This window comes from Thalassospira sp. ABL2_045 (genome assembly GCF_056161285.1).
On record NZ_JBSWYV010000004.1, the window covers coordinates 1 to 57,671 of the forward strand.

Annotated in this window: 53 protein-coding genes and 1 tRNA gene (1 of these 54 running past the window's edge); 33 read left to right on the top strand and 21 right to left on the bottom strand. The window is 52.8% G+C overall.

Translation table 11 applies throughout. The features are described from left to right. Positions 1 to 150 precede the first annotated feature (150 nt). Positions 151 to 609: an NUDIX hydrolase gene (locus ACXAIA_RS07605; protein WP_475348816.1), complete on the bottom strand. Its 459-nt coding sequence runs from the start codon at positions 607 to 609 to the stop codon at positions 151 to 153. Then, the gene (locus tag ACXAIA_RS07610) at positions 593 to 862 is read right to left on the bottom strand and encodes a hypothetical protein (protein ID WP_475348817.1); all 270 of its coding nucleotides are present in this window, start codon (positions 860 to 862) and stop codon (positions 593 to 595) included. Before ACXAIA_RS07610 ends, ACXAIA_RS07605 begins: the two co-directional genes overlap by 17 nt. A 202-nt stretch (positions 863 to 1,064) precedes the next feature. On the opposite strand from ACXAIA_RS07610, the gene ACXAIA_RS07615 reads away from it, so the two are divergent. Further along, on the top strand, positions 1,065 to 1,928 hold the full coding sequence (locus ACXAIA_RS07615) for a DUF502 domain-containing protein (RefSeq protein WP_475348818.1): 864 nt from the start codon (positions 1,065 to 1,067) through the stop codon (positions 1,926 to 1,928). A 61-nt stretch (positions 1,929 to 1,989) separates the two neighbouring features. Here the strand turns inward: ACXAIA_RS07615 and recG are convergent, their stop codons facing one another. After that, positions 1,990 to 4,077: an ATP-dependent DNA helicase RecG gene (gene recG / locus ACXAIA_RS07620; protein ID WP_475348819.1), complete on the bottom strand. Its 2,088-nt coding sequence runs from the start codon at positions 4,075 to 4,077 to the stop codon at positions 1,990 to 1,992. 226 nt (positions 4,078 to 4,303) lie between these two features. Between recG and ACXAIA_RS07625 the strand changes: the two genes are divergently transcribed. Together ACXAIA_RS07625 and mfd are read left to right on the top strand one after the other, a co-directional pair. Further along, positions 4,304 to 4,576: an FAD assembly factor SdhE gene (locus ACXAIA_RS07625; RefSeq protein WP_475348820.1), complete on the top strand. Its 273-nt coding sequence runs from the start codon at positions 4,304 to 4,306 to the stop codon at positions 4,574 to 4,576. Positions 4,577 to 4,583: 7 nt separating this feature from the next. After that, entirely contained in the window at positions 4,584 to 8,081 is a 3,498-nt protein-coding gene (mfd, locus tag ACXAIA_RS07630) for a transcription-repair coupling factor (protein ID WP_475348821.1), read from the top strand. A gap of 57 nt (positions 8,082 to 8,138) precedes the next feature. On the opposite strand, the gene ACXAIA_RS07635 is transcribed toward mfd, so the two are convergent. The 8 genes from ACXAIA_RS07635 to ACXAIA_RS07670 form a co-directional block, all read right to left on the bottom strand. Then, positions 8,139 to 8,825, bottom strand: a complete 687-nt coding sequence (locus ACXAIA_RS07635) for a DsbA family oxidoreductase (protein ID WP_475348822.1) — start codon at positions 8,823 to 8,825, stop codon at positions 8,139 to 8,141. A 6-nt stretch (positions 8,826 to 8,831) separates the two neighbouring features. Then, positions 8,832 to 10,055, bottom strand: coding sequence for a phosphopentomutase (locus ACXAIA_RS07640; RefSeq protein WP_475346029.1), 1,224 nt, complete (start codon positions 10,053 to 10,055; stop codon positions 8,832 to 8,834). Positions 10,056 to 10,114: 59 nt separating this feature from the next. After that, the gene (gene deoC, locus ACXAIA_RS07645) at positions 10,115 to 10,948 is read right to left on the bottom strand and encodes a deoxyribose-phosphate aldolase (RefSeq protein ID WP_475348823.1); all 834 of its coding nucleotides are present in this window, start codon (positions 10,946 to 10,948) and stop codon (positions 10,115 to 10,117) included. A 185-nt stretch (positions 10,949 to 11,133) separates the two neighbouring features. Next, the gene (locus tag ACXAIA_RS07650) at positions 11,134 to 12,273 is read right to left on the bottom strand and encodes a succinylglutamate desuccinylase/aspartoacylase family protein (protein ID WP_475348824.1); all 1,140 of its coding nucleotides are present in this window, start codon (positions 12,271 to 12,273) and stop codon (positions 11,134 to 11,136) included. Positions 12,274 to 12,389: 116 nt separating this feature from the next. Then, positions 12,390 to 13,133 (bottom strand): ABC transporter permease, encoded by a 744-nt coding sequence (locus ACXAIA_RS07655; protein ID WP_475348825.1) that lies wholly within the window; start codon positions 13,131 to 13,133, stop codon positions 12,390 to 12,392. Positions 13,134 to 13,136: 3 nt separating this feature from the next. Continuing rightward, entirely contained in the window at positions 13,137 to 13,829 is a 693-nt protein-coding gene (locus ACXAIA_RS07660) for an ABC transporter permease (RefSeq protein ID WP_475348826.1), read from the bottom strand. A 115-nt stretch (positions 13,830 to 13,944) separates the two neighbouring features. Further along, positions 13,945 to 14,742: a transporter substrate-binding domain-containing protein gene (locus ACXAIA_RS07665; protein ID WP_475348827.1), complete on the bottom strand. Its 798-nt coding sequence runs from the start codon at positions 14,740 to 14,742 to the stop codon at positions 13,945 to 13,947. A gap of 90 nt (positions 14,743 to 14,832) precedes the next feature. Further along, complete coding sequence (locus ACXAIA_RS07670; RefSeq protein WP_475346023.1) at positions 14,833 to 15,606, bottom strand: ABC transporter ATP-binding protein; 774 nt, start codon at positions 15,604 to 15,606, stop codon at positions 14,833 to 14,835. Between the two features lie 563 nt (positions 15,607 to 16,169). Here ACXAIA_RS07670 and ACXAIA_RS07675 point away from each other — a divergent pair. Both ACXAIA_RS07675 and ACXAIA_RS07680 read left to right on the top strand, forming a co-directional pair. Continuing rightward, entirely contained in the window at positions 16,170 to 17,144 is a 975-nt protein-coding gene (locus ACXAIA_RS07675; RefSeq protein ID WP_475348828.1) for a TAXI family TRAP transporter solute-binding subunit, read from the top strand. Positions 17,145 to 17,257: 113 nt separating this feature from the next. Then, the gene (locus tag ACXAIA_RS07680) at positions 17,258 to 19,498 is read left to right on the top strand and encodes a TRAP transporter permease (protein WP_475348829.1); all 2,241 of its coding nucleotides are present in this window, start codon (positions 17,258 to 17,260) and stop codon (positions 19,496 to 19,498) included. A gap of 77 nt (positions 19,499 to 19,575) precedes the next feature. Here ACXAIA_RS07680 and ACXAIA_RS07685 read toward each other — a convergent pair whose 3' ends face one another. Then, entirely contained in the window at positions 19,576 to 19,914 is a 339-nt protein-coding gene (locus ACXAIA_RS07685; protein WP_475348830.1) for a zinc ribbon domain-containing protein YjdM, read from the bottom strand. Positions 19,915 to 20,022: 108 nt separating this feature from the next. Next, positions 20,023 to 20,112 (bottom strand) — tRNA-Ser (locus ACXAIA_RS07690). A gap of 148 nt (positions 20,113 to 20,260) precedes the next feature. On the opposite strand from ACXAIA_RS07690, the gene ACXAIA_RS07695 reads away from it, so the two are divergent. From ACXAIA_RS07695 to ACXAIA_RS07735, 9 genes are all read left to right on the top strand, one after another. After that, positions 20,261 to 21,100, top strand: a complete 840-nt coding sequence (locus ACXAIA_RS07695; RefSeq protein ID WP_475348831.1) for a YdcF family protein — start codon at positions 20,261 to 20,263, stop codon at positions 21,098 to 21,100. Positions 21,101 to 21,122: 22 nt separating this feature from the next. Next, complete coding sequence (locus ACXAIA_RS07700) at positions 21,123 to 22,127, top strand: lytic murein transglycosylase (RefSeq protein ID WP_475348832.1); 1,005 nt, start codon at positions 21,123 to 21,125, stop codon at positions 22,125 to 22,127. Between the two features lie 70 nt (positions 22,128 to 22,197). Continuing rightward, positions 22,198 to 23,241: a septal ring lytic transglycosylase RlpA family protein gene (locus tag ACXAIA_RS07705; RefSeq protein ID WP_475348833.1), complete on the top strand. Its 1,044-nt coding sequence runs from the start codon at positions 22,198 to 22,200 to the stop codon at positions 23,239 to 23,241. A gap of 142 nt (positions 23,242 to 23,383) precedes the next feature. After that, positions 23,384 to 24,562, top strand: coding sequence for a D-alanyl-D-alanine carboxypeptidase family protein (locus ACXAIA_RS07710; protein WP_475348834.1), 1,179 nt, complete (start codon positions 23,384 to 23,386; stop codon positions 24,560 to 24,562). Beyond that, positions 24,559 to 25,215, top strand: coding sequence for a dTMP kinase (tmk, locus tag ACXAIA_RS07715; RefSeq protein ID WP_475348835.1), 657 nt, complete (start codon positions 24,559 to 24,561; stop codon positions 25,213 to 25,215). Before ACXAIA_RS07710 ends, tmk begins: the two co-directional genes overlap by 4 nt. Before the next feature lie 4 nt (positions 25,216 to 25,219). Further along, complete coding sequence (locus tag ACXAIA_RS07720) at positions 25,220 to 26,326, top strand: DNA polymerase III subunit delta' (protein ID WP_475348836.1); 1,107 nt, start codon at positions 25,220 to 25,222, stop codon at positions 26,324 to 26,326. Between the two features lie 86 nt (positions 26,327 to 26,412). Then, positions 26,413 to 27,978, top strand: coding sequence for a methionine--tRNA ligase (gene metG, locus ACXAIA_RS07725; RefSeq protein ID WP_475348837.1), 1,566 nt, complete (start codon positions 26,413 to 26,415; stop codon positions 27,976 to 27,978). After that, entirely contained in the window at positions 27,975 to 28,787 is an 813-nt protein-coding gene (locus ACXAIA_RS07730; RefSeq protein WP_475348838.1) for a TatD family hydrolase, read from the top strand. The genes metG and ACXAIA_RS07730 overlap by 4 nt, the downstream gene beginning before the upstream one ends. Before the next feature lie 2 nt (positions 28,788 to 28,789). After that, positions 28,790 to 29,563: an MBL fold metallo-hydrolase gene (locus tag ACXAIA_RS07735; protein ID WP_475348839.1), complete on the top strand. Its 774-nt coding sequence runs from the start codon at positions 28,790 to 28,792 to the stop codon at positions 29,561 to 29,563. 382 nt (positions 29,564 to 29,945) lie between these two features. Here the strand turns inward: ACXAIA_RS07735 and ACXAIA_RS07740 are convergent, their stop codons facing one another. After that, complete coding sequence (locus ACXAIA_RS07740) at positions 29,946 to 30,776, bottom strand: amidohydrolase family protein (protein WP_475348840.1); 831 nt, start codon at positions 30,774 to 30,776, stop codon at positions 29,946 to 29,948. A gap of 236 nt (positions 30,777 to 31,012) precedes the next feature. On the opposite strand from ACXAIA_RS07740, the gene ACXAIA_RS07745 reads away from it, so the two are divergent. The 12 genes from ACXAIA_RS07745 to ACXAIA_RS07800 all read left to right on the top strand — a co-directional run bounded on the left by ACXAIA_RS07745 (position 31,013) and on the right by ACXAIA_RS07800 (position 41,373). Then, positions 31,013 to 32,338, top strand: a complete 1,326-nt coding sequence (locus ACXAIA_RS07745; protein ID WP_475348841.1) for an ABC transporter substrate-binding protein — start codon at positions 31,013 to 31,015, stop codon at positions 32,336 to 32,338. Between the two features lie 110 nt (positions 32,339 to 32,448). Next, complete coding sequence (locus ACXAIA_RS07750) at positions 32,449 to 33,345, top strand: carbohydrate ABC transporter permease (protein WP_475346008.1); 897 nt, start codon at positions 32,449 to 32,451, stop codon at positions 33,343 to 33,345. A 3-nt stretch (positions 33,346 to 33,348) separates the two neighbouring features. After that, entirely contained in the window at positions 33,349 to 34,215 is an 867-nt protein-coding gene (locus ACXAIA_RS07755; RefSeq protein ID WP_475348842.1) for a carbohydrate ABC transporter permease, read from the top strand. A 4-nt stretch (positions 34,216 to 34,219) separates the two neighbouring features. Continuing rightward, a complete protein-coding gene (locus ACXAIA_RS07760; RefSeq protein ID WP_475348843.1) occupies positions 34,220 to 35,305 on the top strand; it encodes an ABC transporter ATP-binding protein in 1,086 nt (361 codons plus the stop codon). 9 nt (positions 35,306 to 35,314) lie between these two features. Next, positions 35,315 to 36,433 (top strand): mandelate racemase/muconate lactonizing enzyme family protein, encoded by a 1,119-nt coding sequence (locus ACXAIA_RS07765; RefSeq protein ID WP_475348844.1) that lies wholly within the window; start codon positions 35,315 to 35,317, stop codon positions 36,431 to 36,433. Continuing rightward, the gene (locus tag ACXAIA_RS07770; RefSeq protein ID WP_475346004.1) at positions 36,430 to 36,759 is read left to right on the top strand and encodes an L-rhamnose mutarotase; all 330 of its coding nucleotides are present in this window, start codon (positions 36,430 to 36,432) and stop codon (positions 36,757 to 36,759) included. Before ACXAIA_RS07765 ends, ACXAIA_RS07770 begins: the two co-directional genes overlap by 4 nt. After that, the gene (locus ACXAIA_RS07775) at positions 36,752 to 37,807 is read left to right on the top strand and encodes a Gfo/Idh/MocA family protein (protein ID WP_475348845.1); all 1,056 of its coding nucleotides are present in this window, start codon (positions 36,752 to 36,754) and stop codon (positions 37,805 to 37,807) included. The genes ACXAIA_RS07770 and ACXAIA_RS07775 overlap by 8 nt, the downstream gene beginning before the upstream one ends. Beyond that, positions 37,800 to 38,246, top strand: coding sequence for a MaoC family dehydratase (locus tag ACXAIA_RS07780; RefSeq protein WP_475346002.1), 447 nt, complete (start codon positions 37,800 to 37,802; stop codon positions 38,244 to 38,246). Before ACXAIA_RS07775 ends, ACXAIA_RS07780 begins: the two co-directional genes overlap by 8 nt. Then, the gene (locus ACXAIA_RS07785) at positions 38,243 to 38,557 is read left to right on the top strand and encodes a UxaA family hydrolase (protein ID WP_475348846.1); all 315 of its coding nucleotides are present in this window, start codon (positions 38,243 to 38,245) and stop codon (positions 38,555 to 38,557) included. Before ACXAIA_RS07780 ends, ACXAIA_RS07785 begins: the two co-directional genes overlap by 4 nt. Then, complete coding sequence (locus tag ACXAIA_RS07790; protein WP_475348847.1) at positions 38,554 to 39,756, top strand: UxaA family hydrolase; 1,203 nt, start codon at positions 38,554 to 38,556, stop codon at positions 39,754 to 39,756. Before ACXAIA_RS07785 ends, ACXAIA_RS07790 begins: the two co-directional genes overlap by 4 nt. Before the next feature lie 9 nt (positions 39,757 to 39,765). Continuing rightward, positions 39,766 to 40,503 carry an SDR family oxidoreductase gene (locus tag ACXAIA_RS07795; RefSeq protein WP_475345999.1) on the top strand — a complete coding sequence of 246 codons (738 nt, stop codon included), beginning with the start codon at positions 39,766 to 39,768 and terminating at the stop codon, positions 40,501 to 40,503. Between the two features lie 30 nt (positions 40,504 to 40,533). Further along, positions 40,534 to 41,373: a fumarylacetoacetate hydrolase family protein gene (locus ACXAIA_RS07800; protein ID WP_475345998.1), complete on the top strand. Its 840-nt coding sequence runs from the start codon at positions 40,534 to 40,536 to the stop codon at positions 41,371 to 41,373. A 71-nt stretch (positions 41,374 to 41,444) separates the two neighbouring features. Here the strand turns inward: ACXAIA_RS07800 and ACXAIA_RS07805 are convergent, their stop codons facing one another. Next, on the bottom strand, positions 41,445 to 42,578 hold the full coding sequence (locus tag ACXAIA_RS07805) for a CaiB/BaiF CoA transferase family protein (RefSeq protein ID WP_475348848.1): 1,134 nt from the start codon (positions 42,576 to 42,578) through the stop codon (positions 41,445 to 41,447). Beyond that, positions 42,571 to 43,713 carry an extracellular solute-binding protein gene (locus ACXAIA_RS07810; protein WP_475348849.1) on the bottom strand — a complete coding sequence of 381 codons (1,143 nt, stop codon included), beginning with the start codon at positions 43,711 to 43,713 and terminating at the stop codon, positions 42,571 to 42,573. Before ACXAIA_RS07810 ends, ACXAIA_RS07805 begins: the two co-directional genes overlap by 8 nt. Before the next feature lie 165 nt (positions 43,714 to 43,878). On the opposite strand from ACXAIA_RS07810, the gene ACXAIA_RS07815 reads away from it, so the two are divergent. Beyond that, a complete protein-coding gene (locus ACXAIA_RS07815) occupies positions 43,879 to 44,697 on the top strand; it encodes an IclR family transcriptional regulator (protein WP_475345995.1) in 819 nt (272 codons plus the stop codon). 430 nt (positions 44,698 to 45,127) lie between these two features. Here ACXAIA_RS07815 and ACXAIA_RS07820 read toward each other — a convergent pair whose 3' ends face one another. Genes ACXAIA_RS07820 through ACXAIA_RS07830 form a run of 3 tightly spaced genes read right to left on the bottom strand, consistent with a single transcriptional unit; the run spans position 45,128 to position 50,169 of the window. Beyond that, complete coding sequence (locus ACXAIA_RS07820) at positions 45,128 to 45,757, bottom strand: OmpA family protein (protein ID WP_475348850.1); 630 nt, start codon at positions 45,755 to 45,757, stop codon at positions 45,128 to 45,130. A 26-nt stretch (positions 45,758 to 45,783) separates the two neighbouring features. Beyond that, positions 45,784 to 48,966, bottom strand: a complete 3,183-nt coding sequence (locus ACXAIA_RS07825) for a caspase family protein (RefSeq protein ID WP_475348851.1) — start codon at positions 48,964 to 48,966, stop codon at positions 45,784 to 45,786. Between the two features lie 30 nt (positions 48,967 to 48,996). Then, positions 48,997 to 50,169, bottom strand: coding sequence for an SH3 domain-containing protein (locus ACXAIA_RS07830; RefSeq protein WP_475348852.1), 1,173 nt, complete (start codon positions 50,167 to 50,169; stop codon positions 48,997 to 48,999). A 369-nt stretch (positions 50,170 to 50,538) separates the two neighbouring features. Between ACXAIA_RS07830 and ACXAIA_RS07835 the strand changes: the two genes are divergently transcribed. The 6 genes from ACXAIA_RS07835 to ACXAIA_RS07860 all read left to right on the top strand — a co-directional run bounded on the left by ACXAIA_RS07835 (position 50,539) and on the right by ACXAIA_RS07860 (position 56,090). Then, the gene (locus ACXAIA_RS07835) at positions 50,539 to 50,859 is read left to right on the top strand and encodes a hypothetical protein (RefSeq protein WP_475348853.1); all 321 of its coding nucleotides are present in this window, start codon (positions 50,539 to 50,541) and stop codon (positions 50,857 to 50,859) included. 82 nt (positions 50,860 to 50,941) lie between these two features. Continuing rightward, positions 50,942 to 51,286, top strand: a complete 345-nt coding sequence (locus ACXAIA_RS07840; protein WP_475348854.1) for a hypothetical protein — start codon at positions 50,942 to 50,944, stop codon at positions 51,284 to 51,286. A gap of 16 nt (positions 51,287 to 51,302) precedes the next feature. Next, positions 51,303 to 52,892, top strand: coding sequence for a DUF4384 domain-containing protein (locus ACXAIA_RS07845; protein WP_475348855.1), 1,590 nt, complete (start codon positions 51,303 to 51,305; stop codon positions 52,890 to 52,892). Between the two features lie 3 nt (positions 52,893 to 52,895). Further along, the gene (locus tag ACXAIA_RS07850) at positions 52,896 to 53,426 is read left to right on the top strand and encodes a hypothetical protein (protein WP_475348856.1); all 531 of its coding nucleotides are present in this window, start codon (positions 52,896 to 52,898) and stop codon (positions 53,424 to 53,426) included. Then, positions 53,404 to 54,555, top strand: a complete 1,152-nt coding sequence (locus tag ACXAIA_RS07855; RefSeq protein WP_475348857.1) for a hypothetical protein — start codon at positions 53,404 to 53,406, stop codon at positions 54,553 to 54,555. Before ACXAIA_RS07850 ends, ACXAIA_RS07855 begins: the two co-directional genes overlap by 23 nt. Then, positions 54,552 to 56,090 carry a hypothetical protein gene (locus tag ACXAIA_RS07860; protein ID WP_475348858.1) on the top strand — a complete coding sequence of 513 codons (1,539 nt, stop codon included), beginning with the start codon at positions 54,552 to 54,554 and terminating at the stop codon, positions 56,088 to 56,090. The genes ACXAIA_RS07855 and ACXAIA_RS07860 overlap by 4 nt, the downstream gene beginning before the upstream one ends. Positions 56,091 to 56,207: 117 nt before the next feature. Here the strand turns inward: ACXAIA_RS07860 and ACXAIA_RS07865 are convergent, their stop codons facing one another. Together ACXAIA_RS07865 and ACXAIA_RS07870 are read right to left on the bottom strand one after the other, a co-directional pair. Then, positions 56,208 to 57,608 (bottom strand): sensor histidine kinase, encoded by a 1,401-nt coding sequence (locus ACXAIA_RS07865; RefSeq protein ID WP_475348859.1) that lies wholly within the window; start codon positions 57,606 to 57,608, stop codon positions 56,208 to 56,210. After that, a protein-coding gene (locus tag ACXAIA_RS07870; protein ID WP_475348860.1) for a response regulator crosses the window boundary here: on the bottom strand, positions 57,605 to 57,671 show its end. It continues 599 nt past the right edge of the window; the window shows 67 of its 666 coding nt (coding positions 600–666); the start codon falls outside the window, past its right edge; its stop codon occupies positions 57,605 to 57,607. Before ACXAIA_RS07870 ends, ACXAIA_RS07865 begins: the two co-directional genes overlap by 4 nt.

The window sequence follows — 57,671 nt, forward strand, 5'->3', positions numbered from 1 at the left end:
CACGGATCCGGGAGCCTGCGTATACGCAGGCTCCCAAATGAAAAGAGGCACGAACATCATACCAAATGTTCGTGCCTCTCAATGTATAAGGCGGCATCCTTGGGGTGCCGCCTTTTTCATGCTATATCGCTTGAACGAAAATAGACGAGCTCAGCCTTTCGAAAGCACGTCGCGCGATTTGGCAATGATTTCGATGGTCTTGTTCCAAAGCGCGTATTTGGTGACTTCCTTGACATTGACCCACTTGGCATCGGCGGCATCACCGCCCAACGTGATGTCAGGATTAAGCGCCACCGCGACAAAATCGATCAGCGTGTAGTGATATTCGACCTTGTCATCGTCGTTGGTGGAAATCATGTCCACCGCATCGACAAGGATCGGGCTTGAAATCTTGATCCCGGTTTCTTCCAGAACCTCGCGGCAAACCGCGTCGCGGACGGTTTCACCAAGTTCCTGCGCACCACCCGGAAGGCTCCAGGTGCCAGCATGGGGTTCCTTACCGCGCTGGATCAAAAGAACATGGTCCTTGTGCCAGACAACGGCGCCGACACCGATAAGAGGTCGGGGCAAAAAGGTTCGCTGATCATCAAGTTCAGTAATCGTCATCATCTTCTTCCAAATCATCGTCCGGGTCAGGGACTTCATGCACGACCTTGCCGGTCATTTCCCGGGCCCGGATACCGGGGGTTCCAAGAAACTGTTCCTCGGACTCCGGATGGAGCGACATCACAAAATCCTGGGTCGGCGCATCACCGATGGCAAACTGCCGTGCGGTTTCATAATCAGGCGCGCGAACCTTGGCGGTTTTGATCCCGACCGAACCGTCATCATCGTAAATATATTCAACAATCCAGACCTGCAAAACGTCTCCACAACAATTCTGATCTGCAAATTACGGTTTGTTGGTTGCACCGCAAACTTGAATACTGCTATCACTTTAAGAAGCGGGAATAACCCGGCTTTAAGTCCCAGCTTCGCCATATTCTCACGTACAATGATCAAAAGCCAAAGACTAATCTTGCAGTTTTGGCTCTTGATATTTGGCTCTTTTGCACAGGTGGTCAATGAACGCCAAGCGCGACGACAGTAATGATCCGGAAAACAAGAGTTCGGATCATGTTATCCCAAGTCCGGGTATGTTTGCCCGGATAAGAGCCTATTTCCTGACCGGTGTGCTTGTCAGTGCACCTCTTGCAATTACCTTCGGGCTTGCCTGGTGGTTCATCGAGTTTGTCGACAGCAAGGTCATCCCGCTGATCCCGGCGCACTACAATCCGGAATCCTATCTTCCGGTCGGCTATGAAGATTACGGGATTCCCGGCTTTGGCCTTCTGGTCGTTATCGTTTTTATCACCGTTGTTGGCTGGTTCACCACCAACTTTGCCGGTCGAGCGTTAATTAAGCTTTACGAACGCATTCTTGGCCGCATCCCTGCAGTGCGCAGCATCTATGGCGCGGTAAAACAGATCCTTGAAACGGTTCTGGCCAACCAGTCCAATGCGTTCCGTCAGGCTGTCCTGCTGGAATATCCGCGTCGCGGCATGTGGGCGATCGGCTTTATCACCGGTGAGACGACGGGTGAGGTTCAGAACCTGACCGAAGACAAGGTGATCAATATCTTCCTGCCCACCACACCAAACCCGACCTCGGGCTTTTTGTTGTTCGTGCCCAAGCGTGATGTGGTGATCCTTGATATGACGGTCGAAGAAGCCATCAAGATGGTCATGTCGGGCGGCATCGTCACCCCGCCGGACCGTCGCCCGGAAGCAGAACGCAACCAGCCGCAGGTCTCAGCCAAAACCTACGAGGATGTCGATACCCTGCGCGAAAAGGAAAACGTTCCAATCCTGGTCTCGCGCGACATACCTGCACGGACAGAAAACAGTGACACGCAGCCAAAGGACGGCAAGACACCTGAAGACGCGTGATCACTGAACAACCTGCATGCTTTAGAAGAAAGGGGCGCATCAAAAGGTGCGCCCTTGTTTGTTATCCTGAGCGGAAATACCGAACCGCTTCGTCGCGTTCGAACAGATAGAGCAACAGCCGTAGCGCATCACCACGGGTCTTTTGTAGGTCCGGGTCACGTTCGACAATCAAACGCGCATCATCGCGTGCAATCGCCAACAGGTCGCCATGCAGTTCGAGATTGGCCAGCCGGTATTCCTGCAGGCCACTTTGACGTGTCCCCAAAACTTCCCCGGCGCCGCGAAGCTTCAGATCTTCTTCAGCGATAATGAAGCCGTCCTCGGTTTCACGCATGATCTTGAGGCGAGCCTTGGAAACTTGTCCAAGCGGGCTGCCATAGAGCAGCAAGCAGGTCGATGCCGCGTCACCACGTCCGATACGACCGCGCAGCTGGTGAAGCTGTGCCAGGCCAAAGCGTTCGGAGTGCTCGATCACCATAATGGTTGCTTCGGGCACATTCACCCCGACTTCGATCACGGTCGTCGCGACAAGGATGGAGGTATCGCCATGGGCGAACTTTTCCATGACTTCGTCCTTTTCCTTGCCCTTCATCTTGCCATGAACAAGGCCGACACGCTCCGGACCAAACAGCTCGGCCAATACCCGGTAGCGTTCCTCTGCCGCTTGCAGGTCCAAAACCTCTGAATCTTCGACCAGCGGGCACACCCAGTAAATCTTGGTGCCGCTGTGCATGGCACGTCCGATGCCCGAAATGACATCATCGACCTTATCAATCGGCAAGACACGGGTATCAACTGGTTTCCGACCGGGTGGCTTTTCATCAAGCCGCGAGACTTCCATATCTCCAAAGGCCGTCAAGGTCAGGGTGCGTGGAATAGGCGTTGCCGTCATGACCAGAACATCCACTGCCTGACCTTTGCCCGCCAGCATCAAGCGTTGATGCACGCCAAAGCGATGCTGTTCATCGACGACCGCAAAGGCCAGATCATGGAAGGTCACGTCGTCCTGAAACAGGGCATGTGTTCCGACGGCAATCTGGACTTCTCCATTGACAAAACCTTCCAGGGCGGTCTTGCGGGCTTTGCCCTTGTCACGGCCGGTCAGAATGGCGCATTTAATACCGATTTGCTCAAGCAGTGGTGAAATGGTTTCAAAATGCTGCCGGGCAAGGATTTCAGTTGGCGCCATCAGGGCTGCCTGACGACCACATTCGACCGCATTCAGCATCGCCATCAGGGCAACCACGGTTTTTCCCGACCCGACGTCCCCTTGCAGCAAGCGCAGCATGCGGCCCTCGCTTGCCATATCGTCATAGATATCACCAAGCGCGCGCTGCTGCGCACCGGTCATGGCAAAGGGCAGGTGATTGCCAAGCGCATCGCGCAAGTGTCCATCGCCTTTGGTCACACGACCGCCCAGTTTGCGCATCTTGGAACGGATCAATGTCAGGGCCAGCTGGTTGGCCAGTAATTCATCATAGGCAAGGCGTTTGCGCGCCGGATGATCGGGTGACAGGTCGGTTTCGTCCTGCGGATTGTGAACCGTATACAGTGCCGTCTTCAAATCCGGCCATTTGTGGCGATCAACCAAGGCCGGATCATGCCATTCCGGCAAATCGGGCAGCGTTTCTAGCGCTGCGCGCACCGCCTTGGTCAGCGTCTTGCCCGTCACTCCGGCAGACATCGGATAGACCGGCTCGACCGTCTGGATTTCAGAACGTTCTTCCTCTGTCCCGATGCGATCGGGATGGGTGATCTGATATTCCCCGCGATAATGATCAATCTTGCCTGAAACAATGCGCTTTTCACCCACCGGCAAGATATCATTCAGGTACTTTGCCCGCGCATTGAAAAATGCCAGAACCAGCGTGCCGCTTTGGGTTTTGCAAATCACACGATACGGACGGCGCCGATTGGGCGCGGGATCATGCCGTTCCACCCAGACATCCATGGTTACGACCGAACCGTCAATGGTGTCAGAAAGGTCCGGCGAAAACCGGCGATCAATGATGCCAGATGGCAAATGCCACAGCAGATCTGCCACATGTTCCCCACCGATCAGGCGCGCCACCAACGGTTTAAGGCGCGGTCCGATACCGGCCAGCGTGTCGATTTCAGCAAAAAGCGGGAACAGAATTTCCGGGCGCATGACGGTTTTCGTTGAAACTTTCGATGAGAACGTTAATAGAACAATTGCGTTTATGGCACGGGTATACAACAAAACTATCCCGCCACAACCTTCAAGTCATCATTTGATGCAAAATGACCCGATCACGGCATGGACCCGTAGGAAAATTTGCCGTACAAACCATGCCACAGAACAGGCTGCAGTCGCCGCCCGCCAGGCACTGCCGAGGAAGTCAGGAGATCGTATAATGAGCGACACCGTATCGGACCTTGAAATGCGCCGTAAAAAGCTGCTGTTCCGGGGAAGTCACCGTGGCACCAAGGAGAACGATATCCTGATGGGCCGTTTCATGGACAAGCATCTTGCGACCTTGACCGAAGAGCAGCTTGATACATTTGAAACCCTGATCAACGAAGTTCCGGATGCCGATTTCTTCAAATGGGCCACCGGCAAGGAAGAAGCACCCGCGCCGTATGACACCGATGTCCTGCGCATGATCCGTGCGCTTAGCAACGCCTGACAAGACATTGAACAAGCTTAAAGAAATCATATCGACCAATGGTCGCAAACGGGTCGGCGGGGTGCCTGAAGGTGCCGACGCCCTGATCCTGCGCGAGTTACTTGAGAGTGCTGGCAAGAACAAAACCGTTCTTCACATCGCACGCGATGACAAGCGCATGGCCCAGTTGGCCGAGGCACTGCAATTCTTTGCCGGTGAAATTGAAGTCCTGACCCTGCCTGCTTGGGACTGCCTGCCATATGACCGGGTATCGCCGATTTCCGAAGTAACGGCACGTCGCGTTGAAACGCTGACGACCCTTGCCGATGGGGTGGAATCTACGAACGGAAACGGACGTATTGTCCTGACAACCGCGGCATCGGCCATTCAGCGCGTCCCGACGGTTGATGTGATGCGCAAGGGCAAGCTGGCCTTCAAGGCCGGCAGTGAATATGACCGTGCTGAACTGACCGCCTATTTCGAACGGATGGGCTATAATCGCGCCGAACAGGTGATGGAACCGGGCGACTATGCGGTTCGCGGTGACATTGTCGATATCTTTGCGCCGGGCATGAAAGAGCCGGTGCGTCTTGATTTCTTTGGCGACGAGATTGAAAGCATCCGACGCTTTGACGTCGAAACCCAGCGCACAGTCGGCAAGATCAAGGAAATCGCCCTTTTGCCCGTGGGTGAGGTCTATCTTGATCCGGACAGCATTTCGCGTTTCCGCAGCGGCTATCGCGAGCTGTTCGGCGCGGTGTCACAGACCGATCCACTGTATGAGTCAATTTCCAACGGCCTGAAATATGGCGGGATGGAACACTGGTTGCCGCTTTTCCATGATGGGCTCGACACCATCTTTGCCTATTTGCCAGACACCATCGTCAGCCTTGATTATCAGTATGGCGAAGTGATCGAAAACCGCCTTGAGATGATTGATGATTATTATCAGGCGCGTCTGAACATCAAGGGTGGTGGGCTTTCGGGCGATAACGTTTACAAACCGGTCCCGCCAGAACGGCTTTACCTTGATCAGGCAGAGTTCGACCGCATGGTGTCGGACCGCCCGGTTCTGGAATTTTCGCCGTATTACGATGATGAAAACCCGGAGCGCGGCATCTTTGACCTGGGTGCGCGGGCAGGGCGCGATTTTGGTGATATCCGCGCCCGTGCGGACGTCAATCTCTATGACGAACTGCGTGAATTCATAACGACGCAACGTGGCAAGGAAAATCAGGTTGTCATCGCGGCCTATTCCGACGGATCGCGTGATCGTATGGTTTCGCTGCTGCGTGAACATGGTGTGGGCAAAGTCGTGCCTTGCGAATGCTGGGAAGACATCGCCGATGATCTGACCCATGAGCATGTCGGCGTGGTCATCCTTGATATCGAACGCGGTTTCCGGCGCAAGGGCCTGTGGCTCGTTACCGAACAGGATATCCTTGGCGATCGCATGAGCCGCCCGGGCGGACGTCGTCGCAAGGCCGATAACTTCCTGCGCGAAGCATCCGAAATTGCCGAAGGTGACCTTGTGGTTCACCTTGAACACGGTATCGGGCGTTATCTAGGCCTCAAAACCGTTACGGCCGGTGGCGCGCCACATGACTGTCTTGAACTTGAATATGACGGCGGCGACAAGCTGTTTGTCCCGGTCGAAAATATCGAGGTGTTGTCACGCTATGGCTCGGACGAGGGCGTCTCGATCCTTGATAAGCTGGGCGGTGTTGCCTGGCAGGCGCGTAAGGCCAAGCTGCGCGAGCGCATCCGCGACATGGCGGGCAAGCTGATCAAGGTTGCCGCCGAACGCCACCTTCGCAAGGGCGCAACGCTTCAGGCACCCGAAGGGGCCTATGACGAATTCTGCGCGGGGTTCCCGTTTGCCGAAACCGAAGATCAGGCCCGCGCGATCCGCGATACGCTTGATGACCTGTCGGCTGGCAAGCCAATGGACCGTCTTGTTTGTGGTGATGTCGGCTTTGGCAAGACAGAAGTCGCCATGCGCGCGGCCTTCGCCGCCGTAATGTCGGGCAAGCAGGTTGCTGTGGTGGCGCCAACGACGCTTTTGTGTCGTCAGCATTACTTGAACTTCAAGGAACGCTTTGAAGGTCTGCCGGTTCGGGTCGAACAACTTTCGCGCCTTGTCACGGGCAAGAATGCCAAACTGGTCAAGGAGAACATCGAAAGCGGCCATGTTGATATCGTCTGTGGCACTCATGCGCTGTTGGGCACTGGCGTGCATTTCAAGGACCTCGGCCTTCTGATCGTTGATGAAGAACAGCATTTCGGTGTGAAGCACAAGGAACGGCTCAAGGAGCTGAAATCCGATGTGCATGTTCTGACCCTGACGGCGACGCCAATTCCGCGAACCTTGCAGTTGGCGCTGACCGGGGTAAAGGAACTTTCGATCATTGCGACACCACCGGTCGACCGTTTGGCGGTTCGGACCTATATCACGCCTTATGACCCGGTGGTCGTGCGCGAGGCCATCTTGCGCGAACGCCATCGTGGCGGGCAGATTTTCTATGTCTGCCCAAGGGTCAATGAATTGGGTCGGGTGGCCAAGGAACTTGAAAACCTTGTGCCTGAAATCAAGTTTGACGTTGCCCATGGTCAGATGAGCGCACGTGACCTTGAACAGGTCATGACAGACTTTACCGACCGGAAGTTTGATCTGCTGTTGGCAACCAACATCATTGAATCCGGTATTGATGTCCCCAACGCCAACACCATGATCATCCACCGGGCCGATATGTTTGGCTTGGCACAGCTTTATCAGCTGCGTGGGCGTATCGGGCGATCCAAACAGCGTGCCTATGCCTATCTGACCTTGCCAAACGGCAAGAAGCTGACGGCAACGGCACTCAAGCGCCTCGAAGTCATGCAGACGCTTGATAGCTTGGGGGCTGGTTTCAATCTGGCGAGCCACGATCTTGATATTCGCGGGGCAGGGAACCTGTTGGGCGAAGAACAATCCGGTCACATCAAGGAAGTCGGGATCGAGCTGTATCAGCAGATGATCGAAGAAGCCGTGGCCGAGGCCAAGGGCGAGATCGATGCATCCGAAGAAGCAAGCTTTGTTCCGCAGATCAATATCGGCATGCCGGTCCTGATCCCGGACCGTTATGTGCCGGATCTCGGTGTGCGGCTTGGTCTTTATCGCCGGATCTCGGAACTGAGATCGCGGGAAGAAGTTGACCAGTTCGCGGCCGAGATGATCGACCGTTTCGGCAAGCTGCCCAAGGAGGTCGCAAACCTTCTGGACGTTGTCACCATCAAACAATGGTGCCGTGTTGCCAATATCGAAAAGCTTGATGCCGGTCCGAAAGGTGCCTTGATCACGCTGCGGAATAACGAGTTCCCGAACCCGGCCGGACTGATTGGCTTTATCCAGCAACAGGTAGGTGTCGCGCGCCTGCGCCCGGATCACAAGATGGTCTATTCCGCTGGCTGGGACGGCCCAACCGACCGGCTTGAGGGGCTTAAACGGCTGATGAAACGGCTGTCGGATATCGCAGTCGCGACATAAAGAAAAGGCGGGTAACATATTGTTATCCCGCCTTTCTTTTTACTTTTTTCGCGACATTTATACCGGAATTTCTTCCTGTCGGGCCAACCGGATCATGCGTTGAAGGATGTCTGGTTCCTGCGCACCCGAAAGGGCGTGACGACTATTGAACAGGAAGCATGGAACACCGGTTACGCCCATCTGATGGGCAACCCGGTTTTCCTGACCGACAAATTCCCGGTCCATGTCACCGGCCAGATATTCAAGGATTTCATTTCGGTCCTCGCCATGCCGGACAGCGATATCGGCCAAAAGTTCCTGATCACCGATATCCTGACCTTCCAGGAAATAGGCGACAAACAGGTCTTCGACCAAGTCATTGCCCACGGCGGGGCGTTCGGCACAGACCTTGTAGATCAGACGATGAGAGTCCGTTGAATCCGGGGTGACTTTGATCTTATCAAATTTGAACGGAATACCAACAGCTGCACCCGCATCCTCGATCGCCTTGTAAACCCGTTCGGCACTTTCGGAGCCGCCGAATTTGGCTGACAGATAGAGTTTGCGATCAATACCGCCGCTTGGCATATCGGGGTTCAGCAGAAAGGGGCGCCAGTGAATGATCAGGTTATCAAGTTTTTCACGCGCCAACGCCTTTTCAAGGCGCTTTTTGCCGATATAGCACCACGGACAAATCGTATCGACAATCGCCTCGATCCTGATCGGCGAATTTGAAGGTTCACTTTGTCCGAACTGCCAGTTCATTCCACATTATCCATTCAAAAAGGACGTTCCGGCGGCCAGCGGCGCAATCCCGAGATGGTCGGCAACCGTTTGCCCGATATCGGCAAAGGTTTCGCGCATTCCGAACGGACCGGGCGCAATGGCGGGGCCAAATGCCAGGATCGGTACAAATTCGCGCGTATGGTCATTGCCACGCCAGGTCGGATCACATCCATGATCGGCCGTAATGATCACCAGATCGCCGGGCTGAAGGGCTGCGCGCAGCTCAGGAATACGTTTATCAAATTCCTCAAGCGCGTTGGCATACCCGGCCACATCGCGACGGTGACCGAATTCCATGTCGAAGTCCACCAGGTTGGTGAACACAATGCTGTTATCCGGAGCTTCGGCAATCTCGTTCATCATGGCATCAAACAGTGCCATATTCCCCGATGCCTTGACCTTTTTGGCAATCCCGCGATGGGCATAAATATCGGCAATTTTACCCACAGAAATCACCTTGCCACCGGCATCGCTGAAATGATCGAGCAGCGTCGGCTTGGGCGGCGGCACGGCAAGATCGCGCCGGTTTGAGGTCCGCTTGAAATCGGCCGGCGTTTCACCGACGAACGGACGGGCAATCACACGCCCGATATTGTATGGCTCCACCAGTTTGAAGGCGGTCTCACAAACCTCATACAGACGGTCCAGACCAAAATGTTCCTCATGGGCAGCGATCTGAAACACGCTATCGGCCGAGGTATAGCAAATCGGCTTGCCGGTTTTGATGTGTTCTTCGCCAAGCTCGGCAATGATGGTCGTGCCCGATGCATGACAGTTGCCAAGAATACCGGGCAGTTTAGCCTGTGCAATCAGGGCATCGGTCAGTTCGGCCGGGAAGGTCGGAACAGAAAGGGGGAAATAGCCCCAATCGAAATCGACCGGCACACCGGCGATTTCCCAATGACCGCTTGGCGTATCCTTACCGCGTGAGATTTCCTTGGCATGACCAAAAGCACCAATCATCGCGCCGCCATGATCAAGCCCGGGAGGCACGCGCCCCGTGGCATCCTTGGCGGCTTCACCAAGACCAAGTGCAACCATGTTCGGCACATTGAGTGGCCCGCTGCGCTTGTCGCTATCCGCAAGGCCCTTGGCGCATTGTTCTGCGATATGACCAAGGGTATCGGAGCCCTGATCGCCGAATTTTGCTGCGTCCGGTGCCGAACCGATCCCGAAACTGTCCGCCACGATAATGATGGCACGTGCCATTGATGTCTTCCTTCAAACCTGATGCGGGCAATGTGATCACCCGCAGATAGTTATAAATTCTAGTAGTTGCCAGTCGCGGCCGGCGCATCGCCCGGTTTCACGCCACAGGTTTCAAGCAATGCGGTTAAAACGCCACTGGCCCCGAAACGGAAGGTTTCCGGTGTTGCCCAGCCATCGCCCATGATGTAATCGGCAATCGCAAGATAAAGAGCCGCGTCAGCAGTCGTTTTCACCCCACCTGACGCCTTGAAACCGGCATCAATGCCGTCCTCGTCACGCGCATCACGAAGCGCGGTCAGCATGGCAACCGCGGCTTCCGGCGTTGCACCAACCGAAACCTTGCCGGTCGATGTTTTGGCAAAATTCGCACCATGCTTGATGGCAAGGCGGGCGGCTTCATAAAGCTTGGCAAGGTCATTAAACTCGCCGCTTTCAAGGATGACTTTCATGGTAGTCATGGTGCCGCACGCCATGCGGGTCGCATCCACAACCTCGGTCGCAGTCGCAACGTCGCCCTCCAGAAACGCCTTGTAGGGGAAGACAAGGTCAATCTCGTCGGCACCCTTGGAAACGCAATTGGCGGTCTCGTCGCCAACGCGCTGCGCATTGGTGCCCCCTTCGGGGAAGTTCACCACGGTTGCGGTTTTGACACCAGACTGGCCCAATGCCCGCCATGAGGTTTTGATAAACGGTGCATAGACACAAACAGCCGCCGTATTGCCGACCGGGGTTTGTGCACGCTTGCAAAGCGCTTCGATGACCTGTTCGTCGTCATCATCATTCAGGCTGGTCAGATCCAGAACAGAAATGGCGCGACGGGCCGTATCGGCATCTGCCACAGCCTTGTCCTTTGCAGCAGAAATCACTTCTGAAACGGTATTTGGATCAAACATCAAACATTCCTTATAATGCACCGGCAATCTGGATGGTGCAGTTAGTCCATCAAAGCGTTCGATGCCATGGGACACGAACGCGAAAGACGGATCAATCAGCTGCCCTGAAAGGTATCCAACCTTCACCCGGCAATCAATCGATCCGTCTCAAAACACAGTTTCAATCAGAACACGGGAAAGCTGCGTTACTTGGACAACAAAAGTTGTCCTTCACGCCCCTCAAGCGGCGTATCCCCAGCGACCGAGCACAGATAGCCGCCCGGGACGATCAGACGGATGCCAATACGCGAATACAAAACACCATCCGTCCGGCTCGAAAACGGCGTTTTTTCACCCGTTTCACAGTCAAGAACGTAGCCCAGTTCCTGACCCGCTTTGACCTTTGCACCGGCTTCCACGCCAAATACCACCATGCCGCCCTGCGGCGCCATGACACGATCAACGCCCGAAAGCGGCGTTGCGTCGCATTTGGCTTCGGGCAGGGGCCCTGGGTCGCCCGCCACCAGACCACGGCGTTGCAGGAACTTGAACATGTTTTCGGCGTCTTTGATCGCATATTCGTCATAGACGTCACGATCACCGCGCAGCTCAATCGTGGTGGCCAGGGTCGCCATCGGGATCGGGAAGCTGTCGCCATAGGCACGGCGCAGTTCGACCCACGGACGGCTGAACGCCTCGTCAAACGGGTTATCACCACTGATTTCCGCGATCAAGCTGCATTCCGATCCGATCTGTGCCGAAAGGTCGGCCGCATCGGGCCAATTATGGTCGCTGATGTAAAGATGCATCGGCGCTTCCCAGTCACAATGCAAATCCATCACATAGTCTGCATCAATCGCAAGTTCGGCGAGTGTCAGCCGCAAATCCTGCAGATCGGTCAGCGGGCTGACGTCCTTGCGGTGTTCCTTGATCAGGCGGCGCAATTCGGCCCGGATCAGGGAAACGTTGGCATCTGCATCCTGACCCAGTTTTCCGGCAACCGCATCAATCAGTGCCGCACTCAAGTCCGGATAATGCCGGTTAAAGTTCTGGCCGCTGCGCAGCTCAAACCGGCCAAGCGGCTTCATATCGACATATTGGGTAAAGCCGATCGGGTTGGCAAACGGCACGATAACGATTTCACCGGTAATCTCGCCCTTGGCATCGGCCTGTTTCAAAAGGGATTCAAGGTGATGCAGGGTAATCACGCCGGGCAATTCATCGGCATGCAAAGCCGCCTGAAAATAGGCCTTTGGGCCTTGGCCGGGTTTGCCATAGCAACGCACGGTCAGGGCGCGTGATGTGCCCATTTGCGGGCGGACGAGTTCAATGCGTTCTTCTTGCATTTCGAAATCCTGAAAGATGGGGATGTGGGGCAAAACAACCCGGCTGGATCAGGATCTCCAACCAATAAGGTTGGATATTTCCGTCTCCAAAGGCCGGGTTTGATATGGGTATTCGATCAGGCAGATACTGCTTTGGCTTTACCTGATTTTGGTTCCTTGCGCACTTCGCTACGACGCAAATAACGTTCGATCCCTTTGAAGCCAAAGGTCAGGGTATAGACGATAATCAGATAGATCACACCGGCCGAAATGAACGCTTCGTAGGGAAGGGCGGTACGGGCAACAATTTTACGTGCAGCACCGGTCAGCTCCATCATGGTGACGGTGGACGCCAACGACGTCGCCTTCAACGTAAAAATCACATCGTTGGTGTAGGCAGGCCAGATCATCTGCCACATGCGCGGGAAAATGATGCGGCGATAAGTGATCCAGGGCGACATGCCACAAGCGCGTGCCGCTTCCAGCTCGCCATTCGGCACGTTCTGAATGCCACCACGCATGATTTCCGCGACGTAAGCCGCTGTGTTCAGAACGAATGTCAGCAGGCAATACCAATATGGATCGCGCAAATAAGTCCAGGTCCAGTGGTCCTGAATGCCATCAATGTTCGCGATCAGCTGCCCGACGCCATAATACATCATGAACAGCTGCCCGATCAGAGGCGTGCCACGGAACACGTAAATGAACGCAAAGGGCAGGGCCTGTATCCAGACCTTTTTCGAGACACGCGCAACGGCGAGCGGAATGGCAAGCAGGGTCCCCAGCGTGACCGAAATCACCAGCAATTCAATGGTCAGCAGGAACCCGCGCCACAGCCAGGTATCATATTTGCCGAGAACATATATGAGATCTTCAAACATCTGCTACGCCCTCGCCACACCGCGGGCCGCCCGCTTTTCAAGATAGTTGAAGACCAGCAACGAAACCGTTGTAAATGAAAGAAACATCAGCATCGCTACCAGATAGAAAGTGAACGGCGCCTTTTCCGTCCCGGCACCGATGGCGGCTTTGCGCATGATCTCTTCGACGCCGACGACCGAAATAAGCGCAGTGTCCTTGATCAGGACCTGAAACAGATTATTCAAGCCCGGCAGGGCAAAGCGCCACAGCTGTGGCAGCTTGATGTGCATGAAAATCTGCATCGGCGTCATGCCACAGGCGGTTGCCGCTTCGATCTGACCAATCGGGATCGACTGCATCGCCGCACGGAAAACTTCGGATGCAAATGCACCCTGAACCAGGGCCAGGGCCGCAACCCCTGACCAGAAGGCCGGAATATCAACACGGGTTTCCTCGCCGGAAATAAGCTCGGCAAGGCCTTGGACGGCCATTGTGCCGCCGAAATAAATCAACAAAATAACAAGAAGCTCGGGAATGCCACGAATAAGAACGGTATAGCTTTCCCCGATCACACGCAGTGTGCGATAACGCGACAGCTTTGCAGACGCGCCCAACAAACCAATAACAATCATGAATGGCAGGACGGTCAGGCAAAGCTGAACTGTCACCAGTCCCCCTTCAAGCATCTGCCAGCCGCGGCCGTATAAATCGAGCATGGTATCTCCAGCTTTCCTTGATGCTGCGCGTGACTGTCACCCCTGACTTACAAACAACGCACAACAATAAGGGAAGGGCGGCGAACAGTTCGCCGCCCCAGATGCCTCAGGCAGATCAATTCGGATGCAGATCGATCGCCGGGAAGTATTTCTTGTTCAGTTCGTCGTAAGAACCGTTTTCAAGCATTTCAGCCAGGGCCTTGTTGAAGATTTCCTTCAGGTCCTGGTCTTCCTTGCGGATACCGATGCCGGCACCTTCGCCGAACCATTCGCTCGGTGCGAACTGGTTGGAAACGAAGCCATAGCCTTCGCCTTCTTCCGAGTTAACCCAAGCTTCGAGGGTACCGGAGTCAGCAAGGGTTGCATCGATACGGCCAGCGGTCAGGTCAAGCAGGGCTTCGTCCTGGGTGCCGTACATGCGGATTTCGATATCCATGAAGTTGTCTTCAAGGAAGTTGGCGTGCGTGGTCGAACGCTGAACACCAACAACCATGCCATCAAGAGCGTCTTCAATGACTTCGCCGTCTTTGTAGGCGGTGATGCTCATGCCGTCTTTACCAACGAACACCGCCGGGGTGTTGCTGTAATAATCGGAGAAGTCGATGGAACGCTTGCGCTCTTCGGTGATCGACATCTGCGCGATGATCGCGTCATATTTTTTGGCCAGAAGACCCGGGATCATGCCGTCCCAGTCCTGTGCAACGATTTCGCACTCAACATTTGCGGTTTCGCAAAGCTTGTTGGTGAAATCAACGTCGAAACCGATGAGGTTGCCATTGTCGTCCATCATGTTGAACGGAGGGTAGGCACCCTCGGTCGCAACAACGACTTTATCCCAATCAGCACTTGCTGCCGAAGCGCTCAGTGCAACGCCAACTGCTGCGGCAGATGCAACCTTGATCCAGTTTTTCATTCATAGTCTCCCTTGTTGATTGGAACGGAGCGTGCACCACGGCACTCCCATTCTTAAGACCAAGGCACACCAGGCCCTGGTCTGCCCAGATCAGAAATCGCGCTGAAGAAACTGCTTCATGCGTTCCGATTTTGGATTCTCGAAAACATCAGTCGGATTGCCGAATTCCTCGACACGTCCCTGATGCAAATACATGACATGGCTAGAAACGCCGCGGGCAAAGCCCATCTCATGGGTTACCACCAACATCGTGCGGCCTTCTTCGGCAAGATCGGTCATAACGCGAAGAACTTCACCGACCAGTTCCGGATCAAGCGCCGAGGTCGGCTCGTCAAACAGCAAAACGTCCGGTGAAATGGCAAGCGCACGGGCAATGGCGGCACGTTGCTGCTGGCCGCCGGACACATGACCGGGATAATAATCCCGACGTTCATACATCCCGACCTTTTGGAGCAACGCATCGGCGCGCTCGATCGCTTCTTTACGGGGCACCCCCAGAACATGGACCGGTGCTTCGATCACGTTCTCAAGAATGGTCAGATGGCTCCAGAGATTAAAGCTCTGAAAGACCATGGCAAGCTTGGTGCGGATACGTTGAAGCTGCTTTTTGTCGGCGGCTTCCTGTGAACCGTCCTTGAGCGTCTTCATGCGGATCAGTTCACCTTTGACGTGAACTTCGCCAGCATTTGGCGTTTCAAGCAGGTTGATGCATCTCAGAAACGTACTTTTGCCCGATCCGGACGAACCAATAATCGAAATCACGTCCCCGGTGTTGGCCGTGAGGTCAATTCCTTTGAGAACTTCATGCTCCCCAAAGCTTTTGAACATCCCTTCGACCTGCAGGGCGGGTATGTCTGTGCTCATATCGAGTTTAAATAATCCCTGTTGAGAGTCTTATATTCTTCGTTCGTCTTAGCACCTGAAAACAGATGCTCCCCCACAAGACACGCCAAAGCGCCTCTCATTCCGTCAATAATTGCCTGTCCAACGAGAGCATTTCCACTGATATTTTGCAGTTTTATGAAGAAAACTGCGGTTTCAGACGGTTAGACATCACCATTAACGACCGCATTGCACAAATCGTGCAGCAGTAAGGGATTTTACGCAATAAAAAACTACAGCCTTTTTTCGCACTAAGCCGGGAGTCCATGAAAACACCTGATATCGAGGACGAAGGATTCCATCGGCGCCGAGTAATACCTTGTGACTTGAATAGTAAATCGCGAACGGATCATGCGTTGAATACCGGCACTGCAAACGCCGTCCTTGCGACTAAAGTAGAATAATACGAGAGATCGACATCACTATGAAATTTCACCGTTTTCGGTATTGATTAAGAACCACATTGCCATCAACCTCGAGTTTCCCCATATGAGGAAATGACTTGTGGCGAACTCTCACAAAATACCGATAAACGGAGGAAATTAATGAAACGCGCATTATTTGCAGGGATGGCGGTCGCGTTCGCGTTCGGGAGCACGGCTGCCGTGGCACAGGATCGTGACGGCTGGCCTGAAAGCTTCACCGTCGGCACCGCGTCTCAGGGCGGGACCTATTTTGCATACGGTTCTGGCTGGGCCAACCTTGTGGCTGAAGAACTCGGCATCTCGGGTGGCGGCGAAGTCACCGGTGGTCCGATGCAGAACATGGCCCTTGTGCATACCGGCGAAGCTGCCTTTGGCATGACGACCATGGGCCCGGCGGCTGAATCGCTTGCGGGGACCAACCCAATTGCACCGGGACTGCAGATGACCAATGCATGTGCAATGTTCCCGATGTATCAGACCCCGTTCTCGATCACTGCACTGTCGTCTTCTGGCATCGGCTCGGTTGCCGATATTCCGGCAGGGGCAAAGATCGGCTTCGGACCGGCTGGTTCGACGTCCGACACCTACTTCCCGCGTATGCTTGAAGAACTCGGTGTTGATTTCGAACGCCGCAATGGCGGTTGGTCTGACCTTGGTGGTCAGTTGCAGGATGGTCTGCTTGACGTGATCGCGTTCGCGGCAGGCGTTCCGGTTCCGGCTGTTAGCCAGCTGGAAGTTCAGACCGATGTGAACATCATCGAGTTCACCGAAGATGAACAGAAACAGATCATGGATGCCTTCCCGGTATCCGAGTTCGACATTTCTGCAGACACCTACACGACGCTGACCGAAGCAGCACGCTCGGTTTCGATGTGGAACTTTGCGATCGCCAACTGCGATCTTCCGGAAAGCTTTGTTTATGCCGTCACTGACGTTGTGATGTCTGACAATGATCGGATGGTTTCGATCCACCGTGCAGCCCGTTCGACTGTTCCGGGTAACTGGGACAAGAACAAGGTCATGAAGTGGCACCCGGGTGCTGCGAAGTGGTTCAACGAGAATGGTGCATCCATTCCGGCAGACATGATCAACTGATCTCTGTTTACAAAACATTTGAAAGGCGGACTGTCCTTATGGACGGTCCGCCATATTTCGATTACCAGCTTGCCTGTGGCCAAAAACAATCTTGCGTGAGTGCGGGGGAATAGATGTCAGACAAAAGCCAGGTGGAAGACGAACACCTCATTGCCGATGGTGTGGACGAAGAACCGGTCGAACATAATCGTCGATTGTTTGAGGGTAAGGCACTGACCTTCATTACGATCTCTGCGGCGATTTATGCGGCGTTTCATATGCTCGCGCTCAATGGTGTTTCTCTGTCCGGCATGACGGGTGGCATTGTCAATTTGCCATTCTTGCCGGATTTCCCGCTTGAAACCTGGAATTTCCGCATTGTCCACGTCGCCGGCGCACTGGCACTTGGTTTCCTGTGGTATTCCGCCAACAGCTTTAGTGACACCCCGGGCACCTCAACGCCGTTATTAGGCTATCTGTCCTATGTCCTTTTGGTGCCGGCCTTCATGGCAACGGGCATGGCCATCAGCTTCGCATTCGACATCCAGAACGGCGTGATGTGGAACGGCATTGATGCCACCATCAAGTTCAATGAAACCTGGATGTTCGGAACACCGCTTCTGATCGCAACGGTTGGCGGGATCGTTCTGTCCTGGTTCCATAAGACATCGCGCGACAGATATTCCGCACCAGATTTTGTTTTGTGTGTCTGTGGCGTTGCTGTTGCCGTCTATCTGATTACGATTTACGGCACCCTGATGCGCAACTCGACCGGTACACCGTTTGCACCGATTGGGATCTCGATCGCAGCTGTTGCCGGCACCTTGTTGATCATGGAACTGACACGCCGCGTTGCCGGTCTGGCACTCGTCATTATTGCGACGATCTTCTTGGTTTACGTCTTCGTTGGTGAGTTCCTCCCGGGCTTCCTGCAGTCACCATCGATCACCTGGCAGCGCTTCTTTAGCCAAGTCTATACCGACGCCGGAATTCTTGGCCCGACGACGGCAGTATCGTCGACCTACATCATTCTCTTCATCATTTTCGCGGCCTTCCTGCAGGCCTCCAAGGTTGGCGACTATTTCGTGAACTTTGCATTTTCGGTTGCCGGTCGGGCCCGTGGTGGTCCGGCAAAGGTTGCCATCTTTGCATCCGGTCTGATGGGGATGATCAATGGCACCTCGGCGGGTAACGTGGTTGCCACCGGGTCGCTGACCATTCCGCTGATGAAAAAGGTTGGCTATCACAAGAAGACCGCTGGCGCGATTGAGGCGGCGGCTTCGACCGGCGGCCAGATTATGCCGCCGATCATGGGGGCAGGTGCCTTCATCATGGCCGAGATCACCGGTATTCCTTATACCGACATCGCCATTGCGGCCATCATCCCTGCCATCCTCTATTTCGTATCGATCTATTTCATGGTTGATTTCGAGGCTGCCAAGCTTGGCATGCGCGGCATGCGTGATGACGAATTGCCGCGCTTTGACGCCATGGTCAAAAAGGTCTTCCTGTTCCTGCCGATCATCATTTTGATCATTGCGCTGTTCCTCGGATACTCCGTGATCAGGGCAGGGACGCTTGCCACGGTGGCAGCTGTGGTTGTTAGTTGGCTGACACCAAACCGCGTTGGTGTGCGGGCTGTTGCCAAGGCCTTTGAGCTTGCCGGTGGCATGTCGATTCAGATCATCGCGGTCTGTGCGTGCGCTGGTATCATCGTCGGGGTGATTGCACTTACGGGTGTTGGTGCACGTTTCTCGAACCTGCTGCTTGGTCTGGCCGAAGCCTCCCAACTTCTGGCACTGGTCTTCGCCATGCTGATTGCCATCTTGCTCGGCATGGGCATGCCAACAACCGCAGCTTATGCCGTGGCGGCATCTGTGGTTGCGCCGGGCTTGATTGAGCTTGGAATTGAACCACTTACGGCACACTTCTTCGTGTTTTACTTCGCCGTGGTGTCGGCAATCACCCCGCCGGTGGCATTGGCATCCTACGCGGCTGCGGGGATATCGGGCGCCAACCCGATGGAAACATCTGTTGCGTCGTTCAAGATCGGTATTGCCGCCTTCATCGTGCCCTTCATGTTCTTCTATAACTCATCCATTCTGATGGATGGCACTTACCTTCAGATTGGTCAGGCTCTGGTAACCGCTGTCGTTGGCGTCTTCCTGCTGTCATCAGGCGTACAAGGCTGGTTCCTTGGAAGCAGTGCTGTCTGGTTCCTGCGCATTCTGTTGATCATTGCCGCCCTGTTCATGATTTCGGGTGGCCTGATTACCGATCTCATCGGGGTCGGAATGGCTATCGGCACACTGTTCATTCAGCGTGTCCTAAAACCAAAACCGGGATCGACCCTCCGAAGTGGCGGGGCGGATTAAAACGAGCGACCTGAAAACAAGAAAAGCGCACCAAATTTGGTGCGCTTTTTCTTTCGGGTTGGTTGTTAAAAGATCGCTTATTCAGAAACCTTCTTAACGAACTCCGATTTTAGTCCCATCTGGCCGATGCCGGGGATCTTGCAGTCGATATCGTGGTCGCCATCAACAAGGCGGATGCCTTTGACCTTGGTGCCGACTTTAACAACAGATGATGATCCCTTGACCTTGAGGTCCTTGATCACCGAAACGGTATCGCCGTCCGCAAGCGGCGTACCATTGGAATCACGAACGACATTTGCATCTGTTTGCGCCGCCGTCAGTGACCATTCATGGGCACATTCCGGGCAAATCAACAGTTCGCCATCTTCATAGGTATAAGGGGATTCACATTTGGGGCAGGGTGGCAGTTCGCTCATATCAATGACCTTTCGACGATTGTGACGTCACGGCAGATACGGCTAGGCAGCTAGCAAGGAACATCGCCTTGCGTTTGCTGAACTGGTTCTGCTCTGTCCTGGATAAAGTGGCGGAGAGGGTGGGATTCGAACCCACGGTACCCGTAAAGGCACGGCGGTTTTCAAGACCGCTGCATTCAACCGCTCTGCCACCTCTCCGCAAAACCGGTTGGAGCATATTACGCTCTGGGCGCTTTCAATAAATTGGGGAGGATGACCTGTCAATAGGGCAATCCAATATTGCAGCGAATGCTGGTGATTTATCTTGATTTCAGTATGGTAAGCACATTGCGCAAACCAATTCTTTTTGGAATTTCCAGACGTGTTCTACTTTCTGTCAAAAACACTTAGCATTCTGATCAATACCGCTTTCATGCATGGTCTCTTGCTCGCAATTTTGTTTGGCCTTTTGATCCTCAAACGAACCCGCAGGTTCGCGATAGGTGGATTGATTTTTGTGACAGGGGCGTCGTTGCTGATTACGGTGATTCCGGTTGGCACAATCTTGTCGAGCACTTTGGAAACACGGTTTGAGAAACCAGACCTCGCGGAAATGGAATTTGCTGGTGCAGTAACGCTGGCAGGCAGCCTTGATCCTTCAAGTTATCTAAAACGCGGTGAAATGCATGTTGGCGCGTCGGCAGATCGTCTGTTTGCCATGCTGCGCGTCGCAAGCCTGTATCCAGACAAACCCATGCTGTTTACCGGCGGAGATGGCAACCTGACAGAGCGTGGGTTTAGTGAAGCCGCTGTGCTTGAAAACTGGCTAGACGATTCGGGTCTTAAGACACCGAACATGTATTTTGAGGCGCAATCACGTAACACGCATGAGAACGCCACGAAATCCCTTGAAATGGTGTATCGCGACTGGCCTGAACTTGCTCGAAAGCCTTGGGTTCTTATTACTTCCGCACAACATATGCCGCGCGCTGTCGGGGCGTTCCGTCAGGCCGGCTGGAATGTCATCCCGTATCCGGTCGACAGATTCACCTCAGATGAGCTCCATTTAGCAAGTCTTAACGTCTCAGGGGGTATCAAATCCCTTGGCCGTGGTTTGCGTGAATGGGTTGGTTTGACCGCCTATTACTGGACCGGTCGAACAGATGCGTGGTTCCCTGGGCCGCAAGCACCCGGGGCTGAAAACTGATACATGATTGGATGAGGCTTAGATGAAATTCTGGAAACTGCTTACCGCCGCCTCCGTCGTTGCCGTTATGGCGGCACATGCACCGGCCTTTGCACAGACCGATGAGGAACTTCCAGAATTCACCACCGAAGGGTTCGACGAATGGCTCGTTGAGTTCAAAAAGGAAGCCGCCAGCAAGGGCATTTCAGAGGTAACCCTTGATGTTGCCTTTGCTGACACCCAACCGATCCCCAAGGTGATCGAATATGATCGCAGTCAGCCGGAATTCAAGCTGACATTTGAGCAGTACCTTGATCGCGTTGTGCCGCAGTCGCGTGTGAACGAAGGCCGTCGAAAATACGCCGAAAACCGCGCAGTTATTGACGCCGCGGCCAAGAAGTACGGGGTTCCGGGCCACTACCTGACCGCGTTCTGGGGCATTGAAACCGGGTTCGGGCGATTTACCGGCGGCTATTCGGTGGTTGATTCCTTGGCCACATTGGCGTTCGAAGGCCGTCGTGCCGAGTATTTCCGTAAAGAGCTGATAAACGCCTTGACCATCATTGATGCAGGCCATATCGCGCCGGAAAACATGTCGGGCTCCTGGGCGGGGGCCATGGGGCAGGCGCAGTTCATGCCATCTACCTTCCTGAACTATGCCCGGGATGGGAATGGCGATGGCAAGATTGATCTGTGGGGCGCAAAGGAAGATGTGTTCGCCTCGGCTGCGAACTACTTGTCTTCTGTTGGCTGGCACGCGGATGAACGTTGGGGCCGGAAGATTTCCCTGCCGGAAAACTTCGATATGGAGCTTGAAGGCCGCGATATCCGCAAGCCGATTGCCGAATGGCAAGAGCTCGGTGTGCGCATGCCCAACGGGTCTGACTTGCCTGTTGCCGACATGCAAGCATCAATTGTCATCGTAAATGACGGTGAAGGTCCAGCATATATGGTTTATAACAACTTCCATACCATCATGCATTGGAACCGCTCGACATACTTTGCGATTGCAGTTGGTACACTGGCTGACGCAATTGCGGGCCGTTAAAATACAATCCGAAGAACGGATTTAAAACTGAACGAGCATGGACAGAGCATCTACAAGCGGGGACACCTTGATGCCCAAACCACGAAAAAGTGCCTTGGCACATCTGCGATCCAAAGGCCGTTTTGCGATGACGGCCGCAGCCCTTGGCATTTTACTGGCAGGGTGTGCAGAAACGCAGCTTGCAGTCCATGGCGTCAAACGACTTGGCGGACAATCGCAACCGGCACAGGTCGGGAACTACAAGATTGGCAACCCCTATGAGATTGCCGGTCAGTGGTATTATCCGGCCGTCGACTACGAATATACTGAAACCGGTATTGCTTCTTGGTACGGCCCCAAATTTCACGGCAAGAAAACCGCCAATGGTGAGATTTTTGATCAGTACGAGGTTTCCGCGGCCCATCGCACCTTGCCACTACCGAGCATCGTTCGCGTAACCAACCTTGAGAACGGCAAGTCCATCAAAGTCCGGGTCAATGACCGCGGTCCGTTCGCCCATGGCCGTATCATTGATATGTCCCGCCGTGCGGCCCAGCTGCTTGGGTTTGAGCGCAAAGGTACGGCCAAGGTCATGGTTGAAGTGATCGAGGCCGACAGCCGTCAGATCGCAGCCATTGCGCAGGGCAAGGCAGCCCCGAAAGTAACCGTTGCTGAACAAAACACGGTAAGTGCTGCCCCGCGCGATGTTGTCGAAACCGTACGTCTGGATGACGAACCAATCACCGACAGTGGAGAGCCCACGACGTCCCGGATCAAGCTGACACCGCCATCATCAAGCACGAGTGTCGAAAGTGCACCGCTCGATGGCGTGGTTGAGGAAGCCGCGGTTGTTGAAGTTACGCCGGTCACATCGTCCTCAATCTATGTTCAGGCCGGCGCGTTTTCGATCTATGACAATGCGCTGAACTTGCGCAATCGTCTCTATGACCTTGGCCCCAGCAAGATCGAACCGATTGATATCAAGGGCACGACCTTCTACCGTGTCCGCCTTGGCCCGCTGGAAACCGTTCCCGAAGCGGACATCCTTCTGGAACGTGTGATTGCCACAGGCCAGAACGGCGCGAAAGTTGTTGTCGAATGCGCTGATGGCGGTTCCGCTGCATCTGGATGTTGATCAAAAAAAGCTGGTTATGCTACCGCTTTAACGCACTGAGCATGCGGTGTTGCACAATTCTGCCGAATTTGCGACATAAGCAAAATAGCGGATACACCGGGTCCCGGTGGTTAGAGAATTTATTTAACAGGGTTTGAATGCCATGACTTTTATGCCGCCAGTTCCGTTCAAAAACACTCTGAACCGGGTAGTGGCCGGGGCCTTTATTCTTGGTTCCGTCATGGCAATGTCGAAGACTTCCGCAAGCGCACAGGCAATCGAGACCAATGCGCGCGAAGCCTTCATTATGGATTTTGATACCGGGGCCGTGCTGCTCAACAAGGAAGGGGACACCCTGACCGAGCCCGCCTCTATGACCAAAATGATGACCGTCCATATGCTGTTCAAGTATATCAGGGATGGTCGGGTTTCTCTGGACGATACCTTCCACGTCAGCGAAAAGGCATGGCGCAAGGGCGGCTCGAAAATGTTTGTCGAGGTGAACTCCAACGTTTCCGTTTCCGATCTTTTGCACGGGATTATCGTCCAGTCGGGCAATGACGCTGCCATTGTGGTCGCCGAAGGTCTTGGCGGTTCTGAAGAAGCCTTTGCCCAGGCAATGACCGAAGAAGCCCGCGCAATCGGCATGACCAAGTCGGTCTTTAAAAACGCCACAGGCTGGCCGGCAGAAGGCCACCTTGTAACCGTCCACGACCTTGCAATCCTGGCTCAGGACACCATTCGCAATTTCCCGGACCTCTATGAGCTCTATTCCGTCAAGGAATTCACCTATAACGGCATCCGTCAGCCGAACCGTAACCCGCTTTTGGGCACCAGTGCGGGCGTCGATGGCCTCAAAACTGGCCACACCGAAGCCGCCGGCTACGGCCTGACGGCCTCGGCCGAACGTGATGGTCGTCGTCTTATTCTTGTCGTCAACGGATTGGGCTCTGTTCGTGAACGCCGCACTGAATCCCAGAAACTCCTTGATTGGGGATTCCGCGAATTTGACAACTACGACCTGTTTGCCGAGGGTGAAACCGTAAGCTCTGCCAATGTTTGGCTTGGCTCGGAAACCAAGGTTGATCTGGTTGCCGACAAGGAAGTTCTTCTGACCTTGCCGCGCACAGCAAGCCGCGACATGAAGGTCTCTGTCGTCTACGAAGGCCCAATCCCGGCACCAATCAGTCAGGGTGATCAGATTGCAACGCTCAAGGTCGAAGTTCCTGATCAGGATGCAATCGAATTCCCGCTTTATGCAGCCCATGATGTCGGGCGCCTCGGCTTTGTTGGCCGCATTGGTGCTGCGATCAAATATCTTCTCTGGGGGGCAAACGGGTGACATCGAAGCCCAGTTTGTTCATCAGTTTTGAGGGCGGGGAAGGCAGCGGTAAGTCCACCCAGATACGTGCCCTGGAAAAGTGGTTTCGGGATCAGGGCAAGGACGTTGTTGTTACCCGCGAACCCGGCGGATCGCCGGGTGCCGAGGAAATCCGAAATCTTCTTCTGACTGGTGATCCCAGCCGTTGGGATGCCGTTACCGAAGCGCTTTTGATGTTTGCCTCGCGCCGCGATCATGTTGAACGGACCATTCGTCCGGCCCTTGAGGACGGCAAGGTTGTTCTTTGTGACCGTTTTGCCGACTCATCAGTAGCCTATCAGGGCTATGGCCATGGACTTGGTGCGAACTACATTCGCAATCTCTGGAAGCTGGCGATTGGTGATTTCAAACCTGACCTGACCCTGATCTTTGACCTGCCGATCGAGCTTGGCCTTGAACGCGCCGGTGCACGGTTTGCCAATGTCAGCGCAGCCGAGGATCGTTTTGAACGCATGGGGCTGGATTTTCATCAGCGTCTGCGCGATGGGTTCCGAGAAATTGCATCCGATGAATCGGACCGCTGTGTCGTCATTGACACCAGTGGTGAGATCGAGGCAGTTAGTGAACGCGTAATTACAGCCGTTCGGGACCGAATTGCAGGGCAGGGGGCCTGAACGCATGGCCAAGGACGACCTTCCCGGAGAAGAAAATCCGTTTGAACCCCGCCGCAACGATGCGCTTCTTGGTCATGAAGAGGCCGAGAAAGCCATTCTTGATGCCTGGAACAGCAAACGCATGCATCATGCGTGGTTGTTATGCGGCCCCAAAGGGGTCGGAAAAGCCACACTGGCCTATCGCATGGCGCGCTTTATTCTCTCTGGCGGCGGCGAGAATGGTGGTGCAGGACTGTTTGGCGATCAGGGTGATGGCCTTTACGTCGATCCCGAGGATCCGGTTGCACGACGTATTGCCGGTGGCGGTCACGGCGATCTCAAGGTTATAGAACGCCTCTATGATGACAAGAAAAAGCGTCTTCAGGGAGAAATCACGGTCGCCAATGTGCGTACCGTTGGCAACTTCATGTCCAAAACCTCGGCAGAGGGCGGCTGGCGGATCGTCATTGTCGATGCAGCAGATGAGTTGAACCGCAACGCCGCCAACGCGATCCTCAAGGTTCTCGAAGAACCGCCGTCAAACGCCATGATGATCCTGGTTGCCCATCACCCGGGGCGCTTGTTGCCAACCATACGCTCGCGCTGTCGGCGTCTTAATCTTGCGCCGCTTGACGATCATCAGGTTGTCGATCTTCTGGGACGCTATTGTCCTGAGATGGATCTTGGCGCCCGGGACGCACTGTCCGGTCTGGCAGAGGGCAGCATTGGACGCGCACTTCAGCTTCATGATGTCGGCGGGCTTGAGCTTTATACCGAGCTTGTCAATATCATCGCCGCACTTCCCAAGGCCGATGTCGCGGCCCAACACAAGTTTGCGGAGCGTTTTTCGCCGGCAGACAAGGATGCCGCCTTTGCCACCATCACCGAACTTCTGCATTGGTGGCTTGCGCGCATGATCCGCTTTGCCGCCACAGGGCAGGCGCCGCGAGAGGTCATTGAGGGTGAATTGCCCGCCATGCAACGCATGGCCGCCGCGCAACCGCTTGATCAATGGCTGGAGGTATGGGAAAAGATCAACGAACTGATGGGCGCGACCCGCGGTTTGCATCTTGATCGCAAGCAGGCCTTGCTGAATGCATTCTTCATGCTTGAAGAAACCATGCGAACCTGACATCACTGCCCACACACCGAAATTTTGACCATCACGGCACATTTCGGGCCGTTTTGTTTCACGACTTGCGCGAAGGATTTGCGACCATGACCGGGCACAAACAGCCCTATTACATCACGACACCGATCTATTACGTCAATGACAAGCCCCATATCGGCCATGCCTATACCACGCTTGCCTGTGACGTTCTGGCCCGCTTCAAGCGCCTGGACGGTTATGACGTGATGTTCCTGACCGGGACCGATGAACATGGTCAGAAGGTAGATAAATCGGCTGCGGCCAAGGGCATCGATCCGCAAACCTTTACCGATCAGGTCTCGCAAAACTTCCGCGATCTGGCCGTTCACATGAACTATTCCAACGATGACTTCATCCGCACCACGGAAGAACGTCACAAGAAAGCCTGTCAGGCACTTTGGAATACGCTGCTTGAAAAGGGCGAGATTTATCTTGGCTCCTATGATGGCTGGTACTCGGTCCGTGACGAGGCGTTTTACGCCGAAAAGGAACTGATCGAAAAAGACGGTGAAAAGCTTGCCCCGACCGGCGCACCGGTCGAGTGGGTGTCAGAGCCGAGCTATTTCTTTAAGCTCTCTGCCTGGGGTGATCGGCTTCTGGAATTCTATGAACAGAATCCGGACTTCATCGCACCACAGTCACGCCGCAACGAAGTGATCAGCTTTGTGAAGGGCGGCATGCATGATCTTTCGGTTTCACGCACCAGCTTCAAATGGGGTGTTCCCGTACCGGGCGACGAAGAGCACGTCATGTATGTCTGGCTTGATGCGCTGACCAACTATCTGACCGCCATCGGATATCCCGACGCGGACCCGGCCAAGCTTGAGAAATACTGGCCGGCAAACCTTCATATGGTTGGCAAGGATATCTTGCGTTTCCACGCGGTCTATTGGCCGGCCTTCCTCCTGGCTGCGGGCATTCAGCCGCCAAAACGCGTCTTTGCCCATGGCTGGTGGACCAACGAAGGTCAGAAAATCTCCAAATCGATCGGCAACGTCATTGATCCCTATGATTTGACGGAAAAATATGGCCTGGATCAGACGCGTTATTTCCTGATGCGCGAAGTGCCGTTTGGCAATGATGGCGATTTCGCCCATCGCGCCATGGTCAACCGCATGAACAGCGAACTGGCCAATGACCTTGGCAATATGTGCCAGCGTGTTCTCTCCATGATCCATAAGAACTGCAACGCGGCGGTACCGACGCCGGGCGCGTTCACCGATGCGGACAAGGAAATCCTCGCCAAGGCGCATGGAATGCTTGAAACCGTGCGCCCGCTATTTGACGAACAGGCCTTTAACAAGGGGCTTGAAGCGATTTGGAGCCTTGTTGGCGATGCCAACCGCTATGTCGATGAAATGGCGCCCTGGGGCCTGAAGAAGACCGATCCCGCACGGATGGAGACGGTTCTCTATGTTCTGGCCGAAGTCATTCGCCATGTTGGTATCCTCGTGCAGCCGATCATGCCGGACTCAGCATCCAAGATCCTGGATCTTCTGGTTTTGGGCGATGATCAGCGTGGCTTTGATGCCCTTGGCCCGGAAAACGCTCTGAAACCGGGTTCGGAAATCCCCAAACCGGCCGGTGTGTTCCCGCGCTATGTCGAGACCGAAGACGAAGGAGAGAAGGCATGAATGTCGCCCTTGTCGACAGCCACTGCCATCTGGACTACCCGCAATTCTCCGACGATTTGAGCGGTACCATCGCGCGCGCCAAAAATGCCGGTGTCGGCATGATGGTCAGCATCGGTGTCAAGCTTACGACATTCGAGAATGTTCGTGCGGTTGCCGAGCAGGCCGACCATATCTATTGCACGATTGGCGTTCATCCGCATGAAGCGGGCGAGGAGGGGCTTTCAAGCCCCGATGCCCTGATTGCAAAGGCATCTGATCCGAAAGTCATCGGTATTGGCGAAAGCGGCCTTGATTACTTCTATGACAACGCCCCGCGCGATGCGCAGCAGGAAAGCTTCCGCGCGCATATCGCAGCTTGCCGTGAAACCGGTTTACCCTTGATCGTGCATACGCGTGACGCGGACGATGACACGATGGATATTCTCGAAGAAGAGTATGAAAAGGGGCCATTTACCGGCGTTATTCATTGCTTTTCGAGTTCAGCCATGCTCGCTCAGAGGGCACTTAAGATCGGGTTCTATATTTCCTGCTCGGGCATCATTACCTTTAATTCGGCCAAGGAAATCCGCGCAGCGCTTGAGGATGTGCCGCTGGATCGTTTGTTAGTGGAAACAGATGCACCGTATCTTGCACCCGTGCCAAAACGCGGCAAACCGAACGAGCCAAGCTATGTCGCCCATACTGCGGCCAAACTGGCGGAAATCAAGGGTGTAACTGTCGAAGAAATCACCCGGATCACGACAGATAACTTCTTTAAACTGTTCACCAAGGCAGATCGCAAAAATCTGCTGGCGCTGGGAGCAGAGTAAAAGTGACAAAAGTAACCATCCTTGGCTGCGGCTCCTCAAACGGTGTGCCATCGGTTGGCCTTGGATGGGGCAAGTGTGACCCGGATAACCCAAAAAACCGGCGCTTGCGCAGCTCGATCCTGATCGAGGAGGCGGGCAAAAAGATCCTTGTCGACGTCACGCCGGATTTTCGCCAACAGGCACTAACGCACAACATCAACCATGTTGATGCGATCCTGTTTACCCATTCGCATGCCGATCATGTCCATGGCATTGATGATGTACGCTGGCTGAATGTCGCGATGGAACGTCCGATCGATATCTATGCCAACGCGCAGACGATCTCTGACATTGATCATCGTTTCAATTATGTCTTCACGCCGCTGCCTGACGGCGTTGAGTTCTATTTCAAGCCCGTTTTGATCCCGCATGTCATCACAGGACCGATCAAGCCAGCAGGGGTGCCGATCACGGTATTCTCCCAGGACCACGGTTATGGCGAGACGCTTGGCTTTAAAATAGGGAAGTTTGCCTATTCAACCGATGTGGTGGAATTCCCTGAAGATTCCAAAGAGCATCTCTATGATCTGGATGTCTGGGTGGTGGATTGTTTGCGCCATCGTCCGCACAACACACATGCACATCTGGAAAAGATTCTGGCTTGGGTTGAAGAATACAAACCCAAGCAGGTCTACATGACCCACATGAGTATCCAGTTCGACTACGCACAGGCGATGGCCGATACGCCAGATCACGTCTCACCGGCCTATGACGGCCTAGTTATTGAGGTGAATTAACCTCGAAAGACGTCAGAGGTGAGGTCCAGATAAGATCCCTAACACCACAAATAGTGCTATTTCGGGTTCTGTTGCTATTGATTTTGGGCGCGTTGATAGTGAAGAAGTGTAAGCCATAGGCTCACTTCTTCACTATCAACGTGCAATTATCCTATCCAATTCGTGTTGCCTTTTAAATTTTCCCAAATTGTTGCGTTGAGCTATCTGCTCTAACCTTTGAAATATCAAAAAATGCTCTCGATTTAAGTGAGAATTTGACCATGGAGCAGGCATTTTACCCTGTTGCTGGGTTGATTTGTAAAACGAGACAAAGTGGCACGCCTTTGGTCCCAATAATAATAGATACGACACTTAAATGCGCATATTTGGAGGTCTCAAAGAACTATAGGGACCAAATTCGCTTTGCGTTCTCTGACGCGAAAGCCGCCCTTTCCGAGTTTGATGTCCCTTCGATCAGTGCTTGCGTTGTTGCCATCCATTGATCAAGCGATGAATTCAGCGTGCATACCGGGCTGTCAGACCCCCACACAACACGGTTCCAGCCGAAACACTCTATAATATGCTCGAAGTAAGGGCGTAGGGTATCGATAGTCCAGTCTGGCTTTGCATAGGCAGAGATACCTGAGATCTTCACATTCACGTTTGGACGTTCCGATAGTGTCGTAATTGAGCGTTCCCAATCATTAAAGCCATCTCCTGCGATGTCTGGAACGCCACAATGATCCAGTACAAAAACGGTATCCGGGCAGGCATCAACAAGTTCGCATGCCAAAGGAAGCTGACGTTGTAGAACGCAGATATCGAATGGCAGCCCGATGTTGCCAATCTTGCGCACATTTTCCCGGAACAAGTTGCTTTGTGACAACTCGTCGGGAACAACATGCAATACGCGCCGAATGCCTTTCACAATCGCAAGATCAAGGCTTTCAAGAAACGCTTCGCAGTCCTTCGATTCCGGTCTAGCCGAGGAAACCGCGCCTTGCAGCAAACTGTTTGGCTTGGTCACAAGCTCACCAATGAACACGTTTTCAGTTGCAATATCATTTGGTGCACAGTCCACTTCCATGTGGAGCACACCCTCTATGCCGATGCGTTTGGCTGTTGCTTCATAGTCCTCAAACGTCCAGTCGCGATCCAGTGCAGGTACGTCTTTAAGCCAAGGGTAGGTAATCCGGTCGCGGGCAACAAGGTGCAAATGTGTGTCAATGAACATAACGTTTCCTTATTTCGCTGGACATTCTCCGAAACGCCCGAGGTGAACGTGCGGAATAATGTCATGGCAATCGTAGTTTTTTTTCAGCATTAGGGCGATTTCTTATGGAGTTCACCTTGACTCACCATAGAAGTCAAGTTTACATATAAAATATGCTTCCGAATATGAAAGTCTCATCAAGAATGACCTCGGAAGTGAAACTCGGTCCGGAGGACCGTTTCCTAGGGAGGAATAGAATGAAAACGTTATTATGCGGTGCGTCCCGTGCCGCGATTGCAACTGCATCAATTGCCGCAACAGTTTCCGCATTCGGCGCCGCGCAGGCGACTGAGTTTGATGGTGTTACAATCGAAGCCAAGTTGATCGGTGGTCAGCAATACGAAGCACTGTATGCCCGAATTCCGGAATGGGAAGCAGCAACCGGTGCCAAAGTAAATGTCATCTCAAAAAAGAACCATTTCGAGTTGGACAAGGAGTTCAAATCCGACATCGCAGCTGGAACGACCAGTTGGTGCGTTGGTTCGAACCATTCATCCTTTGCGTCGCAATATCCAACCCTGTACACGGATTTATCCGACTTGATCGCAGCAGATGTGGTTGCGGAATTCGTCCAGGCCAACATCAAAGCGGCAACTTTTGACGGCAAACTCGTGATGCTGCCGCGTGCACAGTTCGATGTGTCGGCGCTTTACTATCAGAAAGATCTTTACGAAGACGCAGAGAAGGCAAAAGCCTTCGAAGCCAAGTTCGGATATCCGCTCGCGGTGCCGGATACCTGGTCCGAAGTCAAAGATCAGGCGATGTTCTTTGCCGATCCACCAAACTTCTATGGCACCCAGTATGCCGGCAAGGATGAAGCGATTGTCGGTCGCTATTACGAAATGGTCGTTGCCGAAGGTGGCAAACTGTTTAACGACGATTTCTCGCCAGCCTTCAATTCAGAAGAAGGCAAACGCGCTCTGCAGTGGTTTGTTGACCTTTACAACGCCAAAGCCGTTCCCGCCGGTACGACCAATTATCTTTGGGATGACCTCGGCAATGGCTTCGCATCAGGCACGATTGCCCTAAATCTGGATTGGCCGGGCTGGGCCGGGTTCTTTAACGATCCGGAAGCATCGAAAGTTGCAGGCAACGTTGGTGTTGCACCGGCACCAAAAGGTTCAGTAGGTGCCCGCACTGGCTGGTCTGGCTTCCATGGTTTTTCCGTCACGCAGGATTGCGAGAACAAGGAAGCGGCAGCATCACTGGTCGACTTCCTGACGAATGAAGAAAGCCAAAAGGTCGAAAGCGCAGCAGGCCCATTGCCAAGCCGGACTGCCGTTTGGGATTATGTCTCGGAGCAGGCAAAGGATGATCCGTATCGTAGTGACGTTCTTGCTGCGTTCAAGGAGACTGCTGCCACGGCCTTTGCAGTCCCACCAACACCGCTTTGGATCGAAGCCACAAACCTTATTTATCCAGAACTTCAGGCCGCTATTTTGGCTGACAAGACGGTCGATGAAGCACTTGAAGATGCTTCGGATGCTGTTAACGACTTAATGCTGGAAGAGGGCGTCTATTAAGACATCCTGAGATCTGGATGGTGCGATCCGTAGGATTGCATCATCCAACTTCCCCAATAAACAGGCTGAAATGCATGGAACTGTTCCATGCCGATCCACGGGACATTCTGATGAAGCGTTTAAAGCTCCCGCCATGGTTGGTTCTTTTGATGCCAGCCATAATTATTCTATCGGCTGTTGTGCTGATTCCACTGCTTTTGTCATTGTATTCAAGTTTCACATCCTATCGCCTGACCCGGCCAGGTAGCCTGTTTAACTGGATCGGGACATTCAATTATGAAAAGGCCGTAACCGACGCAAAATTCTGGGCGGCATTTGGCCGGACAGTTTTGCTGCTGGCGGTTGCCTTGAATCTGGAGATGCTTTTTGGCCTCGGCCTGGCATTGATGATTTCAAAAGTCACACGTGGTCAACGCGCACTGCGGACCATGATGATGTTCCCGATGATGTTCTCGCCGATCCTGGTCGGCTTTCAGTTCAAGTTCATCTTTAATGACAATGTCGGCTTGGTAAACAATGCCTTGCAGTCGCTTGGTATTACTGACACCGCCATACCCTGGCTGGTCGATGGCAAGCTTGCTATGTTCTCAATCATTTTTGCCGAAGTCTGGACCTCTACATCGGTGTTCGGGATCCTCATTTTGGCTGGGCTTTATGCCATTCCGCGTGATCCGTTGGAAGCCGCCAAGGTCGATGGTTGCACGCCGTTCCAGTCGTTCCGTTTTGTAACGCTGCCATTTCTGATGCCTTTCATTTACATCGCAATGGCCATCCGGTCACTGGATGTCGCGCGTGCCTATGACATTGTACAGATCATGACCAATGGGGGACCTGCGCGGCGCACCGAACTGCTTTGGACGCTGATTGGTCGAACGGGATATGTCGATGCCCGCATGGGATATGCCAACGCGATGGGATATGTCTCAATCTTTCTGGCGATCTTCTTCACCATCTATTTCTTCAAAAAACTACAAAGCGCTCGCAAAGAGCTCGGAATGGGGGTGTAAGTCATGATTGGCAATATCAATCATCGTGCACGCCGTATTGCCCTTAAATGGTCGCACACTGTTGGCCTTTTCTGCGCCATGATGGTGCTGTGTGTTCCTGGGCTCTGGATCGTACTAAATTCATTCCGTCCAACCGTGGAGATCATGGCAAAACCGCCGGTCTGGGTCCCCAATGATCTTAATCTTGATCATTACCGGGCCATGTTTGGCGGGATCGGCGAGGGCAGCGTGCCCGTGCTGACCTATTTCACCAACTCATTGATCATTTCGGTGACCTCGACAGTGATTGCCATCCTGATCGGCATGGCCGGCGGGTACGCATTTGCGCGATACAAATTCAAGTTCAAGGGTGGTATTTTTGTTGGCCTGATGGTGACCCGTGCTGTGCCAGGCGTGGCACTCTCACTGCCATTGTTCATCCTGTTCGCCCGTATCGGCATTATTGATACCCATATCGGGATGATCCTGGCCTACGTGGCCCTGAATGTACCGTTCACGGTGTGGTTGATTGACGGGTTCTTCCGCCAGGTTCCACCGGAGCTGGCCGAAGCTGCCGAAATTGATGGTTGCACCCGTTGGCAAGCCTTTTGGCGAGTTGAGTTCCCGGTGGCCCGATCCGGGATCGCATCGGCCGGCATCTTTGCCTTCCTGACATCATGGAATGAATATGCTTTGGCGGCACAGTTAACCCGTTCAACTACATCTAAAACCATGCCTGTCGGGCTTCTCGATTTTACGTCTGAATTCACCCTGAATTGGGGTGGGATGTGTGCGCTTGCGGTTTTGATGATTATTCCCGCGCTTATCCTCACATTCCTCGTGCAGAAACACCTCATTGCCGGCCTTACATTTGGCGGCGTGAAAGGATAATAGAATGGCTCAGGTCCATCTTCGCGACGTCGTCAAAAAATACGGCCCGCTTGAAGTTGTTCACTCTATCAATCTCGACATTGTCGACGGCGAATTTGTCGTTCTTGTTGGTCCGTCCGGATGTGGTAAATCCACAACGCTGCGCATGGTTGCCGGCCTTGAAGGCATCTCAGACGGCGAGGTTGTTATTGGCGATCAGGTTGTAAATGATTTGCCGCCGCGTGAACGAAACATCTCCATGGTGTTCCAGAACTACGCGCTTTATCCGCATATGACCGTCCGAGAAAATCTTGGATTCTCGCTGAAAATCGCCAAGCATTCTCAAGCGGATATCGACAAGGCAGTGGATGAAGCTGCCCAGATATTATCCCTGACACCGTTGCTGGAGCGCAAGCCTGGTGCATTGTCTGGCGGCCAACGTCAGCGCGTCGCAATGGGGCGCGCGATTGTGCGTCATCCCGAAGTATTTCTGTTTGATGAACCGCTTTCCAACCTTGATGCCAAACTGCGCACCCAGATGCGCGTCGAGATCAAGAAACTTCATCAGAAACTGAAGTCGACGATCATCTATGTCACTCATGACCAGGTTGAAGCCATGACCTTGGCTGACCGCATTGTGATCATGCGTGACGGCCATATCGAACAGGTTGGTACACCTCTTGAAGTCTTCGAAAACCCGGTAAATACTTTTGTCGGGACGTTTATTGGCTCTCCGCCAATGAACTTGTTGGACGGCATCATCAAAGATGATGCGATCACATTCCAAGACGGCAGTAGTCTGGCCATCCCACCCGGATATGATCTTCAGGAAGGTCAGGCAGTAACCTTTGGGGTGCGTGCAGACAACATCATGCCGGTCGGCCACGCCTTACCAAGCGGAGATCACATGGCCGAGGTCGAGATGACTGTTGAGCTGACCGAGCCGCTCGGTACGGAAACTCTTCTATTTGCATCACTCGCAGGTACAGAGATCCAGGCTAAAATGCTTAATCCGCGCCCGGTTCAAAGTGGCGAGCGCATGATCTTCCAGGTCATGCTCGACAAGTGCCACCTGTTTAACGCCGAAACTGGCGCGACGCTTCGGAAGTGAGATTGATCAATGGCGCGCATTACTTCTGCACAGGCCTTTATGGTCGATCTGGAACCGAAGGTCGTGCGCACTGATGCCATTCAGTCGTTCAATTCACAGGAAACGATTTTTGTCGTTTTACGTGACGTGGATGGCGCCAATGGAACAGGGTACAGCTACACCATCGGCGATGGCGGACCCGCAATCCTTTCGCTTTTAAAAGAAACGCTTTTGCCGCGGTTGATGGGGCAGGATGCGGATCGGATTGAAGCCGTTTGGCGTAATTTGCTGTTCTGCACGCACGCAACGGCTGTCGGGCCGATCATGTCACTGGCACTGGCGGCGGTTGACACTGCTCTTTGGGATATGCGCGGACGCAAGACTGGTTTGCCGCTACATATTCTGGCTGGCGGGGCCAAATCATCAGTTCCAATGTACACCACCGAGGGAGGATGGTTGCATCTTTCCCCCGAGGAACTTGTCGATGATGCATTGGAATCACGAAAAGCCGGTTTTCTCGGATCCAAGGTAAAAATTGGAAAACCAACTGTCGCCCAAGATGCAGAGCGCCTCGAAGCCGTACGCTGCGCGCTGGGCAATGACTACGAAATCATGGCAGATGCAAACCAATCACTGACATCGGGGGAGGCCAAACGTCGTCTACCGATGCTCGAAAGGTTTAATATTGCATGGTTTGAAGAACCACTTCCAGCGGATGACATCGCCGGACATACCCGGCTTCAACGCCAGTCCCGTGTTCCGGTTGCAGTTGGCGAAAGCATGTATAGCCCCGGTCAGTTTGCCGATTATATCGCCCAAGATGCCTGTGAGATTGTGCAAGCTGACGTCGCACGCATCGGCGGGATTACGCCTTGGCTAAAAGTCGCTCACCTGGCGGAGGCGCATAACATTGCAATCTGTCCGCACTTCCTCATGGAACTGCATGTAAGCCTTGTCTGTGCCGTGCCAAACGCGCCGTGGCTTGAATATATCCCACAACTTGAAGATATCGCAGCCCCAATGGAACGGCACGGTGGCAATGCCATCGCACCCACGCAACCGGGGCTCGGGATCGAGTGGGATCATGAAAAACTCACCTCACTAACGGTTGAGGGAAGCGCATTTGAAATCATGGAGGCCAGCCAATGACCCGTCATGGACAATTGATCGGAATAGGAGCCGATGCCATCGCCGAATACAAAGCATTGCATGCAAAGGTTTGGCCCGGCGTGCTCGCCAAGATTTCCCAATGTAATATCCGCAACTATTCGATCTTCCTCAAAGAGCCCGAAAACCTGCTTTTTGCCTATTTCGAATATGTCGGATCAGACTTCGAAGCTGACATGGCGAAAATGGCAGCTGACCCGGAAACCCAGAAATGGTGGTCAGTTTGCATGCCCCTGCAGCGCCCTTTGGACAGCCGGGCAGATGGTGAGTGGTGGTCGGAAATGCCGGAGGTATTCCATCATGACTGAGTTACGCCAAACTTTGGAGATGCCGCAAAAGGCAATACCGGCGGTCATTTTCGGGGCCGGTTCGATTGTCACAGATGCCCATCTGCCCGCATACCGTGGTCTGAATATTCCAGTCGCCGGCATCTATGACCCTGATCTTGAAAAGGCACGGGACGTTGCCAAGAAATGGGATGTCGCAAACTTTACAACCATTGAAGACGCCACAAGTCAGGGATCAGTTGTGTTTGACTTGGCTGTGCCGCCCCAAGCAATCGCAGACCTGCTTGAAAAACTGCCGAACGGCGCCGTTGCCATCATCCAGAAACCCCTTGGCTCCGATTTGGCGGAGGCGGAGCGGATCATTTCCGTTTTGCGGCGAAAAAACATCAAGGCAGCGGTTAATTTTCAGCTACGTTTCGCCCCGATGTCTCTTGCGCTAAAGGACGCGATCAGCAAGGGCCAACTTGGTGAAATCGTTGATTTTGATGCGTGGCTGGCACTTGATACGCCGTGGCACCTATGGGCGTTTCTTGCCAATTTGCCACGTGTCGAGATTCTTCTGCATTCCATCCATTATCTGGACTTCGTGCGCGATTTGATGGGCAATCCGAACGGGGTTCATGCCCGCACGATAGGGCACCCGTCATCTACGGTTTCAAACACCCGCAGCGCAATCATGCTCGATTACGGTGAGACTGTCCGCTGTAATCTTTCGATCAACCATAACCACGCCTTTGGCCGCAAGTTCCAGGCGTGCGAATTCCGGATCTGCGGCACAAAAGGGGCCGCCTATATGAAGCTGGGTGTCAATCTTGATTACCCGAAAGGCGAACCGGATGAGCTCTGGCTGAGTACCGACGGAGAGTGGCGACAAATCGACCTTGTTGGTAACTGGTTCATTGCTGCATTCCACGGACGTTTCGCACAGGTGCAGCGCTTTGCTGCCGGTCTTGATGACGTGCTTGAAGGGTCTGCCGAAGACGCGTGGCACACCATGGCACTAGTTGAGGCGGCTTATGAGAGCTCGGCCCTGCCAATGCACCCGATCAAGGAGGCTCCTGATGCTTGAGCAACTTAAATATTACGAAGACTATCAGGTTGGCGAGGGGCGCAACACGGTTGGCCGCACCATAACAGAGACCGATTTCGTGGTTCATGCAGGTCATTCCGGTGATTTTTTCCCACATCATCTTGATGAAGAATTCTGCAAGACACTGCCGTTCGGAAAACGTATTGCTCATGGCACGATGGTTTTCACGATTGGTGTCGGCCTCACAGCCACGATCATCAACCCGGTTGCCTTTTCTTACGGTTATGACCGGATGCGGTTCGTGAAACCGGTCTTTATCGGCGACACGATCACCTCAAAGGTTGAAATTATCGCCAAGGAAGTGATGGAAAAACGCCCCGGATACGGGCGGGTGACCGAACGCCTTACCGTGACCAAGCAGACTGGGGAAACCGCGCTTGTTGCGGACCATATTTACATGGTGGAGATGAAGCAATGACGAATCCGTTCCTGCATCTGCATGCCGACGACAATGTGCTTGTTGCGCGTGCCACAGCCTTAGCCGGAACAGAAGTCCGTCTGCAGAACACCTCAGTAACGCTTGGTCAGCCTATCCCGCTTGCCCACAAGATTGCCTATCGGGACATCGAGGCCGGTGAACGCATCCTGAAATACGGGATGCCCATTGGCATCGCAACCGAAGACATCGCGGCCGGTACGCATGTGCATATTCACAATATTCGCTCGGTATATACACCGACGCATGCCCTTCAGGACGCGAACGGTCAAAGCCCGGAGACGTCAAAATGACAGAACAATTCCAAGGATACCTGCGCTCTGACGGACGTAAGGGAATACGCAATACGGTAGTTGTCGCCTATTTGGTTGAGTGCGCTCATTTTGTCGCATCAAAGATAGTTGCCGGTTTTGAAGATGAAGATGTCCAACTGATTGGTTTCCCGGGCTGTTTCCCAAATGAATATGCCGCACGCGTAATGGGGCAATTGTGCACTCACCCCAATGTTGGAGCGGTTCTATTTGTCTCCCTTGGCTGCGAAAGCTTTGACAAGGTAAGGGCATCAGGAACCGTTGCAAGTACCGGACGCCCTGTTGAAACACTTGTTATACAACGGTCCGGAGGAACCGCGAAAACCGTTGAAACCGGTCGTTTCTGGGTGCGTTCTGCGTTGGAAGAAATCGCAAATGTTGAACGTGCCCCAATGGGGGTAGACGAGTTGATCATTGGGACGATCTGTGGTGGCTCGGACGGGACTTCAGGCATTTCTGGTAACCCAGCTGCAGGCAAGGCTTTTGATCTTCTGATCGGCGAGGGGGCTGCTTGTATTTTTGAAGAAACCGGCGAGCTGATCAGCTGTGAAAATATTATGGCGGAACGCGCAAAAACACCCGAACTCGGCGAAGAACTGCGCGCTGCTGTTCAGAAGGCGGAACGTTATTACGCAACGCTTGGATATGGATCGTTTGCCGCTGGCAATGCCGCAGGTGGGCTGTCCACGATCGAAGAAAAAAGCCTCGGCGCCTATGTCAAATCCGGTGACAGTCAGATTTCAGGGCTGATCAAACCCGGCGATGTACCGCCCAAAGGCGGGCTATACCTCATGGATGTCGTGCCCGACGGTGAGGTCCGGTTTGGTTTCCCCAATATTTCGGACAATGCTGAGATTGTCGAGATGATCGCAAGCGGTGCGCATATGACACTGTTTGTGACTGGTCGCGGATCCGTGGTCGGGTCAGCGATATCGCCCGTTATCAAGATTTGTGCAAATCCCGATACCTATCGTGCTCTTGAAGACGACATGGATGTGAATGCCGGCGACATCATCGAAGGCAATCGGTCGATTGCCGAGGTTGGGCAGCAAATCCGTGATTTGGTTGTTTCCGTCGCCAAGGGGGCACAAACCAAATCCGAGGCCCTTGGCCATCGGGAATTCATTCTGACTTATAAATCATTCGATCCAATCGGGCCGTCGTGCCTGCCTGCGGTCTAAGGAGGAAACATGAAAAGACTTGAGGGAAAACTCTGTTTGGTCACTGCAGCCGGGCAGGGCATTGGTCGAGCATCTGCCGAACGTTTGGCTGCCGAAGGTGGACGTGTCATCGCCACAGACATCAATGACGCAGCCTTGGCCGAGCTTGTTGAGATTGGCGGGATCGAAGCCCGCAAACTTGATGTTACGGACAAGAACGCCATCAGCCGCCTGATCGATGACATCGGGACCGTTGATGTACTATTTAACTGCGCTGGCATCGTTCACAATGGGACCATTCTTGAGGCGACCGAAGAAGAATGGGATTTCGCCTTTGACTTAAACGTCAAATCGCAGTTTCGGATGATCCGTGCCGTGCTTCCGGGCATGCTCGAAAAAGGCGCTGGCTCGATCATTAACATGTCGTCGGTTGCAGGTCCGGTCACTGGCCCAGTCAACCGCTTGATCTATTCCGCCTCAAAGGCGGCGGTTGCTGGTTTGACCCGCGCAATTGCAAACGATCACGTCACACAGGGCATTCGGTGTAACGCAATTGCCCCGGGAACGGTTGACAGCCCTAGTCTGCATGAACGCTTGCGCGCGACCGGGGATTATGAAGGTGCGCTTAAGGCATTTATCGCCCGCCAGCCGATGGGCCGAATTGGCAAACCAGACGAAATTGCAGCTTTGGTTGCGTATCTTGCATCGGATGAAAGTGGCTTTACCACTGGCACAGTGCAGGTCGTCGATGGTGGCTGGACCGCCTGATCAGATTTTGAATGAAGGATAGGACTTAATATGAAATTCGCACGTTATGGAGAACGCGGTGCAGAGAAGCCCGCACTGGTCGATGCCAATGGCAACCTCCGCGACCTTTCGGCACATGTTGATGATATCGCAGGCGACATTCTGACACGCTTGGGCGACCTTAAATCAATCGATCCGGACAGCCTGCCGCTTGTAGAAGGACAACAGCGGCTTGGTGCCTGTGTTGGCCAAACCGGGAAGTATATCTGTATCGGGTTGAACTATGCCGATCACGCGGCAGAGTCTGGCATGGAAGTGCCGCCAGAACCGGTTATCTTTGCCAAATACACCTCGGCAATTTGTGGCCCGAATGACCCGATCATCATCCCACGTGGCTCGGAGAAGACCGACTGGGAAGTCGAACTTGGTTTCGTGATCGGCAAAAAAGCCAAATATGTTTCCGAAGCTGAGGCGCTTGATCACGTGGCTGGTTTTTGCCTGATTAACGATGTTTCCGAACGGGCATACCAGATCGAGCGCGCTGGTCAGTGGTCCAAAGGAAAATCGTCAGACAACTTTGGTCCGACTGGGCCATGGCTTGTGACGCCGGATGAAGTGGGTGACTTCAACAATCTTGGTATGTGGCTCGATGTGAACGGCGAACGTGTTCAGGATGGTTCGACCGCCACCATGGTATATCGTGTACCGCAACTGATTTCTTATCTGTCGCAGTTCTTTACCCTGCATCCAGGCGACATCATTTCTACCGGCACACCCCCGGGGGTTGGTCTTGGCTTTAACCCGCCGCGCTATCTCAAGGCGGGTGACGTGGTCGAACTCGGCATTGACCGTTTGGGCACCCAGCGCCAAGTCTGTGTCAACGACGACTAAACGTCACGAAGATCAAAAAAAAGGCGCGGCATCGTTAAAATGCTGCGCTTTTTTATTGATGGCTGTTTTGGTTACCAACCATTTTCCAACAACTCATTTGCATCACCTAGTTCCGGCGCAGCACGTGATGAAGACGGCCGCACACCATCAATGCGAAGCGGCAGCTTGGTCGTTTTCATGGCCACATCCCCCCGTTCAATATTCTGCACCATATCAAGGGTCTGAAGGACTCCACTTCCGACGACACCATCCCAATCCATGACCGGTGCCGCCCAGATATCATTGGCAACAAAATCCTCCATCCAATCGGCACTGTGTTTTGTTTTAAGCTGTTTGGCGAGACCTGCCTTGATGTCATCACGCTGCTTGAATGCATCCAGCGCGGCAATCTCTGGTGCCAGTCCAGTGATAGTAGCAAGCAAATCAAGTTTGCCCATTGCAATGGCGATGTGACCGTCTGCGGTTTCATAGACGCCATAGGGTGCTGCAAGGTATGCATGGGCTGGATTGTTTTTCGACCGTTCCGGGGTCCGGTTGCCATCGTTAAACCAGGTGGTCAACAATTCGAACTGAAGGTCGGCGAGAACCTCAATCAACGAGGTTTCAACATAGCCACCAATGTTCTGTGTTGCCTTGCGATACAAAAGGGCAAGAACGCCGTGTGCCAACGCAGCCCCGGCCAAGACGTCAGCAATCGGTAGACCCATGGCAACCGGGCCATGATCACGACTGCCAGAAAGCCACATGACGCCTGACCGTGCCTGGGCCAGCAAATCCTGTCCGGGAAGATCGACCCATGGGCCTTCAGATCCGTAACCAGTCACAGTGCCATACACGACGTTTGGATTGATCTTTTTAACCGCCTCATATCCGAACCCAAGACGCTCCATTACCCCCGGACGGAAGTTCTGCAAAATAATATCCGCATCCTTCACAAGCTGGGTCAGACGGGCCTTGTCCTGATCGGATTTAAGGTCGACAGCAATCGAACGCTTATTGCGGTTAATCGCGTGAAAAATAGTGCTTTCACCACCAATCTTGGTATCGGTCAGATAAAGATGTCGCGACAAGTCTCCAAGACCGGACCTCTCCACCTTGACGACATCCGCCCCAAGGTCTGCCAGTTTTAGGGCGCAGTAGGGGCCCGCAAGAAATTGCGAGAAATCAAGTAATTTCAAACCTTTAAGTGGCATCATCTCAATCATTATCGAAGCTTTCGTCAAAACGTGTCTGAAGGGCCAGAAGGGCATTATCCGGGCTGGTTTTCGCCGTCAGGGCATCAATAAGGATGTGCGATGCTTCTTCCTGGAACGCCATATAGCCGTCATGGCGCGGGCGCAACCAGGCGGCCTCATGGGTCATCCGGGTGTTGCTGTAGCAAGACCCAACCGGCGCATTGACTGTCTCGTCAGCCCAGGCGAGCGCATTTCCGGGCTGGCCGTTATGCGTTGCATAAAGACCGCGTTGGATATCGGCCGACGCCACCCAAAGTGCATATTCCACGCAAAGATCCGGTTCTAACGTCTTCGATGAAACCGCAATACCAGTTCCGCCAAGTGCTGAGCCAAGCGGTCCTGAATCGCCAAGCGACGGCATATCGTGAAAGTCAATGCGATTGGCGCGATAACGGTCTCGCGCATAAGGCGCATACAAATAAACATAGGGGCACAATCCGAGCTTTCTGCTGTCACTTAGTGCATCAAGGGCAGCAATGGGGTCCATGTCGAAACACGCGGGGTCAGCAAGGTTACTCAAGGTTTTCATCGCGGCGATCACATCACGCGCGGACGATTGATCTATCGCGGTTCCCTTGGTGACCGGGAAGGGGTCACCAGCGTTTGCCAACAATGTAAAAAACGACATCAGCACATGCGGCGCGCGCAGCGGCCAGACTACTCGACCATCTCTGGCCTCGGTGATCACGTCCGAAAAACTGCGAACCGGTGCGCTCAATAGATCCGAACGAATTGCTTGCACCTGACAAGCCGCGTCGACCGGTAGGGCCCACTGATGCCCCTTGAAAAAATAACTCTGATAACTTTTGCCAACGGTCTCGGCCGAAAGCCGGGTGAGGGTGTCTGCATCTGCCAGGCGATCAACCGGCAACAAACAGTTCTTTTCCACAACCGTGCCAACATGAGGATGATCGATAATAATCAGATCATAGGTGCTTGCCAGCTCCTCGACCGGGGTGCTCTCGAACCCCTGCAGCGACCGCTTATCCCAGACGATATCTACATCAGGATGGCGTTCACGAAAGGCTGCACCGGCTGCCACCAGCGGGTCATAGCCGCGCGGATCTGACCACGTCATGCCCCTGATTTTCTTTTGTTTGGTCATTTTTTCCTCCCACCATGAGTTTAATATCGAACGTTTATAAATGAAAGTATGTTTTATATTTGATATGTTGTTTTCTATGTCACAGCGTCAGTTGCCACGATATGACTGAGCCGCATATACTCAGTCGACCAAAACCAAGCGGTTTTCATCTGCCTGCGAGGACCAATGAACGGCAAAACCGAAGAACAGATTGAACAGGAAAAATACCGAGCTCCAGCCTTGTCAAAAGGGCTCGATATCCTCGAATTGCTTGCCTCGGAAGCGGATGGCCTGTCGCAGATTGCCATTGCGAAACAGCTGGATCGAAACACATCGGAAATCTTCCGGATGCTGATGGTTCTGTGTCAACGTGGCTATATCGAACAGCGCGAAGAGGATGACCGCTACCAACTGACAACCAAGATGTTCGAGGTGGCCCATCGTCATCCACCCATCCGCCGACTGACATCAATCGCTGGCGACGCCATGCAGCGGCTTGCAAATGAAGTGAACCAGTCAATGCATCTGGCGATCATTCATTCAGGCCGTGTTCTGGTCATTGCGCAGGTCGACTGTCAGGACAATAATATCACTGCAGTCCGCTTGGGCGCACAGATCAATATTTTCGATACGGCGTCCGGGCGTGTTCTTGCAGCTTGGATGGAGCAGGAGGCCCTTGATAACCTGATGAATGAGGTCGGTCGCGAACCGGCAGATAAGTATCGGGCTTTCCTGGATGATCTTCCGAACGTCAAGGCCGCGGGCTATTGTGAATCACAATCCCTGACCATTGCGGGTGTCCTTAACCTTTCTGCGCCGATTTTCGATTTTTCGGGCAAGGTCGTCGCAGCATTGACAGTACCGTTCATCCAACGCCTTTCTGGGACATCAGTCGCCACGGTTGATGAATGCCGGGAACGCCTGATCGACGTCACCACGGACATTTCGCGCCGTCTTGGGGCCGGTGCGCATTGGTCTTCACAAGAAAATACCGAGCAGGCGTAAGAACATTTGACCGCGTTCGCGTGACAAACAATTGATCTTTGACGACCTAATCGTGGTTGAGAGCAGGGCGCTTCACTTCGATTGCCCGAATGATGCTCGGAAGCCCTGGCGGCTCAACAAAGTCCGGCCCAAATTAGAGGAGCCGAACTTTAGCCTGAGGCCCACAAACATACCTAGTTGACGTCCGCTTGCTCCAACACTCGTTAGTATGGAGCGCCAATTGCCCACACCGAATGGCCGTAAGCCAAGGCACAGGAACCGAAATCATAAGTTCCGTAGTTTTTCAAGTTAACAACAACTGCCGATTTCAGCTTCAAATGCAGCAAGAATAGGGACTCACACACAACCCAAAAGGGTATCCGATCAATCTCAACGCAACACACCTGAAATTAGACTGACGTTCTATAATATATATTATGACAAATGTTTGCTATTGTATTGTAAATGATACTCGTCGATTACGAGCATCCGTTGGATTCAAACCTGCTACCGGTCGGCCAGAGCCAAAACCAACGACAGAAAAACGCTGATCATCCACACCGTGTACGACGCTCAAGAATTGCTTAACACGCTGAGCGCGCCGTTGCGAAAGCTCGATGTTATAGCTTTCATCGCCTGAGGCATCTGCGTGGCCCCCAACCATGAACGTAATGTCTGGGTTTTCGGTCATGTATTTCGCAAAACCGGCAAGCGAATTTTCGAATTCGGGGCGAATCTCCGCACTATTCAGATCAAACTCAAGCCGGATACTTACTGTGTTTGCACCGGACCGCTTATTATCACCACGGTTTGCGACTTGCGTTGGGCTTCCTTCAAGCCTGATGTCGCTATCGTCGGTGTTACCTGTTGGCGTTAATACAATACTTCTGGTACCCAGACGATGTCCCGCACCCACGCTCTTCCCAGTCACTTTTGTGCCAAATAGCCGGTTCAGGTCTTCCACGGAAGGCGCTTTGTCAAGCACATGTTCAGCCCCAGATATCTCTTGCGCGATCCCTGGCGAAATACCAAAGAACATTACCAACGCAGCAGCACAAATCTTACGGTAAATATTGTTCATCTTCCCCTTAACCTCCTGTCGCACGATTATTGAATTGATGAGTATTTGGTGAGTGCAAAGAATGGGTCACCTTGGAACTTCACAACAGGTATTTGTGGAACATTCCAGTCCCTGGACCTATCGGCCACTTCACGCCGGACATACTGTCCCAGTTCTGCAAGACTAATCAGTTTGTCCTGATCGATGTCCGCATCTCCGGAGAGTGCTTCAAGCGCTGCTGACGTAAACAGGCCATGCCCCTGCCCTAGAGGGTAATCTTTGCCATCACTATCGTTTGCTAATCCACGCGCACTAGCCAATACGAACCGACCAGATTCAAGGTTGACGCGGTCCATCACTGCGTCAGATCGGTTTTTCCTTTGCACCGGATCAAGTGTCTGAAATGCTCCAGCATAACAGGTATCCAGAACAACGATTAAACGCTCAGAATTCACTTGAGAAAGAGCACTCCCAATCGTCGCCTGAGACAGGCCTTCTGTTCGGAACACATCGCGTACCGCGGCGTCGCCAAACCTTCTTCCAGCGACGGCATCTGCGATCAACTCTGTGCGTTTAGTTCCCAGGTCCGCCGGCGCAAAAATATAGTTTCCATCCACGACATCTCCATGCCCTGAAAGAAACACTAACACAGTGTCATTTGGGTCTGCCTGCTCAGACAAGGCCTGTAACGCATCGACAATTGCTTTTCTGGTGGCTTTCTCATTTTCCAAAACCGTGATACTTGCCGCATCAAAAAGCCCGTTCTGTCCTGAAATTCCAATAATCTCGGCTATTGCTACTGCGTCATTTGAGGCAACGTTTTGCTGTAAATCGAAAGCATCAATCTCGTAATCAGCCACTCCCACAGCTAGAACAAAGATCGTGCGTTCATTGCTATCCAATGCAAAATTCGCATGTACTTTAAATGCAAGCTCTGGAGAAAAAATCACAGCTTCCGAGTCCGAAACAGCTAGCTTAATATGGTTTTCCCCCGGCACGAGCGGCACACGAAGCCGCTTGATTTGATAGTCATCCCGCTCGATCAACTCTCCGCTTTCGCCCCTGATTTGGAAGCCGTTTCGTTTGATCCGAATATCACCGATCCCGCTACCTCCATTCTCAAGGCGCAGAATCATCTCAACTTCATCTGTATCTCGAACTACTCTTGGCAGCACCACATCGCCAAGATCGGACGTGTTTGTTGTACCGGCTTCCTGAGTTTCCTCGAACGCAACACATCCTGCCGGATAATCAAATTCGTCGATCCCGCAAACCTCTAGCACTTCAATTTTCGCTGGTTTTCCAGCACTAACAAGTTCAGAGATAGTTCCGCTATTTTCCGCAGCCTCAACTAGTATTTTTTCGTCACCATCTTGTTTTAACAGAGATGCTTGAACAATATCCGGTCGATAGAACTTCTTGTACATTTGAGATATAGAAATGAAGTCTGCTTCGGCTTTATAGCCATTATTGATCTGATACCCTACTAAGGATGCGCCCGACACGTCGGAGTTTGAGTTTGAACGACTATGATCGAAAAATCCTTGAGGTGTCCACATGACCCAGTCAAGTGCCCCCCTTCTGATGAATACCGACCTTAACAAACGACCATCCCCGGCATTTCTCCACTCAACAATGCCATTACCCAAATATAGAATTAGAGTTTTAGCATCTCCAGACGGCAGCACGCCCCACACTGGAGCACCGACGCCTTGTTTCCACAAAAGTTCTGCACCGCTAAACAAACGTAGATAGAAGTTTGTTCCTACAGCCAAACGATCAGATTCATCCAGAAATGACGCGTCCAGTGCGCGTTCATTAGGATCTAAATCTAACGGGGCCCCATTCAGCCAGGCGGAGCCGTCTACACTGGAGATTTCTACAGAGTTTCCGCCAGACTGACGCGATCTTTCATAAAGATCCGCACCGCCAAAGTTCGATTCAAACGATCGATCCGCCGCCGAGAAAACCTTAGCACCGTCTCCTTCAAGCTCAGGGGGTAGCGAGAAAGCTGTGCCATCGAAATTCGTTGATATTTTCGTATTATACAGGCCTGCATAGCTTGGGACCGAACTGGTCAAAAGCTTCCCAAGGCTAACAGAGCCATTGTTATCGACGACAAGATACCCCCAACTTCCGTCATTACAGCCAAACAAAATCCGTTGAGGGTCAAGGAATGACTGTTTAAGTGCTATAATTGTGCTCTTGATACCCAACGTGGCGAGAGACATTTTCCCGCGATAAACACCACTAGAAGATTCCCACGAATGAATGTGTTGGGCTTTGGTAGTTTCACCGTCATGTTTGGAAATTACCGGATCAGAGATAGCATGAACAAATTTTTCAGCGTTGGTCCAAACCGCACTCGCAAGCCCACCAACGACATCTGAAGGGCTGTCGGGAATATGCAAAACTTGGCTTTGTGACAGCGTCGGGCCACTGCGAATTTCGAGTTCTAAACTACTTTGCCCAGCAATAATAATCCGGTCTCCGGCACTGTTAGAAGTCAGTCGCCACGGGTTTTTGGCAGCGTAGATGTTCCGGGAGCCCAGTTTTGAGAAGTCTGTTCCGGAATAAACGTTCAAAGTTCCGCCGTTCGATATGACGACCAAATCCCCCGAGGGGAGAAACGTAAGATCAACGATTTCACCAGAGAATGCTGCGTCGACCAACAAAGGTGAGCCAACTCCCAACTTGAATACACGCACTCCCTGGCCATCCCCAAGCAAACCAACAGCAATGAATTTCTCGTCATGAGAAATAGCCAAAGACGATACAGGTGACGGTAAACCACTCAGGACCCCGAGTGGTTTTTTCCCATCGCTGGAAAGTACCCGAACATTAGTCGTTCCTCTCCCCCAATCCCATCCGGTTCGGCCAGCCAAGGCTAGGAAACGATTGCTCAATTCAACAGCATACAAAGCACCCTCGTCTCGCCCTCCAGCTGCACCTCGTAAGGTTCTCAGATTCTCTCCCGTATCCGAATCCCATATGCGCGCTGTTTGGTCGTCAGAGATTGTAAGGATCTGACGACCATCATTCATTTCAATTATTCTATTGATACCCGCGCTATGACCACCGAGCTCCAATCGTAGAAAGGGATCAGCAGGAACTGCACCCTCCGAAGCCAGGGCAGGCAACGAAGCGCCAATCGCTATCGTCCCCAACCCTGCTGTGAAGAAAAACATCTTCACCCAACGAGTTAACTTTCGGCTGATTAGACAAACCATCAGTGCGAATTCCGTCACAGCGAAAAGAAGTTACCCAAAATCCAGTTCGAAAGCGGTTTTCTCTTCATGTTCTGCCTGAACCGCTAGGCGCTCCAACTCTACCCGTTTGCTGCGCCCTTCGAACATTGCACCAACCGTTTTTAACTGGTCATCAGCTGACTTAGGCACAGCGCGGGTAAGGCTTGCCAATTCTTTATCTTCGGCCTGGAAGACATCCGTTTCATCTGCCTTGCTTTCCACTAGATAATCTGACGCAACGTAGCCATCTCTGCCGTCTTCTAGTTTTACCTTTGTCCAACCATTGCTGCTTTCGCCGGTAGCATCGACAACCTCTCCCCCTTCAAGAAGTTTTAAACGCTTTCCACTGGTGTCTGGTTTGGACCGAACGTTGACGTTGGTTGTCGCCGTCATTTTTGAGCTAGCTTGAAAAGCTGTTTCTCGCCATGGCTGGCCTTCGATCTCTTTTATGCGTTCAAACGCCTCGGCTTCGGCTACTTCTGTTTGGTGTAGGAACGATTGAGCTTCACTGCTACCTTGGGCAACATACACGACTGCCTCAGATATTTCGTCGTGGCGCTCGTCAATTTTTGCACCGATCGCCCTCACAACGATGATGTCATCGGCATAGCGCTTTCGTTCATCAGATAGTTTTTGAGCTGCCTCTGCTCTCGTCAAAAGTCCCGCAGAAAAATCGCTTTTGATTCTCCCAGCTTGACGGAGACGACAATCACGAACGCGCGAAAATCTCGTCAAAGCCCGAACAATCTCGGCTTTCTCTTCTTGAACGTCCTTATAGACGGTTCGCTGAAGTTCCGAGCGATCTGAACTCTCTTTTTGCACGGAAACCAAATACCCCCCAGCTGCACCAGCCAGCCCACCAACAGCCCCGCCGATTAATGCACCTTTCGCGTCACCACCGACCAACGCTCCTAGTAATGCGCCGCCAATGGCACCAGCGACAGCACCTTGAACGATGTTTCGCTCAAAGTAGCCCTTAGATTCTCGAAGTTGCGTGCTGTATGAACCGCAAACATCATCGGCAGAAATGCTCTGAACACCCAAGCCACTGATAAACTGGTTTGTCGTCTGACACGCAGAAGTTGCCAGTAGCGAAGCAACCAACGGCACCACTAGAACGCGTCTACACAAATATTTTTTCTGTGATAGGTTTTGACCGGTTACGAACAAAGCATGATCACGCATCAATATTACCCCATTGATTCAACATCTTAAATTAATTTCTTTGTTCTCTGCGTTACCCCAGCTTTGTTTAGTAGCGGTCTACATTTTGTGTGAAATCGCAAGAACACTTCCATAAAAATTGCATAACAAAAATCACTAATGCAATTAATTATTGCATCTCAGGCAAAACTTCATCACTATTTTTGCATGTAAGACAAAATTTTCTCTCGAGGGGGGCTCGCGTGATCAAATAACACCCTTGAGCAGGATGTGGTCTCACATCTTCACCCGATGATTGAGTGATTTCTGGTAGCACTCAGAATTCGGATAGATTGAACAAAACTGCGCCACAGGGTTGAGCGCTGAACTGTTAAACAATTGGGGTCATACATGAAATTTAGTTTTGTATTTGCTGCGGCAACCTTCCTGGCATTTTCTGGTGGCATTGCCAACGCTCAGCAACAGTCCAACGAGGTTTCGATTGAAGGTAACACCGAAATCAACGCTAATGTTGGTGCCGCAACTGCTGTGGCGACAGGGAAAGGAAGCGTCGCTGAAAACAACATCGGTGCAATCGGCGCCGGTAGCAACGTCGCAATTGAAGGTAACACTGAAATCAATGCCAATGTTGGTGCCGCAACTGCGGTAGCCACCGGCAAGGGGAGCTGCGCGAAAAACAATGTTGGCGTAATCGGTGGAACTTCTTGCTGAGCAACGCCACAGGCACCGGACAGTAACACCGCAACATGCCAAATGAATCGTTCGTTTTGTGGCTAGAGTTGGAGAAAACCGAATGAATTACCGATCCTTGCTTCGCTTCCTTTGGTTTCCTCCAATTGCCGCAATAACCGTTATGATTGCAACCTTTACAATGCCCTCGCAATCACTTGGCCAGCAATTGAATCAGCGCCACGATGCGCCCCCGGGCGCCTCGGCCAAAAAAGCGCGAGTATTGACCGAAGCTCGATCACAGGCCGCGCAGAGAAGTGAAGACGCCTTGAACAAGTCAACGGTTAATACGGACTGCAGTCCTGTCGAAATTGGGAATCAAGACCTGTCCGGTGATAAGCCCAAGATAAGTGGCCATGATGATCAGGTAGTTGTGGTGCCTGGCGATATTATAAATATCTGTCGCTAAATAGATATTTTGTTTGATGACAAATAAAACCAATAAACATTCATATCAGGGAATTCATGTCGGAATGAAATCGCTACATAAATTTGCCGTCTCAGCTCTTTTAATCGGCACGCTAAGTGCTTGTCAAACAATGACAAACCCTGAACACGCAAAGGTAATCGCGGCTCCGACAACCCCGATAGTGAAGAACCTGACGAGTTTTTCAAACTCTCTGAGATGTATGGACGATCTGTTTCTCGAATACGGCAAGAAAAACATTGTCATAACGAGCGATGGCATCCCAGATGAAACAGGGCAAATAAGCCTTGGATCAAAAGAGATCATGATCTCGACAATTTCAAAAATGTCCGCCAAGAGTAACGCTCTGCGATTTGTCGATGTCGAGATAACAGGCGATGCTGTGTTCTGGATTCAGGAAAACTGGATTGGAACAAGTCAGATAACACCTCCTGGATATTACATTAGGGGCTCGATCACACAGGTCGACCAAGGTGTTGCCAGTGACAGCCAAGGCGCCGGGTTTGCCCTTCCTTTTGTTTCACTCGGATATTCACAAGACCAGATGCTTGCATTGGTCTCGATCGATATGAACATGGGCAATGTTCGTAATCGCCAGATTATTCCGGGATTAAACACAACCAACACGATAACTGTCGTCCGAAGTGGTCAAGGTGGCGATGCGGAAGGGATCATCGGTAAGGGAAGTGTTTATCTGGAGGTATCTCAGGACCGCAGCCAGGGAAGCCATCAGGCAGTCAGAACACTCATCGAGCTAAGCTTGATCGAGATGATGGGCAAATTTACCAAGGTGCCTTACTGGCGCTGCCTCGAGATTGAAGCGACAGATCCAAACATATTACGTCAAACCAGGGACTGGTTTGATCAACTGACAAACCAGGAACGTGTTGAACTTACCCAGCGCTCATTAATTACGACTGGTGATTATCGCGGACGCGTTACAGGGCAGCTTGACAGACAACTGCAAGACGCAATCAATCGGTACAAGGCGAGATCAGATTTGCTCGCCGATGGTCGGATCGATTTTGACCTGTATTTCAGTTTGCTTACCAACAATATCGCTCCACGCCCCGAAGGTGGTGGTGCCACCCAAATGGTATCGACGGAGCCCCCAACTTCAGAGACTAACAATCGTTCTGGCAGCGACCCGGTTGGCCTTAAAGTTGTTCCGGTAAATCCCGGAGGACGCGGCATTTCAGTTAATGACGAAATCCGTTTTGAGGTAACAGTGGATAAACCTGCCGATGTATACTGCTACTATGCCGCAGTGGGTGAACGACCGGCGCGAATTTTTCCGTCCCGCTTCCAGCCCACCAATCGGTTAACGCCGGGCAACAAGGTAATCATCCCCTCCTCGACCGCCGGCTTTGCAATCAAACCCGCCAAATCCGGCGAGGAGCAAATTGCATGCATTGCGACAACACGTCCGTATAGCAACATCGACCGTCCGAGTATTCTTCTTGAACAAGATCTGTCGCCTCTCAGTGTTGGTGAGATGTTTGGCGTAATCAACGCGCACCAGGAAGCCAACACGCTGGATTCATCCGTGCAGCAGATTCTGTTCCGCGTGACGCCTCATACGAGTTGAGAAATGAAACACTTCATTGGGGCGTCCACAGCATTTCTTTTTACAGTCTTTGTCGCGATCACCGCGAACGCTCAGACTCAAACAAATGATACGTTCCTCGGAAGTTCCAATCCGGCGGTTGAACCCAAAGGTCAGGAAAACCTTTCGGGTATCGTTGTTGACGAACTCCACACGCGCAGTGATCGACAAAGTGCAGAGCCCGGGAAGACAAACGACACGGACGATGGAAATTCAACAACTCTGATTGTTGGCCCGCCCAACAACGTTGACATCATTAGGTTGCAAAACGTTGATCAAAGAAGTGGCTTAACGATAAACGGCAACGAACTGAGCGCCGAAGAACGCGCAAGAATGATCGCTGCAGAAAACCTCAAACGAGGAAGTGTCATCGGTGGGGCTACTCAACCCAAAAACATCAACACAACCATCCATGCAGACAGCATTATTGTCATTGAAAGCCGAAATAAGGATGGAAAACCCACAGCCAGTTCTTGTGTAAGGATTGGCGTGGTTGGAGATAGCCCGCAATGTTGATTTCAAACGGTTCAAGTCTGTGAAAAACACTTTTTCCCGATATCAGAATGCGCGCGCTTTCAGCATGTCGCCCGCCGCGCAGTCTACGCGTGTGGTTCATCTCGTCCGGGCATGTCTTCTTGTTTTCGTTTGCACCATCATCCTTGCAACTCTTCAGACCGCTAAAGCACAGGATAACGGTACGACTGCCCCCGAAGGACTGTCGATTGAGCGGCGGACGTTTCTGGCGCAAATTGCCACGAATTTTCGGACAGTTGGCATTCGTGACGTTAACCGTATCAACGAACTCTTCGCACCCAATGACCTCAGTCCGTTTCCTGCCAAAATCATGGATGAGGATGCCGACTATAATACAGATCTTTGGTCACTGTTTTTCAAACAAACCCAGTCATATGTCGGCAATGGGAATAGCAGCTCACCGATCATTGGGTTTTACAATCCGTTCACAGACTATTGGTTGCTGACCAAATGGGCCGTTTTTGACGGGAAATATGCCCTTGATAGCACTGGCTTTTATGCAGGCAGTCATCTGAGAAATCCGAAACGGAGAAATGCGGGTGACATTGAACAGGCGCCCGACTGGCTAAAAGCATTATCCGCATCAAGCACCGACACGCCCATCTCTTTGAAAGACGCCCTGCAAGAGATATCGGCCATGTCGGTTGTTACCTTCCTTGCCCAGTTCCCGCTTGCTTCTTCTGAAGACGCACCTTTGCCGCAGATCGGCCTGAGCGCCGCGTTGAACCATGCCGTCCTTGCAAGGCGGACAAAGACGTTCTTTTTACAAAACGTCGAGTTGGCAACAAATCCGGATCTGCGAGAAGTATATCTGGCCACCCTGACCGCTGTTAGCAACGAAAACAAACAGCAGCTAAGTGATCTCACGAAATCATCTGATGTGGTTGAGAACTTTAATTCAATCGCGGACAGCATCCCTCCCGAGATCCGTACAAACCTGCAGCCACTGGCTGTACTGAACTCTGACAAGATCACGCTGGTTCTATCTGGAAACACCACGAATGCGCGCTGGTTGACCGTAACGATGTTCGAGCCCGACGGGGACGAGTGGTCAGGCTCATTGTCCAGTCTGAGTGTTTATGATTTGTACTACCGGGTGCACGAACAATGACCTATCGCGTCCCAACATTACAAATCTTTGCGTCTATTTTATTCGCCGTCTTAGCAGCGCTGACCTTTCACACCTCAGCAATGGCTGCACCTGAATTTGATGTTGGGCAGCTGACCAACGAAGCAACCGACTTACATCTTGAAAGCTCTGACAAAGCGTTAGAGAAGTATGGCGCATACGCAGATAAAGCATCCCGCAAAAAGAAGAAATCTTTTCGGGACAGAGTGAATTTTGCCAAAAAAGTCATGCAAGAGGGAAAAGAGATTATCTCTGCCCTGGTCAAAGGTGATGCAAAAGAAGCCCTGATAGAATGTGCTGGCGCCCTGACAAACTTCGGTGTCAGCGCCCTGACCTCAAAGTTCTCGGCATTAAAGTTTGCACGTTACTGTGCCATTGTCGGTACAGCAGTCGGGACACCGTTAATCGGAATTTTGTCCGCAGGTGTCTGTTTCGCAGTGGCGACAAAGCTGGCAGAAGCCATTCCACAAAAGGCGGAAGACCTTGTTGAACACCTTTTGCGATCAACGATATTCGCCAGACGCCGCCCAGAGGTCTACAAAGGCAGCACCCATATTTCTGTATTTGTCGATGGCGCGGTCATAGCACGTGCCGACGGCAGCGGTGCGCGCTCAACAAACAACATCGGTGTATCAAAGGGGGGGGGTAACACAATTACCGTTAACATTGACGGCACTGTCACCACATCTTCTGCCAATCGATCAAGCTCGCAAACAGATATCGGTGTCGCAAATGGCGATGGTTCAAATATCTCTGTAAATGTTGACGGCGACGTCACGACAACAGCATACGGAAATTCCAAAGCCCAAACAGACATCGGCGTTGCAAATGGTGACAATGCCCGCATCCAGGTCAATATGGACGGCGACGTAAACACGACAGCCAGTGGCAGAAGTAAAAGTAACACCGCCATCGGTGTTGCCAATGGCAACGATATTCGCATTGTCGTTAATGCAGATGGCTCTGTAACCACCATGGCCGTCGGGGCGGCAAGCGCGTCAACTGAAATTGGTACAGCCAGCGGCAACCGGTCATCTTCAAACACGGCGATCAATGGTGATATATCCACAACTGCATCGGGGTCAGGACGTGCCGAAACCTTGGTAGGTACTGCCAATGGCGGAAATGTAAATGTCAATCTTGGTGGTGATGTCACGACGACATCAAACGGTTTTGGCAATGCATCCACCACAGTCGGCACCGGAAAAGGTGGCACAACGAGTGTTCAGGGCGATGTCCTGACTACCAACAGTGCCCGCAAGTCGGCAACAACCAATATCGGACAAAACGGATCCGCAATGGTTGGGGGGGATGTTCTGAACTTCGGCGGGAAAGTCTCGGTTGGTGGGAACAAGGCTTGCAAATACACCCGTGACAACAATTGTTGTCTGGATCTGTATATGAACCGTTGCGTTACGCGCATCGTGCCATCGTACAAGGGCACCTGTCCGCCGCGTTTTATCCCGGTGCGCGGGCTGTGCTACTTCATACCTGACTGGACTCATAGCTTCCGGTAACACAGTTTTCCCGAAAAGCCGTACCACTAGTTCCAAACACACAATAATTAAATTCAGCAAGTGCTGAATAAGTAGATTCAGTAACCTATATCAATATAAGTATTATACTTTGTTCGGCTACAACTTTAACCACTTAAAACTTACGCAAAAGATGCAGCCGCTGTGATCTTCTGGCTGGATCAACCTCACCTTCGTTTCGTGACGTGCGGCGATCTCTTTGACGATGGATAGTCCCAAGCCGCATCCCTCGTCATATCCTGCATCATTCATCCGGTAGAACCGCTTGAAGACATCTTTGCGATGTTCGGCCGGAATGCCCGGGCCGTTGTCCTCGACGGTCAACAAGACCTTATCTTCGGCGTCCTCTTCAAGTCGGACAGTGACGGCGCTACCGCCCGGACAATACGCCAGTGCGTTATTCACCAGGTTTTTAAGCAGCTCTTCGATCAGGGTTGCGTCACCCATAATCCATGTCGGCTCGGTGATGCCTTCATATCCAAGATCAATGCCACGCTCTAACGCGACGGGCACTTTAGAACCTGTCACCATCCGGGTGATTTCACACAGGTCAATCCTGTCAAACGGTCGCCCGGCAAGGCCTTCCGGCGCTGCACGTGCCGATGCCAGCAGCTGATTGGCCAAATGTGATGACTGGCGCGTCGATGCTGCGATGGTGTCCATGATTTGTCGGACTTTTTCAGGGTCTTTCTCACGCTGGCCCAATTCGGCCTGGGTTCTCAGCGCTGCAAGCGGTGTTCTGAGCTGATGGGCCGCATCGGCGGTAAAGCGCTGCATGGTCTTGAGGCTGTTTTCCAGGCGTCCGAAAAGCTGGTTGATCGCCCCCACCAGATGACGGACTTCAATCGGTACATCGTGCAAAATTGGCCTCAGATCACTGGGAGACCGCCGGTTAAGTGCCTCTTCCAGCCTTGCCAGCGGTTTCAGGCCCTGCCCGATGCCGAACCAGACGATCATCGCAGCAATCACAATCAGCAAAATCTGTCGTGCCGCAGCACTGGCAAGGATATCTTCACTCAACCGGGTTCGCGTGCCCATGGTTTCTGCGACAAGCACTTGAAAACGCGTCGCTTTTCGCACACTTGCCACATATCGCGAGAGTGCACCGATCCGCACGGTTTCACCGTTATAGACCGCATCATAGAAAACCGGCTCCTCACGCAGCGGCAGGAACCGTTCGGGGACCGGCGGCAAGTCCTCATACCCGGTGATGAATTCGCCCTGCGCCGTGCTGACCTGATAGAAAACGCGGTCTTCGGCTGCACTGGTCAGCATCTCGAGCGCGACGTAGGGCACATCCACTTCGATCTTGCCACCGATCAGGACAACACGGTCTGCAATTGCTAATGCAGAACTTAAAAGTGCACGATCAAATGCCTGATTGGTGGACTTAACTGCGTTGCTTCTGACTTCAAGCAGCATCAAGGAACTGACCACCAAAAGCGGGACCAGCAAGGAGATCACAAGTCTGCGTCGAAGGGATCGGTTACGCCATTTCATGTTTTTTTCAACAGATAACCAAGCCCGCGCACGGTCTGGATTTTAACATCTGCTGCCTCAACA

Bases quoted from the DNA above. Each gene is read 5' to 3' on its own strand.
- ACXAIA_RS07670 (WP_475346023.1), bottom strand. From the start codon at position 15,606: ATGAGCACAGACATACCCGCCCTGCAGGTCGAAGGGATGTTCAAAAGC.
- ACXAIA_RS07605 (WP_475348816.1), bottom strand. From the start codon at position 609: ATGATGACGATTACTGAACTTGATGATCAGCGAACCTTTTTGCCCCGA.
- ACXAIA_RS07835 (WP_475348853.1), top strand. From the start codon at position 50,539: ATGAAATTTAGTTTTGTATTTGCTGCGGCAACCTTCCTGGCATTTTCT.
- ACXAIA_RS07750 (WP_475346008.1), top strand. From the start codon at position 32,449: ATGAAGCGTTTAAAGCTCCCGCCATGGTTGGTTCTTTTGATGCCAGCC.
- ACXAIA_RS07775 (WP_475348845.1), top strand. From the start codon at position 36,752: ATGACTGAGTTACGCCAAACTTTGGAGATGCCGCAAAAGGCAATACCG.
- ACXAIA_RS07710 (WP_475348834.1), top strand. From the start codon at position 23,384: ATGACTTTTATGCCGCCAGTTCCGTTCAAAAACACTCTGAACCGGGTA.
- ACXAIA_RS07700 (WP_475348832.1), top strand. From the start codon at position 21,123: ATGAAATTCTGGAAACTGCTTACCGCCGCCTCCGTCGTTGCCGTTATG.
- ACXAIA_RS07820 (WP_475348850.1), bottom strand. From the start codon at position 45,757: ATGAACAATATTTACCGTAAGATTTGTGCTGCTGCGTTGGTAATGTTC.
- ACXAIA_RS07850 (WP_475348856.1), top strand. From the start codon at position 52,896: ATGAAACACTTCATTGGGGCGTCCACAGCATTTCTTTTTACAGTCTTT.
- ACXAIA_RS07825 (WP_475348851.1), bottom strand. From the start codon at position 48,966: ATGGTTTGTCTAATCAGCCGAAAGTTAACTCGTTGGGTGAAGATGTTT.
- ACXAIA_RS07840 (WP_475348854.1), top strand. From the start codon at position 50,942: ATGAATTACCGATCCTTGCTTCGCTTCCTTTGGTTTCCTCCAATTGCC.
- ACXAIA_RS07640 (WP_475346029.1), bottom strand. From the start codon at position 10,055: ATGGCACGTGCCATCATTATCGTGGCGGACAGTTTCGGGATCGGTTCG.
- ACXAIA_RS07815 (WP_475345995.1), top strand. From the start codon at position 43,879: ATGAACGGCAAAACCGAAGAACAGATTGAACAGGAAAAATACCGAGCT.
- ACXAIA_RS07655 (WP_475348825.1), bottom strand. From the start codon at position 13,133: ATGTTTGAAGATCTCATATATGTTCTCGGCAAATATGATACCTGGCTG.
- ACXAIA_RS07675 (WP_475348828.1), top strand. From the start codon at position 16,170: ATGAAACGCGCATTATTTGCAGGGATGGCGGTCGCGTTCGCGTTCGGG.
- ACXAIA_RS07680 (WP_475348829.1), top strand. From the start codon at position 17,258: ATGTCAGACAAAAGCCAGGTGGAAGACGAACACCTCATTGCCGATGGT.
- metG (WP_475348837.1), top strand. From the start codon at position 26,413: ATGACCGGGCACAAACAGCCCTATTACATCACGACACCGATCTATTAC.
- ACXAIA_RS07625 (WP_475348820.1), top strand. From the start codon at position 4,304: ATGAGCGACACCGTATCGGACCTTGAAATGCGCCGTAAAAAGCTGCTG.
- ACXAIA_RS07745 (WP_475348841.1), top strand. From the start codon at position 31,013: ATGAAAACGTTATTATGCGGTGCGTCCCGTGCCGCGATTGCAACTGCA.
- ACXAIA_RS07790 (WP_475348847.1), top strand. From the start codon at position 38,554: ATGACAGAACAATTCCAAGGATACCTGCGCTCTGACGGACGTAAGGGA.
- ACXAIA_RS07760 (WP_475348843.1), top strand. From the start codon at position 34,220: ATGGCTCAGGTCCATCTTCGCGACGTCGTCAAAAAATACGGCCCGCTT.
- ACXAIA_RS07830 (WP_475348852.1), bottom strand. From the start codon at position 50,169: ATGCGTGATCATGCTTTGTTCGTAACCGGTCAAAACCTATCACAGAAA.
- ACXAIA_RS07660 (WP_475348826.1), bottom strand. From the start codon at position 13,829: ATGCTCGATTTATACGGCCGCGGCTGGCAGATGCTTGAAGGGGGACTG.
- ACXAIA_RS07685 (WP_475348830.1), bottom strand. From the start codon at position 19,914: ATGAGCGAACTGCCACCCTGCCCCAAATGTGAATCCCCTTATACCTAT.
- ACXAIA_RS07665 (WP_475348827.1), bottom strand. From the start codon at position 14,742: ATGAAAAACTGGATCAAGGTTGCATCTGCCGCAGCAGTTGGCGTTGCA.
- ACXAIA_RS07635 (WP_475348822.1), bottom strand. From the start codon at position 8,825: ATGAACTGGCAGTTCGGACAAAGTGAACCTTCAAATTCGCCGATCAGG.
- recG (WP_475348819.1), bottom strand. From the start codon at position 4,077: ATGCGCCCGGAAATTCTGTTCCCGCTTTTTGCTGAAATCGACACGCTG.
- ACXAIA_RS07795 (WP_475345999.1), top strand. From the start codon at position 39,766: ATGAAAAGACTTGAGGGAAAACTCTGTTTGGTCACTGCAGCCGGGCAG.
- ACXAIA_RS07860 (WP_475348858.1), top strand. From the start codon at position 54,552: ATGACCTATCGCGTCCCAACATTACAAATCTTTGCGTCTATTTTATTC.
- ACXAIA_RS07705 (WP_475348833.1), top strand. From the start codon at position 22,198: ATGCCCAAACCACGAAAAAGTGCCTTGGCACATCTGCGATCCAAAGGC.
- ACXAIA_RS07805 (WP_475348848.1), bottom strand. From the start codon at position 42,578: ATGATTGAGATGATGCCACTTAAAGGTTTGAAATTACTTGATTTCTCG.
- ACXAIA_RS07810 (WP_475348849.1), bottom strand. From the start codon at position 43,713: ATGACCAAACAAAAGAAAATCAGGGGCATGACGTGGTCAGATCCGCGC.
- ACXAIA_RS07650 (WP_475348824.1), bottom strand. From the start codon at position 12,273: ATGCAAGAAGAACGCATTGAACTCGTCCGCCCGCAAATGGGCACATCA.
- ACXAIA_RS07770 (WP_475346004.1), top strand. From the start codon at position 36,430: ATGACCCGTCATGGACAATTGATCGGAATAGGAGCCGATGCCATCGCC.
- ACXAIA_RS07800 (WP_475345998.1), top strand. From the start codon at position 40,534: ATGAAATTCGCACGTTATGGAGAACGCGGTGCAGAGAAGCCCGCACTG.
- ACXAIA_RS07780 (WP_475346002.1), top strand. From the start codon at position 37,800: ATGCTTGAGCAACTTAAATATTACGAAGACTATCAGGTTGGCGAGGGG.
- ACXAIA_RS07720 (WP_475348836.1), top strand. From the start codon at position 25,220: ATGGCCAAGGACGACCTTCCCGGAGAAGAAAATCCGTTTGAACCCCGC.
- ACXAIA_RS07730 (WP_475348838.1), top strand. From the start codon at position 27,975: ATGAATGTCGCCCTTGTCGACAGCCACTGCCATCTGGACTACCCGCAA.
- ACXAIA_RS07865 (WP_475348859.1), bottom strand. From the start codon at position 57,608: ATGAAATGGCGTAACCGATCCCTTCGACGCAGACTTGTGATCTCCTTG.
- deoC (WP_475348823.1), bottom strand. From the start codon at position 10,948: ATGTTTGATCCAAATACCGTTTCAGAAGTGATTTCTGCTGCAAAGGAC.
- ACXAIA_RS07755 (WP_475348842.1), top strand. From the start codon at position 33,349: ATGATTGGCAATATCAATCATCGTGCACGCCGTATTGCCCTTAAATGG.
- ACXAIA_RS07785 (WP_475348846.1), top strand. From the start codon at position 38,243: ATGACGAATCCGTTCCTGCATCTGCATGCCGACGACAATGTGCTTGTT.
- ACXAIA_RS07740 (WP_475348840.1), bottom strand. From the start codon at position 30,776: ATGTTCATTGACACACATTTGCACCTTGTTGCCCGCGACCGGATTACC.
- ACXAIA_RS07615 (WP_475348818.1), top strand. From the start codon at position 1,065: ATGAACGCCAAGCGCGACGACAGTAATGATCCGGAAAACAAGAGTTCG.
- ACXAIA_RS07845 (WP_475348855.1), top strand. From the start codon at position 51,303: ATGACAAATAAAACCAATAAACATTCATATCAGGGAATTCATGTCGGA.
- ACXAIA_RS07765 (WP_475348844.1), top strand. From the start codon at position 35,315: ATGGCGCGCATTACTTCTGCACAGGCCTTTATGGTCGATCTGGAACCG.